This window comes from Actinoplanes philippinensis (assembly GCF_900113015.1).
In the GTDB taxonomy this organism is placed as follows: Bacteria; Actinomycetota; Actinomycetes; order Mycobacteriales; family Micromonosporaceae; genus Actinoplanes; species Actinoplanes philippinensis.
The window spans coordinates 282,960-339,182 of sequence record NZ_FONV01000012.1 but is presented as its reverse complement, the minus strand read 5'-3'; the positions used below and the strand labels follow the sequence as shown (position 1 = coordinate 339,182).

At 70.9% G+C, this 56,223-nt stretch carries 57 protein-coding genes and 1 pseudogene (2 of these 58 running past the window's edge); 23 read left to right on the top strand and 35 right to left on the bottom strand.

The features are described from left to right. Positions 1-293, bottom strand: partial view of a TrmH family RNA methyltransferase gene (locus BM290_RS32110; protein ID WP_093619647.1) — the beginning only. The gene continues 340 nt to the left of window position 1, outside the view; only the first 293 of its 633 coding nucleotides appear in the window; it begins with the start codon at positions 291-293; its stop codon lies beyond the left edge, outside the window. Positions 294-800: 507 nt separating this feature from the next. On the opposite strand from BM290_RS32110, the gene trxA reads away from it, so the two are divergent. The 4 genes from trxA to BM290_RS50180 all read left to right on the top strand — a co-directional run bounded on the left by trxA (position 801) and on the right by BM290_RS50180 (position 4,970). Next, a complete protein-coding gene (trxA, locus tag BM290_RS32105) occupies positions 801-1,256 on the top strand; it encodes a thioredoxin (protein ID WP_239143808.1) in 456 nt (151 codons plus the stop codon). A 128-nt stretch (positions 1,257-1,384) separates the two neighbouring features. Then, entirely contained in the window at positions 1,385-3,307 is a 1,923-nt protein-coding gene (locus BM290_RS32100; RefSeq protein ID WP_093619646.1) for an intein-containing Rv2578c family radical SAM protein, read from the top strand. A 329-nt stretch (positions 3,308-3,636) separates the two neighbouring features. Next, complete coding sequence (locus BM290_RS32095) at positions 3,637-4,074, top strand: CoA-binding protein (protein WP_093619645.1); 438 nt, start codon at positions 3,637-3,639, stop codon at positions 4,072-4,074. Positions 4,075-4,727: 653 nt separating this feature from the next. Beyond that, on the top strand, positions 4,728-4,970 hold the full coding sequence (locus tag BM290_RS50180; RefSeq protein ID WP_177319983.1) for a DUF4190 domain-containing protein: 243 nt from the start codon (positions 4,728-4,730) through the stop codon (positions 4,968-4,970). A gap of 198 nt (positions 4,971-5,168) precedes the next feature. Here the strand turns inward: BM290_RS50180 and BM290_RS32085 are convergent, their stop codons facing one another. From BM290_RS32085 to BM290_RS32075, 3 genes are all read right to left on the bottom strand, one after another. Then, on the bottom strand, positions 5,169-6,107 hold the full coding sequence (locus tag BM290_RS32085; RefSeq protein WP_093619643.1) for an SDR family NAD(P)-dependent oxidoreductase: 939 nt from the start codon (positions 6,105-6,107) through the stop codon (positions 5,169-5,171). Between the two features lie 101 nt (positions 6,108-6,208). Further along, positions 6,209-6,829, bottom strand: coding sequence for a hypothetical protein (locus BM290_RS32080; protein WP_093619642.1), 621 nt, complete (start codon positions 6,827-6,829; stop codon positions 6,209-6,211). Positions 6,830-6,909: 80 nt separating this feature from the next. Further along, entirely contained in the window at positions 6,910-7,815 is a 906-nt protein-coding gene (locus BM290_RS32075) for a DMT family transporter (RefSeq protein WP_093619641.1), read from the bottom strand. Positions 7,816-7,949: 134 nt separating this feature from the next. Here BM290_RS32075 and BM290_RS32070 point away from each other — a divergent pair, with 134 nt between their 5' ends. Beyond that, positions 7,950-8,648 (top strand): HAD family hydrolase, encoded by a 699-nt coding sequence (locus BM290_RS32070; RefSeq protein WP_093619640.1) that lies wholly within the window; start codon positions 7,950-7,952, stop codon positions 8,646-8,648. A gap of 324 nt (positions 8,649-8,972) precedes the next feature. Further along, positions 8,973-9,467, top strand: coding sequence for a hypothetical protein (locus BM290_RS32065; protein WP_093619702.1), 495 nt, complete (start codon positions 8,973-8,975; stop codon positions 9,465-9,467). A 55-nt stretch (positions 9,468-9,522) separates the two neighbouring features. Here the strand turns inward: BM290_RS32065 and BM290_RS32060 are convergent, their stop codons facing one another. Then, positions 9,523-10,398 carry a PhzF family phenazine biosynthesis protein gene (locus BM290_RS32060; RefSeq protein ID WP_093619639.1) on the bottom strand — a complete coding sequence of 292 codons (876 nt, stop codon included), beginning with the start codon at positions 10,396-10,398 and terminating at the stop codon, positions 9,523-9,525. 33 nt (positions 10,399-10,431) lie between these two features. Here BM290_RS32060 and BM290_RS32055 point away from each other — a divergent pair, with 33 nt between their 5' ends. From BM290_RS32055 to BM290_RS32045, 3 genes are read left to right on the top strand one after another with little or no spacing between them, the layout of a single operon-like run. Then, positions 10,432-11,697, top strand: coding sequence for a magnesium transporter MgtE N-terminal domain-containing protein (locus BM290_RS32055; protein WP_177319982.1), 1,266 nt, complete (start codon positions 10,432-10,434; stop codon positions 11,695-11,697). Between the two features lie 34 nt (positions 11,698-11,731). Continuing rightward, positions 11,732-12,256, top strand: coding sequence for a DUF1003 domain-containing protein (locus tag BM290_RS32050; protein ID WP_093619637.1), 525 nt, complete (start codon positions 11,732-11,734; stop codon positions 12,254-12,256). Between the two features lie 21 nt (positions 12,257-12,277). Next, on the top strand, positions 12,278-13,429 hold the full coding sequence (locus BM290_RS32045) for an Mrp/NBP35 family ATP-binding protein (protein WP_093619636.1): 1,152 nt from the start codon (positions 12,278-12,280) through the stop codon (positions 13,427-13,429). On the opposite strand, the gene BM290_RS32040 is transcribed toward BM290_RS32045, so the two are convergent. Together BM290_RS32040 and BM290_RS32035 are read right to left on the bottom strand one after the other, a co-directional pair. Then, positions 13,430-13,849 (bottom strand): twin-arginine translocase TatA/TatE family subunit, encoded by a 420-nt coding sequence (locus BM290_RS32040; protein WP_093619635.1) that lies wholly within the window; start codon positions 13,847-13,849, stop codon positions 13,430-13,432. A gap of 72 nt (positions 13,850-13,921) precedes the next feature. Further along, positions 13,922-15,184: a S1C family serine protease gene (locus BM290_RS32035; RefSeq protein ID WP_093619634.1), complete on the bottom strand. Its 1,263-nt coding sequence runs from the start codon at positions 15,182-15,184 to the stop codon at positions 13,922-13,924. Between the two features lie 251 nt (positions 15,185-15,435). Here BM290_RS32035 and BM290_RS32030 point away from each other — a divergent pair, with 251 nt between their 5' ends. Next, a complete protein-coding gene (locus tag BM290_RS32030) occupies positions 15,436-16,044 on the top strand; it encodes an O-methyltransferase (protein WP_093619633.1) in 609 nt (202 codons plus the stop codon). On the opposite strand, the gene BM290_RS32025 is transcribed toward BM290_RS32030, so the two are convergent. Then, the gene (locus tag BM290_RS32025) at positions 16,009-17,409 is read right to left on the bottom strand and encodes a leucyl aminopeptidase family protein (protein WP_239143807.1); all 1,401 of its coding nucleotides are present in this window, start codon (positions 17,407-17,409) and stop codon (positions 16,009-16,011) included. The two genes, BM290_RS32030 and BM290_RS32025, sit on opposite strands and share 36 nt — an antisense overlap. A gap of 77 nt (positions 17,410-17,486) precedes the next feature. Beyond that, complete coding sequence (locus BM290_RS32020; RefSeq protein ID WP_014447667.1) at positions 17,487-17,654, bottom strand: DUF3117 domain-containing protein; 168 nt, start codon at positions 17,652-17,654, stop codon at positions 17,487-17,489. Between the two features lie 274 nt (positions 17,655-17,928). On the opposite strand from BM290_RS32020, the gene BM290_RS32015 reads away from it, so the two are divergent. Both BM290_RS32015 and BM290_RS32010 read left to right on the top strand, forming a co-directional pair. Beyond that, positions 17,929-18,723, top strand: a complete 795-nt coding sequence (locus tag BM290_RS32015; protein WP_093619632.1) for a PaaX family transcriptional regulator — start codon at positions 17,929-17,931, stop codon at positions 18,721-18,723. Then, a complete protein-coding gene (locus BM290_RS32010) occupies positions 18,720-19,508 on the top strand; it encodes an enoyl-CoA hydratase-related protein (protein WP_093619631.1) in 789 nt (262 codons plus the stop codon). Before BM290_RS32015 ends, BM290_RS32010 begins: the two co-directional genes overlap by 4 nt. 3 nt (positions 19,509-19,511) lie before the next feature. Here the strand turns inward: BM290_RS32010 and BM290_RS32005 are convergent, their stop codons facing one another. From BM290_RS32005 to ndhC, 5 genes are read right to left on the bottom strand one after another with little or no spacing between them, the layout of a single operon-like run. Beyond that, positions 19,512-20,015, bottom strand: coding sequence for a hypothetical protein (locus tag BM290_RS32005; protein WP_093619630.1), 504 nt, complete (start codon positions 20,013-20,015; stop codon positions 19,512-19,514). A 4-nt stretch (positions 20,016-20,019) separates the two neighbouring features. After that, positions 20,020-20,592 carry a DNA-3-methyladenine glycosylase I gene (locus BM290_RS32000; RefSeq protein ID WP_275413306.1) on the bottom strand — a complete coding sequence of 191 codons (573 nt, stop codon included), beginning with the start codon at positions 20,590-20,592 and terminating at the stop codon, positions 20,020-20,022. Continuing rightward, the gene (locus tag BM290_RS31995) at positions 20,589-21,059 is read right to left on the bottom strand and encodes an SRPBCC family protein (protein ID WP_093619629.1); all 471 of its coding nucleotides are present in this window, start codon (positions 21,057-21,059) and stop codon (positions 20,589-20,591) included. Before BM290_RS31995 ends, BM290_RS32000 begins: the two co-directional genes overlap by 4 nt. Further along, a complete protein-coding gene (locus BM290_RS31990) occupies positions 21,056-21,514 on the bottom strand; it encodes a DivIVA domain-containing protein (RefSeq protein ID WP_143134016.1) in 459 nt (152 codons plus the stop codon). The genes BM290_RS31995 and BM290_RS31990 overlap by 4 nt, the downstream gene beginning before the upstream one ends. A gap of 54 nt (positions 21,515-21,568) precedes the next feature. Beyond that, positions 21,569-21,946 carry an NADH-quinone oxidoreductase subunit A gene (gene ndhC / locus BM290_RS31985; protein WP_093619628.1) on the bottom strand — a complete coding sequence of 126 codons (378 nt, stop codon included), beginning with the start codon at positions 21,944-21,946 and terminating at the stop codon, positions 21,569-21,571. Positions 21,947-22,194: 248 nt separating this feature from the next. Between ndhC and BM290_RS31980 the strand changes: the two genes are divergently transcribed. After that, on the top strand, positions 22,195-23,973 hold the full coding sequence (locus BM290_RS31980) for a 2-oxoacid:acceptor oxidoreductase subunit alpha (protein ID WP_239143816.1): 1,779 nt from the start codon (positions 22,195-22,197) through the stop codon (positions 23,971-23,973). Then, positions 23,966-24,976, top strand: coding sequence for a 2-oxoacid:ferredoxin oxidoreductase subunit beta (locus BM290_RS31975; protein ID WP_093619626.1), 1,011 nt, complete (start codon positions 23,966-23,968; stop codon positions 24,974-24,976). The genes BM290_RS31980 and BM290_RS31975 overlap by 8 nt, the downstream gene beginning before the upstream one ends. Here BM290_RS31975 and BM290_RS31970 read toward each other — a convergent pair. Next, positions 24,973-25,989, bottom strand: coding sequence for a potassium channel family protein (locus BM290_RS31970; RefSeq protein WP_093619625.1), 1,017 nt, complete (start codon positions 25,987-25,989; stop codon positions 24,973-24,975). The genes BM290_RS31975 and BM290_RS31970 overlap by 4 nt on opposite strands. Before the next feature lie 102 nt (positions 25,990-26,091). Between BM290_RS31970 and BM290_RS31965 the strand changes: the two genes are divergently transcribed. Continuing rightward, entirely contained in the window at positions 26,092-26,508 is a 417-nt protein-coding gene (locus BM290_RS31965) for a phospholipase (protein WP_239143806.1), read from the top strand. A gap of 203 nt (positions 26,509-26,711) precedes the next feature. Here the strand turns inward: BM290_RS31965 and BM290_RS31960 are convergent, their stop codons facing one another. Together BM290_RS31960 and BM290_RS31955 are read right to left on the bottom strand one after the other, a co-directional pair. Next, positions 26,712-29,330, bottom strand: coding sequence for an ATP-binding protein (locus BM290_RS31960; RefSeq protein ID WP_093619623.1), 2,619 nt, complete (start codon positions 29,328-29,330; stop codon positions 26,712-26,714). Positions 29,331-29,665: 335 nt separating this feature from the next. Next, on the bottom strand, positions 29,666-29,875 hold the full coding sequence (locus BM290_RS31955) for an FmdB family zinc ribbon protein (RefSeq protein ID WP_093619622.1): 210 nt from the start codon (positions 29,873-29,875) through the stop codon (positions 29,666-29,668). Between the two features lie 561 nt (positions 29,876-30,436). Between BM290_RS31955 and BM290_RS31950 the strand changes: the two genes are divergently transcribed. Then, entirely contained in the window at positions 30,437-31,657 is a 1,221-nt protein-coding gene (locus tag BM290_RS31950) for a lytic murein transglycosylase (RefSeq protein WP_239143805.1), read from the top strand. Between the two features lie 109 nt (positions 31,658-31,766). Then, positions 31,767-32,786, top strand: a complete 1,020-nt coding sequence (locus BM290_RS31945; protein WP_093619620.1) for a GNAT family N-acetyltransferase — start codon at positions 31,767-31,769, stop codon at positions 32,784-32,786. A 167-nt stretch (positions 32,787-32,953) separates the two neighbouring features. Here BM290_RS31945 and hemB read toward each other — a convergent pair whose 3' ends face one another. From hemB to BM290_RS31905, 8 genes are all read right to left on the bottom strand, one after another. Beyond that, positions 32,954-33,940 carry a porphobilinogen synthase gene (gene hemB / locus BM290_RS31940; protein WP_093619619.1) on the bottom strand — a complete coding sequence of 329 codons (987 nt, stop codon included), beginning with the start codon at positions 33,938-33,940 and terminating at the stop codon, positions 32,954-32,956. 78 nt (positions 33,941-34,018) lie between these two features. Beyond that, positions 34,019-35,605, bottom strand: a complete 1,587-nt coding sequence (locus tag BM290_RS31935; protein WP_093619618.1) for a bifunctional uroporphyrinogen-III C-methyltransferase/uroporphyrinogen-III synthase — start codon at positions 35,603-35,605, stop codon at positions 34,019-34,021. Continuing rightward, positions 35,602-36,525, bottom strand: a complete 924-nt coding sequence (gene hemC, locus BM290_RS31930) for a hydroxymethylbilane synthase (RefSeq protein ID WP_093619617.1) — start codon at positions 36,523-36,525, stop codon at positions 35,602-35,604. The genes BM290_RS31935 and hemC overlap by 4 nt, the downstream gene beginning before the upstream one ends. Then, positions 36,522-37,817 (bottom strand): glutamyl-tRNA reductase, encoded by a 1,296-nt coding sequence (locus BM290_RS31925; protein ID WP_093619616.1) that lies wholly within the window; start codon positions 37,815-37,817, stop codon positions 36,522-36,524. Before BM290_RS31925 ends, hemC begins: the two co-directional genes overlap by 4 nt. Continuing rightward, complete coding sequence (locus BM290_RS31920) at positions 37,814-38,560, bottom strand: redox-sensing transcriptional repressor Rex (RefSeq protein ID WP_093619615.1); 747 nt, start codon at positions 38,558-38,560, stop codon at positions 37,814-37,816. Before BM290_RS31920 ends, BM290_RS31925 begins: the two co-directional genes overlap by 4 nt. Before the next feature lie 232 nt (positions 38,561-38,792). Beyond that, entirely contained in the window at positions 38,793-39,434 is a 642-nt protein-coding gene (locus tag BM290_RS31915; protein ID WP_093619614.1) for an HAD family hydrolase, read from the bottom strand. Positions 39,435-39,443: 9 nt separating this feature from the next. Further along, positions 39,444-39,689, bottom strand: coding sequence for a glutaredoxin family protein (locus tag BM290_RS31910; RefSeq protein WP_093619613.1), 246 nt, complete (start codon positions 39,687-39,689; stop codon positions 39,444-39,446). Further along, positions 39,686-41,122: a class I adenylate-forming enzyme family protein gene (locus BM290_RS31905; RefSeq protein ID WP_093619612.1), complete on the bottom strand. Its 1,437-nt coding sequence runs from the start codon at positions 41,120-41,122 to the stop codon at positions 39,686-39,688. Before BM290_RS31905 ends, BM290_RS31910 begins: the two co-directional genes overlap by 4 nt. Before the next feature lie 394 nt (positions 41,123-41,516). On the opposite strand from BM290_RS31905, the gene BM290_RS31900 reads away from it, so the two are divergent. Both BM290_RS31900 and BM290_RS31895 read left to right on the top strand, forming a co-directional pair. Further along, on the top strand, positions 41,517-42,440 hold the full coding sequence (locus BM290_RS31900) for an ECF subfamily RNA polymerase sigma factor, BldN family (protein ID WP_093619611.1): 924 nt from the start codon (positions 41,517-41,519) through the stop codon (positions 42,438-42,440). 175 nt (positions 42,441-42,615) lie between these two features. Further along, positions 42,616-43,770, top strand: coding sequence for a DUF5667 domain-containing protein (locus BM290_RS31895; protein WP_239143804.1), 1,155 nt, complete (start codon positions 42,616-42,618; stop codon positions 43,768-43,770). Positions 43,771-43,896: 126 nt separating this feature from the next. On the opposite strand, the gene BM290_RS31890 is transcribed toward BM290_RS31895, so the two are convergent. From BM290_RS31890 to BM290_RS31870, 5 genes are all read right to left on the bottom strand, one after another. Next, positions 43,897-44,895, bottom strand: coding sequence for a lysophospholipid acyltransferase family protein (locus BM290_RS31890; RefSeq protein WP_177319981.1), 999 nt, complete (start codon positions 44,893-44,895; stop codon positions 43,897-43,899). Beyond that, entirely contained in the window at positions 44,892-45,974 is a 1,083-nt protein-coding gene (locus BM290_RS31885; RefSeq protein WP_093619609.1) for an NAD-dependent epimerase/dehydratase family protein, read from the bottom strand. Before BM290_RS31885 ends, BM290_RS31890 begins: the two co-directional genes overlap by 4 nt. A 76-nt stretch (positions 45,975-46,050) precedes the next feature. Continuing rightward, complete coding sequence (locus BM290_RS31880; protein ID WP_007465623.1) at positions 46,051-46,152, bottom strand: 30S ribosomal protein bS22; 102 nt, start codon at positions 46,150-46,152, stop codon at positions 46,051-46,053. 166 nt (positions 46,153-46,318) lie between these two features. Next, on the bottom strand, positions 46,319-46,531 hold the full coding sequence (locus tag BM290_RS31875) for a helix-turn-helix domain-containing protein (RefSeq protein ID WP_093619608.1): 213 nt from the start codon (positions 46,529-46,531) through the stop codon (positions 46,319-46,321). 182 nt (positions 46,532-46,713) lie between these two features. Further along, positions 46,714-47,634, bottom strand: a complete 921-nt coding sequence (locus BM290_RS31870; RefSeq protein WP_093619607.1) for a proline dehydrogenase family protein — start codon at positions 47,632-47,634, stop codon at positions 46,714-46,716. Between the two features lie 85 nt (positions 47,635-47,719). Between BM290_RS31870 and BM290_RS31865 the strand changes: the two genes are divergently transcribed. After that, a complete protein-coding gene (locus BM290_RS31865) occupies positions 47,720-48,259 on the top strand; it encodes a CGNR zinc finger domain-containing protein (RefSeq protein WP_093619606.1) in 540 nt (179 codons plus the stop codon). On the opposite strand, the gene BM290_RS31860 is transcribed toward BM290_RS31865, so the two are convergent. Further along, complete coding sequence (locus BM290_RS31860) at positions 48,246-49,055, bottom strand: sugar phosphate isomerase/epimerase family protein (protein WP_093619605.1); 810 nt, start codon at positions 49,053-49,055, stop codon at positions 48,246-48,248. The two genes, BM290_RS31865 and BM290_RS31860, sit on opposite strands and share 14 nt — an antisense overlap. Before the next feature lie 85 nt (positions 49,056-49,140). Between BM290_RS31860 and BM290_RS31855 the strand changes: the two genes are divergently transcribed. Continuing rightward, entirely contained in the window at positions 49,141-49,968 is an 828-nt protein-coding gene (locus BM290_RS31855) for a DUF3109 family protein (RefSeq protein WP_143134015.1), read from the top strand. Between the two features lie 32 nt (positions 49,969-50,000). Here the strand turns inward: BM290_RS31855 and BM290_RS31850 are convergent, their stop codons facing one another. Continuing rightward, the gene (locus BM290_RS31850) at positions 50,001-50,684 is read right to left on the bottom strand and encodes a response regulator transcription factor (RefSeq protein WP_093619604.1); all 684 of its coding nucleotides are present in this window, start codon (positions 50,682-50,684) and stop codon (positions 50,001-50,003) included. A gap of 29 nt (positions 50,685-50,713) precedes the next feature. Then, positions 50,714-51,993: pseudogene (locus tag BM290_RS31845) on the bottom strand (sensor histidine kinase). Between the two features lie 195 nt (positions 51,994-52,188). Here BM290_RS31845 and phoU point away from each other — a divergent pair. Then, positions 52,189-52,827: a phosphate signaling complex protein PhoU gene (phoU, locus tag BM290_RS31840; protein WP_093619603.1), complete on the top strand. Its 639-nt coding sequence runs from the start codon at positions 52,189-52,191 to the stop codon at positions 52,825-52,827. A 233-nt stretch (positions 52,828-53,060) separates the two neighbouring features. On the opposite strand, the gene BM290_RS31835 is transcribed toward phoU, so the two are convergent. Next, complete coding sequence (locus tag BM290_RS31835) at positions 53,061-53,810, bottom strand: phosphoglyceromutase (RefSeq protein WP_093619698.1); 750 nt, start codon at positions 53,808-53,810, stop codon at positions 53,061-53,063. A 136-nt stretch (positions 53,811-53,946) separates the two neighbouring features. On the opposite strand from BM290_RS31835, the gene BM290_RS31830 reads away from it, so the two are divergent. Beyond that, entirely contained in the window at positions 53,947-55,194 is a 1,248-nt protein-coding gene (locus BM290_RS31830) for an MDR family MFS transporter (protein ID WP_177319988.1), read from the top strand. 696 nt (positions 55,195-55,890) lie between these two features. Here the strand turns inward: BM290_RS31830 and BM290_RS31825 are convergent. Further along, a protein-coding gene (locus BM290_RS31825) for a type III secretion system chaperone family protein (RefSeq protein WP_093619601.1) crosses the window boundary here: on the bottom strand, positions 55,891-56,223 show its 3' portion. It continues 186 nt past the right edge of the window; the window shows 333 of its 519 coding nt (coding positions 187-519); the start codon falls outside the window, past its right edge; the stop codon is at positions 55,891-55,893.

The following is a 56,223-nucleotide window of genomic DNA, read 5'->3' as shown; positions in this document are numbered from 1 at the left end:
CACCGGCGCCGGCCCACGATGTGCACCTCGGCGGCGAGAAAGGCGTTGGCGTTGCGTACGACAGTGCCGATGTTGAAGTCGTGCTGCCAGTTCTCGATCGCCACGTGGAATCCGTGCCGGCGAGTGTCGAGATCGGCTACCACGGCCTCCCGGCTCCAGTAGCGGTACCGGTCGACCACGTTGCGCCGGTCGCCGTGCTCCAGCAACTCCGGATCCCAGTGATCGCCGGCCGGCCACTCACCCGTCCACGGGCCCACGCCGACCTCGATGGAAGTGTCCTCGCCCGTGGTCATGGGGCGTTAGGCTACCGATCCGGCCGCGGGCCACCGACAGGTGATCACAGTGGGGCGCGACGCCGAGATGGACGAGCTTGAATGCCGACCGAAACGGCAGGAGACGCAATGAGCGGCGGGGCCCTCCCCGGCACCCGCCGCCCACGCTCTGTTGGGAAAGAGTTTGCCTCACCGTCCGTATCCATGTGAAGGACTTTCGTTTGTGAGGCAGCTCACATTTAGGTTAGTTAACTATTTCGCGTCACAGCCGGGATCGCTCCCAATGGCACCGCCTAGCCAGGTCATATCGCCTAGATCATACGATCCGGGATCGAAGCTCCCGCTCGATCGTGTCGGCAACCAGACACCAGGCGCCTACTTTCGGTTACCATGAGGCGCCCGTGTCGTTTGCGGGTGTGGAACCCCGGAACGTGCCGCACGCCACGTGTCGCGGCGCTCAGTACGGGAATGAGTGATGGGTATCCGGAGTTTCACCCGACGAAAGCGATTCCCGCAGACGGAGGCATCATGGCGACGGTTACGCTGACCACAGCGAACTTCGACGAGGTCACCAGCCAGGACGGCATCGTCCTGGTCGACTTCTGGGCCAGCTGGTGCGGGCCCTGCGTCCGCTTCGCGCCGACCTACGAGCGCTCTTCGGAGAAGCACCCGGAGATCACCTTCGGAAAGGTCGACACCGAGGCCGAGCAGTTGCTCGCCGCCAAATTCGACATCCGGTCGATCCCGACCATCATGGCGATCCGCGACGGGGTCGTGGTCTTCGCCCAGCCCGGAGCACTTCCGGAGTCGTCCCTGGAGAGCCTGATCGAGAAGGTCCAGGAGCTCGACATGGACGAGGTGCGTGAGCAGATGGCCGCCCACCGCAAGAGCGCGCACGGCGAGACCGCCGAGGCCGCCCCCGCGGAGAAGGCGGCGCCGGCCGACGCGCCGGCCAAGGAGGAGGCTGCGGCCGGCCGCAGCTGACCCGCCAACGAGACCGGAAAGGCCCGTGGATCCTCGGATCCGCGGGCCTTTCGGCGTACGCTCCGTTGTGTACACCTGTTCGAGGATGGCCATGGGCGCGGCATCGAACGTGTGTTCTAATACTCGCCATGCGATGGTCCCATCTGTCGGCTCAGCCCGATGACGCCACGCTCCTGGACAGGGCGGCGCCGGCGGCTCCACCCCTGCCGCTGGCGCTGCCCGGCGCGACCGTCCGCACCTTCGACACACCGGGGTTCGCGGGCATGACCTTCTACGAGGTCCGCGCGAAATCCCTGATCAACCGGGTGCCAGGCCGGTCCCGGGTGCCGTTCGAGTGGACCGTCAACCCCTATCGCGGCTGCTCCCACGCCTGCACCTACTGCCTGGCCGGAGACACGCCGATCCTGCTCGCCGACGGCTCCACACGGCCGCTGGCGCAGATCCGCCCCGGCGACGCGGTGATGGGCACCATGGGCGCCGGGGCGCACCGCCGTTATGTGCCGACCACGGTGCTCGACCACTGGGAGACCACGAAACCCGCCTTCCGGGTCACCCTGGCCGACGGCACCCGCCTGGTCGGCAGCGGCGACCACCGGTTCCTCACCGACCGCGGCTGGCGGCACGTCAGCCCGTCCGAGCCGCACCAGCCCGCCCTCGCGATCGGCGACCTGATGCTCGGGGTGGGCCGGTTCGCCGAGCCGCCCAAGGAGTCGCCCGACTATCAGGCCGGGTTCGTGTGCGGCCTGGTTCGGGGTGACGCCGCCGACGGCGGGACGGCCGTGGAGAGCGACGCCTGGGTCCGGGCCGACGGCTATCTCGACGACGTCTCGCTGACCGAGGCCGTGCGCTGGCCCGAGCTGCCGACCGGCGACTGGTTCCGGGGGTTCCTCGCCGGGGCGTATGGCGCGGTCGGCCACACCGACCGGCTGACCGTCACCTTCGCCTGCGGCGACGCACCCTACCTGCGGCGGGTGGCCGAGGCGCTGACCCACCTCGGCCTGGTCGCCCGCGGCCCCGGCCCGATCCGGCCCGGCATGATCGGCCGGGTGGAGACCGAGCGGCACCTCGACGCCGCCCTGCGCTTCAGGCACCTGACCGGCGCCTCGATGGGGCCGCTCGACGCCTCCGGGGTGGGGGTCCGCCAGGAACGGCGGCTCGCCGTCGTCGACATCGAGGACCTCGGGCTCACGCTGCCGCTCTTCGACATCTCCACCGGCACCGGCGACTTCATCGCCGACGGGGTGGTCAGCCACAACTGCTTCGCCCGCAACACGCACACCTACCTCGACCTGGACTCCGGCAGCGACTTCGACACCCGCGTGGTGGTAAAGGTGAACGCGGGCGAGCTCATCCGCCGCGAGCTGGGCGACCCACGGTGGTCCGGCGCGCCGATCGCGATGGGCACCAACGTCGACGTCTACCAGCGGGCCGAGGGGCGTTACCGGTTGATGCCGGAGATCCTGGCGGCGCTGCGCGACCACGCCAACCCGTTCTCGATCCTCACCAAGGGCACGCTGATCCTGCGCGATCTCGACCTGCTCCGGCAGGCCGCCGAGGTGACACAGGTGGGGCTGTCCTTCTCGGTCGGCTTCGTCGACGAGACCGTCTGGCGTACTGCGGAGCCCGGCACCCCCAGCCCACGCCGCCGCCTCGATGCGGTGCGCCGGCTCACCGACGCCGGCTTCCGGGTCGGCGTGCTGATGGCGCCGATCCTGCCCGGCCTCACCGACACCGAGGAGTCGATCGACGAGACGGTGGCGGAGATCGCCGCGGCCGGGGCCACCGGCGTCACTCCCCTGGCGCTGCACCTGCGCCCCGGCGCCCGCGAGTGGTATGCGTCGTGGATCGGTCGCGAGCATCCCCACCTGCGGCCACGCTACCGCGAGCTGTTCGGCAACGGCTCCTACCTGCCACGCGCCTACCAGGAGGAGATCAGCGCCCGGGTGCGGATGGCGGCACGCCGGCACGGCCTGCACAACCCTTCCCCGACCACGGCCCGCCAGATGCCCTCCCCCGCGCCGGCGACCTCCGACCAGCTCACCCTCCTGTAAGGCCGGCGGACTCGATCGGCGATGGCGGCGCGGGCGGCTCGGCTCGGCTTTCGCGGCGGGGCGCGGGTCGGATCGGTCCGGCGCTCGCGGCCCGGCACCGCCCGGATCGGCACGGCCAGGCACCGCCCGGATCGGCACGGCCAGGCACCGCCCGGATCGGCACGGCCCGGCACGGCTTTTGCGGCTTGGCTGGCTTTAGCGGCTTGGCTGGATTCGCCTCGACTCTGCCGGTCCGGCTCGGCGCGGCTTGTTGGTGTGCGGGTTTGGCTGTGATGGAGGACGCGATCGGGTTGATCGGCAAGGGCGGAGGGGCGGCATAGAGTTGGTTCATGCGGAGTGCCCAGCAGATCCTGGCGGAGGCGAAGGTCATCGCGGTGGTGGGGGCGTCGCGCGATGCGTATAAGCCGTCCCACACGGTGCCGTTGCAGATGCTTCGGCACGGCTGGCGGATTCTGCCGGTCAACCCGTTCGTTGACGAGATCTTCGGTGTTCCGGCGGTTCCCGCGCTGGCCGATCTGGGCGAGCCCGTCGATCTGGTGAACGTGTTCCGGCCCTCCCGGGATGCCGTGGACGTCGTTCGGCAGGCGATCGCCGTCAACGCGCCCGCGGTGTGGTTGCAGAGTGGCATCTTCTCGGCTGAGGCACGTCGGATCGCCGAGGAGGCCGGGATCGACTACGTCGAGGATCGGTGCATCGCCGTCGAGCGGGCGGTGGGTCGGCTCACCCGGTTGTCGGGAGACGAAAACGCTGGTGGCGTGCGCTCGTAGGCTGTGGGAGTCCCTCATCCGCAGGGTGGTGCGGGGACTCTAGGAGGACCTTCATGAGCTATCCACCGGAGCCGTATCAACCGCCGGATCCGTACCGGCCGGTGGATCCGTATCAGCCGGTGGATCCCTATCAGCCGCCTCCGCCCGATCCGACGAAGCCCTACCCGCCGGTAAGTCCGGGGCCGTCCAGTGGAGCTGGATACCCGCCGCCGTATGGAGGCGGAGGCTACGGTCCCGGCAGCGGAGGCTACGGCGCTGAGGGCGGAGGTCCCGGAACCGGAGGGCTGGCCGGCGGCTACGCCCCCGGAGCCGGGGGGCACACCGGTGGCTACGGCCCCGGGGCCGGGAGTCAGGCCGGCGGCTACGGTCCGGGAGCCTCCGGTCCCGGCGGCCATGGGCCTGGAGGCCAAGGTCCCGGCGGCCATGAGCCTGGAGGCCAAGGTCCCGGCGGCCATGGGCCGGGAGCCTCCGTTCCCGGCGGCCATGTGTCTGGAGGCCAAGGTCCCGGCGGCCACGCTTCGGACGGCGCCGGCCAGGCAGGCGGCTACGGTTACGGCGGATACGGGCCGCCGACGGGTTATCCCCCGCCGGACAAGTCGCCGTTCGGGCCGCCGGGGTACGGCGCGCCCTATGGGACGGGGCAGAACACCAACGTGCTGGCCATCGCGTCGCTGGTGTGTTCGATCGTCGGGATCTTCACCTGTATCGGCGCGCCGGCCGGCATCGTGCTGGGGCACCTTGCGAGGAGTCAGATCCGGCAGACCCGTGAGGCCGGCGACGGGCTGGCCGTGGGTGGGTTGTGGGTGGGCTACCTCGTCACGGTCAGCTGCGTGCTGGCAGTGCTCTTCTACGCCGTCTGGTTCTTCTGGATCGTCACCAGCGGCACGAATTCCTGAGACCGATCACCGGCCCGATCCGAGACCGGCGTGCGTCGGCACGATTCCACGCGTGAGCGGCGGGCCCGGGACTCGCCGTCGCGTCGGCCGAGCACCCGCAGCGCCCGGCAAGCAACAGAGATCGGGGCCGCCGGAGCCGGTGGTGGGAACTGGTTGCGGGTCCAGGGGACCGGACGGCCGGTCCCCTGGAGGGGCGCATCAGCGGAACTGGGCCTCGCGCACGCTGTTGCCGCCGTCGACGACAAGCATCTGGCCGGTGATGTACGACGCGGCCGGTGAGCAGAGGAAAGCCACCGCAGCGGCGACCTCGTCCGGGGTGCCGGGGCGGCCGATCGGCGTACCCAGGCCCTGTTTGATCTCGGTGACCGTGGAGGCGGCCGTGTAGATCGTGCCGGGCGCCACGCAGTTGACGTTGATGCCGTCGGCGACCAGTTCCATGGCGAGCGCGCGGGTGAGACCGACCACGCCGGCCTTCGCGGCGGCGTAGGCGGCTTCGGTGGGCAGCGCGTTCACCGGGCCGGCGGTGGCGGCCAGGTTCACGATCCGGCCCCAGCCCCGCTCCGACATGCTGCCGCAGAACGCGCGGCTGCACAGGAACGCGGTGCTCAGGTTGCGGTCGATCTCCGCCTTCCACTCGTCGTAGGTGAGCTGGGCGACCGGGCGGAGCACCTCGGGGCTGGCCCGGCTCGCCAGGCCGGCGTTGTTGACCAGCACCTCGACGTCGCCGAGCTGGTCGGAGATGGCGTCGGCGAGGGCGCCGACCTCGGACTCGTCGGTGAGATCGGCCACGAAACCGGTCACGCCGAGCTCGGTGGCCCGGTCGTGGATGCGGCGGGTGGTGGACACGATCGCCACCCGGGCGCCGAGGTCACGGAGGCGGCGGGCCGTCGCATAGCCGATCCCGTCCGGGCTGCCGGCACCGGTGACCAGGGCGACCTTCCCGTCGAGGCGGAGCGTGACGGGCGCGTCGCCGGACACCTCCACGAGCTCGGCCTCGACCAGGTCCTGCATGTCGGAGCCGGAGGGACGATCAGCGTCGGTGCCGGGTGTGCCGGAGCGGGGTGGTCGGCCGGCGGCGGGGCGTGTGGTGTCGCGCCGGGACGGGCTGCCCCCGGTGGAACGGGCGTCGAAGACCATGCGGCGATCCTGCCTGCTCGGGAAGGCCGGGGCAAACATCGTGTCACTGTGGCGTTCCGGCAACCGCGAGCCGGCAGCGCCTCGGAGCATCGCCGAAGTTGTTACGGTCCCGACCTCAGCGGTCGCACAGGACCCTCCTCGACCAGCACCAACGGCGCCTCCTCACCGTAGCGGGAGTGGAGGGCCGCACGCGTCTTCTCGAGATCGGTGGTGCCGATCTGGAGACCCACCCCATCGTGCCGACTACCGACAGTGGTTATCCGGATGCCCTGTGCCGACCAGTACGGCAGGTCGGCAACCACCCGGTCGTGCCACTCGGTGAGCTCCGCCACGGCGTGCGCGGCGTCACGGACCACGATGCAGTTGTCCTCCGCAGTGTTCCTGATGAAGGCGTCGAAGGGCTCCGACGGAACCCGGTACACGATGGCGCGTACCCCCGCCTGATCGACCTCGAGGCCGGCGAAGCTGTCGGCGAACCGCTCGCGCCCGCCCCGGTCGATCCGCTCCATCGCGGCGGCGAGCCGCGGCGGCGTCGCCGGGAGCCGCCGGGCGCCGACCGCCGTGAAATAGGGCATGCGGCTGAACTCGCAGCCCGCCGTCCGCCAGCCGCCGGTCGGACCGGTCTGCTGCGACGGATCGGCGCCGTCGTCGGAGGCGCAGCCGGGCGCTGTCATGACGAGCGCCCCGGCGAGGAGCAGCCGGACCACTCGTTCGCGATGCATGGCATCCCCCTTCAATACCCGCCCGGGACAACGAGCGGCAACTGTCGACGTTCCGCCATCGACCGGGAGGATCCGTTACATCAGCGGCGAATTAGCTTGAAAGAGGCTCGTCCGAGAATGACCACCGCCACGCCCGCCACCAGCAGGAACAATCCCGGCAACGACTCGGCGCGCGGCGTCTGGCCGAGCCACCACCAGGCGAGGAACGCGGCGCCCGGCACCTCCAGCAGGATCAGCACGCTCACCGTGGTCGCCGAGGTGCGCTGCAACGCGTAGTTGAACATCGAGTGCCCGAGCAGCTGCGCGCCGGCGACCAGGGCCAGGATCGCCGCCCAGGTCCGGCCGTCGTAGCCGGTCAGATCCACGCCGAAGGCCAGGCAGACGGCGAGCAGCAGCACCGCGCACGTGCCGTAGCAGATCCAGGTGTACGTGGTGGTGCTCAGCTCGGCGCGGGCCCGCTCGCCGAGCGCCGTGTAGACCGCCGCCGCCAGCGCCCCGAGCAGCGCCAGCACGTCGGCGAGGACGGCCTGCCCGGACACACCGAGATCGACGCCGGTCGCCCACGCCGCGCCGGCCACCGCCAGCCCGATGCCCAGCCACTGGGCCGCCGACGGCCGCCGGCCCTGCACCGCGGCGATCAGCCCCTGCCACACCGGCTGGGTCGCGACCAGCGCGGTCGCCGTGGCCACCGAACCGAGCTGGACGCTGGGCATCCAGGTGGCGAAGTGTGCGGCGAGCGCGATGCCGGCGAACACGCAGAACGCCCCGGCGCGCGCACCGGCGGCCCGCCGCACCTCCCCCCGGCGCGGCCCCAGCGCGATCGGCGTCAGCACCAGGCTGGCGAGGCTGTTGCGCCAGAACGCGATCGCCATCGCGGGAGCGGCCGCGAACGCGATGAGCGGCGCGGACGACGAGACGGCGAGCACCGCGACGGTCAGCGCGAGCACCGTCGGAGCGGCCACTTGAGCCGATGAACGCACATTCATCCCCGGCCATCGCTTCTTGCGCAGTCGACAAGTGCACTTGGTAACTGTCTATTGGCTGACAGTGACGGACTCGCTACAGTCACCGACGGCTTACCGCCCGTTTCCATACCTCGATGTCCGGGAGGACGATTTACATGCCCGCGTACCGTGCGGTCGTGTTTGACTTTTTCGGCACTTTGACCCGATCCGTTCAGCGTGGCCCCCAGCACGCGGCGATCGCCAGGTCTCTCGGCGCCGATCCCGAGGCCGTCACCGGCGTCCTCGACCGCACCTTCCGTGCCCGCGCCTGCGGCCGATACGGCTCCGCCGAGGCCACCCTGCGCTGGGTCATCGAACAGGCCGGCGGCCGGCCACGCCCCGGGGCGATCCGCGCCGCGATGCCGGCCCGGGTCGACGCGCTCCGCGCCGACACACAACTGCGACCGGAAGCGGTCAGCGCCCTGACCGCCATCCGAAGCCGTGGCGTGCGCACCGCGGTCGTCAGTGACTGCACCCACGAACTCCCCGCCTTCCTGCCCGGGCTCCCCGTGGCCCCCCTGCTGGACGCTCAGATCTACTCGGTCGAGCTGGGTGTCTGCAAACCGGACCCGGAGATCTACCTGGCCGCCTGCGACCGCCTGGGCGTCGAGCCGGAAGACTGCCTCTACGTCGGCGACGGCGGCAGCCATGAACTGACCGGAGCCGCGGCCGTCGGCATGACCCCGATCCGGCTGACCGCTCCTGATCTCGCCAACCATCTCGTCTTCGACGCCGACACCAACTTCTGCGGGCGGACGGTGCGATCCCTCACCGACGTCCTGGCCCTCCTGGAGCCGATCCCGGCGCTTCTTTAGATCATCTGGTACGGCCAGGGGCCGGACAACCGCAGTCCACGGGGCGGCGGGGCCACCCCGCGAGGTGGCTGCGTGGTCCCGGCCGTACCGCGCCCGCCGGGCCGGCTGCCTGGTCACGGCCACCCCGCGCCCGCCGGGCCGGCCGTCTGGTCCCGGCCGCACCGCGTTCGCCGGGCCGGCTGCCTGGTCTCGGCCATCCCCGCGGGGCAGCCTGGCTGCGCGGCAACCGGCCGGCTGCGTGGGACACCGGCTGTTTGTGCTGTTCCGTGCGTGTGGGGACAGCGGTGTGAGCCGGCCGGCACGGTGCCGTGGGAGGATGGCGGGGTGAGCTCTGGGGTGCTGGACGAGGCGATCAAGAAGGCGGCAATCGCCTGGATCTCGGTCGGGGACGGACCGGCCTACGCGCTCTGGTGCATGCCGGTGGAGAGTTCGCTGGTCGTGGTCAGCGGGCCGGGTGAGCAGTTCGCGCCCGGGCTGGCCGAGGCGCAGCGGGCGGTCGTCCGCCTGCGTGGTGATCATGGCGGGTTGATCGTGCAGTCCGAGGCCGTCGTCTCCCGGCTGGTCCCGGACACCGAGGAGTGGGCCGAGATCGCGCCCCAGCTCGCCGGCAAACGTCTCAACGCCTCCGGCACCGCCGACGAACTCGTGGCCCGCTGGGTGGCCGACGGCTGCGCCCTGGTCCGGCTCACCCCGGCGACCGAAACCGCCATCGGCTCCGCCGACCTGCCGGCCGAGTCTCACGCTTCTGCACCTCGGGAGACCCCGGCCCGGGTCGAGACCCGCCGCCCGTTCCGCCTGCACCGCGTCACCAAGCGCTGACCCCTGCCCCGCTGGCCGGCGCCGTGGGGGTGGTGGCCGATGCCGGGCGGCGGGGTCAGCCGATGAATGGGGGGACGGCTATGGCGCCGGTGGCCACCGGGTGGACGTGACCTGTGACTGTGGTGGTCACGGCTGTGCCAGCGGCGGCCGTCACCGTGCATTCGAGGCGGGACGGGCGCTTCATCTCGACGCCCTGGTGGATGCGGTAGGTGGAGAGGCCGTCGGGTGGGAGCCAACCGGCGGCCACCAGCCAGACGCCGAGGGCGAGGGCGGCGGAGCCGGTGGCCGGGTCCTCGTCGACGGTCCAGGTGGAGGAGAAGACTCGGGCGTGGGCCTCGGCGCCGGACCAGGCGAACACGCTCAGGTCGGCGCAGCCTGCCTCCTCGGCGGCCCGCGGGTTGACGCGGACTCTGGCGAGCGCCTCACGGCGTACCGGGAGGAAGACCCAATCGAGACCACAGCCTGCGGTGCGTGGGGCAGCCACGCCGTCCCCCGCGTAGTCGGCGGCCGTGAGGCCCGCCGCGGCGAGCAGCGGCGCCGGGTCGAGCGGATCGCCGAGCGTGGGGGTCGCGCCGGTGAGGGTGGCCGCGCCCGCGGCGGTCACGGTGATCGGCAGCAGCCCGGCGCCGCATTCCTGCACCACCTCGCCGGGCTGGAGGAGGCCGCGGCGCATCGCGGTGACCGCCGAGCCGACGCTGGGGTGTCCGGCGAACGGCAACTCGGATGTCGGCGTGAAGATCCGAACCCGGTGGGTGGCTCCGGTTGTCACCGGTGGGAGCAGGAAGACCGTCTCCGAAAGGTTGAACTCCCGGGCGAGCGCCTGCATCTGATCGGTCGCCAGCTCAGCCCCGCCGAACACCACGGCCAGCGGATTGCCGGCGAAGGGACGATCAGTGAACACGTCGACGATCTCGTACGCCACGGTGGACATGTCCGGACCCTAACCTAATCTGAGTTCGTGACCATGGGGACGAGGGTTTACCTGGCTCGCCTCGCCGGTCTTCCGGTGTTCGACCCGAACGGCGACCGTGTCGGGCGGGTTCGTGACGCCGTCGTCCGGTTACGCACCACGAACCGTCCGCCGCAGGTCGTCGGGCTGGTCGCCGAGATGGCCCTGCGCCGCCGGATCTTCCTGCCGATCGGCCGGATCACCAGCATGGACGCGGAGGCGGTCGTGCTCGGCACCGGTTCGCTGAACCTGCGACGGTTCGAGAAGCGGCAGAACGAGCTGCTGGTGCTGGAGAACCTGCTGGACCGGCGGGTGACGGTGATGCCCGAGCACGGCGACGGAGCCGACCACACCGGGACGGTGGTGGACATCGGCATGGAACTGAACCGGAACACCGAGTGGATCGTCACGCGGGTGGCGGTTCGCGAGCACACCGGCCGGCTGACCCGGCGGGGGCACGTCTATCAGGCCGAGTACGACAGGGTGCACGGCCTGATCGGGCCCACCGACACGCAGGGCACCGCGAACCTGATCGCCCTGCTCGACCAGATGCGTCCGGCCGACATGGCGAACGCCCTGCAGGATCTGCCGGACGCTCGCCGTAACGAGGTGGCCGCCGCCCTCGACGACCGGCGGCTGGCCGACGTGCTGGAGGAGCTGCCCGAGCACGACCAGGTGGAGATCCTGGTCGGCCTGGACCGGGAGCGCGCCGCCGACGTGCTGGAGCGGATGGATCCGGACGACGCGGCCGACCTGCTGGCCGAGTTGCCGAAGACCGAGCAGGCGGTGCTCCTCGACCTGATGGAGCCGGAGGAGGCGGCGCCGGTACGGCAGCTGATGAGCTACCGGCCGGGCACCGCGGGCAGTGTGATGACCTCGGAGCCGGTGATCCTCACCCCGGACACCACGGTCGCCGAGGCGCTGGCCCGGATCCGCAATCCGGAGCTGTCGCCGGTGGTCGCGGCGCAGGTCTTCGTCGCCCGTGCTCCGGCCGCCACGCCGACGGGTAAGTACCTGGGCATGGTGCATTTCCAGCGGCTGCTGCGGGAGCCGCCGGCGTCGATCGTGGGCGGGCTGGTGGACAGCGGGATCGACCCGCTGCGGACCGACACCGGGCTGCTCGAGATCACCCGGCGGATGGCGACGTACGACCTGGTGGCGATGCCGGTGGTCGACTCGACGAACCGGCTGCTGGGCGCGGTCACCGTCGACGACGTGCTGGACCACTCGCTGCCGCGGGACTGGCGTGACCGGGACGCCCACGACGAGGGGGCGGCGTGAGCGGGGGCCGGGGCGCCCGGGCTGAGGGGGCGGCGTGAGCGAGCAGCGCAGGGACCGGCTCGACCAGCCGCGCGAGCCGGGGCGGGTGCAGTTGCCCAAGTTCGATCCGGAGGCGTTCGGCCGCTGGTCGGAGAGCATCGCGCGGTACATGGGCACAGCGAAGTTCATCGTCTACATGACGGTGGTGATCGCGGCCTGGTTCGCGTGGAACACGCTGGCGCCGGAGCGGCTGCGCTTCGACCCGTACACGTTCACGTTCCTCACGTTGATCCTTTCGCTGCAGGCGTCGTACGCCGCGCCGCTGATCCTCCTGGCGCAGAACCGGCAGGCCGACCGGGACCGGCTGGTCATGGAGGAGGATCGACGTCGCGCGGCCATGCAGAAGGCCGACACCGAGTTCCTGGCCCGGGAGATCGCCGCTCTGCGGATCGCTCTCGGCGAGGTCGCGACCAGGGATTTCCTCCGTTCCGAGCTGTCCCGGCTGGCCGATGAGCTGGATGAGGCGGCGTTGCGGCGGGAGAAGCGGGCGCGTCAGGACTGGGAGGAAGAGCACTCCTGACCTCGACGTAGCATGGGCTGCATGTCCGCTCCTGCATCCACGCTCGAGGACGCCATCCAGGCCGCTCTGGCGACCGTGGACGACCCCGAGATCCGCCGCCCGATCACCGACCTCGGCATGGTCTCGGGCTTCACCGTGAGCGACGGCCTGGTCAAGGTCGATCTGCTGCTCACCGTCGCCGGCTGCCCGCTGCGGGACAAGCTGAACAACGACATCACCGCGGCCGTCACGAAGATCCCCGGCATCGACCGGGTCGAGATCAACTTCGGGGTGATGAGCGAGGAGCAGCGCAAGGCGCTGCAGACCACCCTGCGTGGTGGCGGTGCGTCGGCCGAGCCGGTCATCCCCTTCGCCCAGCCAGGTTCGAGGACCCGGGTGTATGCGGTGGCGAGCGGCAAGGGCGGCGTCGGCAAGTCGAGCGTCACGGTGAACCTGGCCGCGGCGCTCGCCAAGCGGGGCCTGTCGGTCGGCGTGATCGACGCGGACATCTACGGCCACTCGGTGCCGCGGATGCTCGGCGTCGAGGGCAAGCCGACCCGCGTCGAGGAAATGATCATGCCGCCGCAGTCGCACGGTGTGAAGGTGATCTCGATCGGCATGTTCACCGCCGGCAACGCCGCGGTGGTCTGGCGTGGCCCGATGCTGCACCGGGCGCTGCAGCAGTTCCTGGCCGACGTCTACTGGGGCGACCTGGACGTGCTGCTGCTGGACCTGCCGCCCGGCACCGGTGACGTGGCCATCTCGCTGGCCCAGCTCCTGCCGAACGCGGAGATCCTCGTCGTCACCACCCCGCAGATGGCCGCCGCCGAGGTCGCCGAGCGGGCCGGCGCGATCGCCCTGCAGACCCACCAGCGCCTGGTCGGCGTGGTGGAGAACATGTCGTGGCTGGAGCTGCCGGACGGTTCGCGCATGGAGGTCTTCGGTGCGGGCGGCGGTGAGACGGTCGCCGACTCGCTGTCCAAGACGATCGGCGCACGGGTGCCGCTGCTGGGTCAGATCCCGCTGGACACCCGCGTCCGGGAGGCAGGCGACGGCGGCACCCCGATCGTGCTGGCCGACCCGGAGGCCCCGGCCGCCAAGGCCCTTGACGGTGTCGCCGACAAGCTGGCGATCCGCCGCGAGTCCCTGGTCGGCAAGCCGCTGGGCCTCATGGTCAACGCCAAGCGCGGCTGATCAGGTCGCGTCCAGGTCGTAACGCTGCGCCGGTCGGGGAGCCTCGACCGGCGCCGCCGTCTCCGGCGTGCCGCTCTTGCGGAAGTCGACGGCGGAGGCCACGTCGTTGAGCTCCGTCTTGACCCCGTTGAGGTCCTGTTTCACGTCGTCGAAGAGGGTCTGCAGGGGCTTGCGCAGCGCCTGCTCGTCCTCCTCGCTGAGCAGATGCTTGCGGATGAACGCCTTGGGGTGCAGATCTTCCAGCTGGATGTCGGTGCCCAGCTCGCGGCTCAGGTCGGCGGTGGCGCCCTGGGCCATGTTGCGCAGCCCGCGCAGCATCTTCAGCCCGTCGCCGATCACCTTGGGCAGCCGCTCACCGAAGATCAGCAATGCGAGCATGAGCAGCGCGCCGATCTCCCACCAGTTCAGATTCTCGAACACGTCCGGCCCTCCCAGGCTTCCGGCGCCAAGCCTACGCACGCTTCCTGTGTGAACGCAGCCCGCCCGGGCCTCTCAGTTGGTGTCGGCGGCCAGGGTCACCGAGGCCGACGCGGTCTTGCTGCCCCGCCGGTACTCGACGGCGACGACCGAGCCCGGCGCGTACTTGCGGACCAGGGCGATCAGGCCGATGCCGTCGTCCAGCGGGTGCCCGTCGAGCTTGGTGATCACGTCACCGGCTTTCAGGCCGGCGCCGGCGGCCGGGCCGGCCGGTTGCACCGACTGCAGGCGGGCGCCGCCGACGGACTCCTGGGTCATCACCTCGGCGCCGATCACGGTGCGCCGGGCCTTGCCGGTGTCGATGATGTCCTCGGCGATCCGCTTGGCCTGGTTGATCGGGATGGCGAAGGCGAGCCCGATGTTGCCGGCCTCGGCGGTGGTGCCGCCGACCGAGCGGATCACCGAGTTGACCCCGATGACGCGGCCTGCGCCGTCGACCAGCGGGCCGCCGGAGTTGCCCTGGTTGACCGCCGCGTCGGTCTGGATGGCCGCGTAGTAGCGCCGGGTCCCGGTCTCCTCGCCGGCCTGGATGGTGCGGTCCAGGGCGCTGACGATGCCCTGGGTCACCGTGTTGACCAGCGCCAGAGGCGAACCGAAAGCGAGCACCGGGTCACCGACAGCGATCTCGTCGGAGTTTCCGAGCGCCACCGGCACCAGATTCTCTTTTGCGACTTTGATCACTGCGATGTCGGACTCGGGATCGCGCCCGACGAGCGTCGCGGCGGCTGTGGAACCGTCGTGGAAGGAGACCGACATGGTGTCGTCGGCACCCTCGACCACATGGTCGTTGGTGATTACGTAGCCCTCGGTGGAGACCACGAAACCGGACCCGATCGCCCCGCTGACCCGGACTGTGACGACGCTCGGCTGGACCTTCTCGACCACCCCGCCGTTGGACTCGGGGGCCCGCTGGGCGGACTCCGGAGCGCCCTGCCCGGACGCGCCGAGCTGGGTGCGGTCACCGGTGGCGTAGCCGCCCTTGACCGCGAAGACGAAGCCGAGCGTGCCGCCCACACCACCCGCGAGCAGGGCGGTGACCAGGCAGATCATCAGGATCGGCGCGAACGACCGGCGTGGCGCGTCGGGATTGGGCGGCGTCTCCAGCGGCGTGCCGCCGGTCGACTGCGGGGTCGGCAGGACCACCGCCGACGGCGCATACGGATCGCGCCACGGGTCGGCCTGTCCACCCGACCACCACGGCGACGGCTGCTGCGGCTCACCGGGCGACGGGTGCGCAGAGGACGTCGGTGGCCGGCTCCAGTTCCAGCCGTCGGTCACGTCGGTGCCTCCACTCCGCTAGCCCGGCTCCGCGCATCCAGGATGACACGGATTCACCGGTTCACACCTTGCCACGGCTTCGCACCTGCGCCGAGTGCGCTGTTTATCCATCGACGGCGCGGTGCATCACCGGAGAACATCGCTCTACTCTCTTATCCGATGTGCGCGGTTCCGCCGCGGGCATCCATTGCCGTACGGAGGTCGTCATCATCGGTCCTGCTCGTTCATTCGGTCAGCCGGCGGCGCAGTCAATGCCGTTCGCCGAGACCTTTGCCACTGAGGACCCGGTCCTGCAGACCGCGCGTGCTCTCGCGCACGAGCTCGGCCTGCCCTGTGTCTCCCCGGGCGCCGGCTCCGTGCTGAGCCTGCTGGCCGCCGCGGGCCGCGCCAAGGCGGTCGTCGAGATCGGCACCGGCACCGGGGTGAGCGGCATCTGGCTGCTCCGCGGGATGCGCCCGGACGGGGTCCTCACCACCATCGACGTCGAGCACGAGCACCAGCGGGTCGCCCGCCGGATCTTCCAGGAGGCGGGGTATGCGTCCTCGCGTACCCGGATCATCAGCGGCCGCGCCCTGAGCGTGCTGCCGCGGCTCTCGGACGGCGCCTACGACCTGATCTTCGTGGACGCCGACACCACCGAGTTCGCCGCCTGCACCGAGGCCGCCCTGCGCCTGCTGAGGCCGGGCGGGGTGCTGATCGTGAACGGCGCACACGCCAACGGCCGGATCAGCGACCCGGCCGCCCGTGACGTGGACACCCTCACCGTCCGCGCCACGGTGAAGGCGATCCGCGAGTCCGAGGAGTGGATCCCGGCGGTGATCCCGTCAGGCGCCGGCCTGCTGGCCGCCGTCAAGCGCTGAGAGGTATCTCAGCAGGGTGCGGGCGCCCCAGCCGGTGGCGCCCTTGGTCAGCTCCAGGTCGTGCGCCTCGGCCCAGCTCGGGGCGGACATGTCCAGGTGGGCCCAGCGCGCGCCGCCGAAGAAGTCGCGCAGGAACAGGGCGGCCATCACCGACCCGGGCCCGGCCGGAGCGCTGACCCGGTCGGCGACGTCGCTGCGCATGTTGTCGAGGTAGTCGTCGGAGAGCGGGAGCCGCCACATCAGCTCGCCGGCCGCCGCGCCGGCCGCCGTCAGCGCCGCGGCGAGTTCGCCGTCCGGGCTGAACAGGGCGGCCGTGCGCTTGCCGAGGGCGACCGCGTTGGCCCCGGTCAGGGTGGCCAGGTTGATCACCAGGTCCGGGTGGAGCACGTCGGCGGCGTAGCCGAGCGCGTCGGCCAGCACGATCCGGCCCTCCGCGTCGGAGTTCGTGTTCTCGCTGGTGGAGCCGTCGTAGTGGGTGATCACGTCACCGGGGCGGAAGGCGGAGCCACTCACCGCGTTCTCGGCCAGCGGAGTGAGCGCGGTCACCCGTACCGGCAGATTCAGGTCTGCGGCGCCGAGCGTCGCGGCGATCACCGCGGCCGCCCCGCCCATGTCCTTCTTCATCAGCTTCATCGCGTCGCGCGGCTTGATCGAGATGCCGCCGGTGTCGAAGGTGATGCCCTTGCCGACCAGGACCACGTGGGTGGTCGCGCCGGGCGGCTGCCAGGACATCTCGACGAAGCGGGGCGGCGACGCCGAGCCGCCGCCGACCGCCAGCAGGCCACCGAAGCGGGCCAGCTCGTCGCCGGCGCGGACCGTCACGGTCACTCCCGGGCGTGTCGCGGCCTCGGCGACGATCTGGCCGGCCAGCCACTCCGGGCTCTTCAGCGACGACGGCGTGTTGGTCAGATCGCGGGCGAGCCAGGCGGCGCGGGCCGTGGCACGCGCCTCGGCGAGGCTCTCCGCGCGGGCGGCGCCGTGGATCCGGACCTCCCGGGCGCGTGGCGGCCGGGGCGCGTCGCGGTAGCGGTAGCCGCCCAGCCAGAGACCCTCCGCCAGGCCGCGCACCGATGCGGGGGCGACGCCGGAGGGCAGGTGGATCTCGAGTGCCTCGTCGTCGGCCGTCTCCCGGATCGCGGCGGCGCCGGCCGCGCGCCAGGCCGCCTCACCGCCGTCGCCGACCCCGGCCAGGAGGACACGGGACGGCGTGCGCAGCGGGCGTGGCAGGACCGTGATCCGCCCGGCTGTGCCGGCCCCCTCGGTGGCGGCGGCCAGGGCGGACATCTCGGCGTCCAGCTCCGGGCCGACCGGGACCACCCGGGTCGCCGTCTCGTCGGGAACGTCCGTCAATCGGATGTCGAACACGGGAGGATGACCTTTCCGTAAGACGTGGAAAGCCCGCCGGTACGGGCGGTACCGTACCGGCGGGCTCGCGTGAAACGTCAGCCGGCGATCGACTTCAACGCGTCACCCAGCGCGTTGGCCTCGTCCGGAGTCATCTCAACGACGAGACGGCCACCACCCTCCAGCGGGACGCGCATGACGATGCCACGACCCTCCTTGGTGACCTCCAGCGGACCATCGCCCGTCCGCGGCTTCATCGCCGCCATCTTGTCTCCCCTCAGACCTACGTCAGGGTCGGTGGGTTGCCCCACAGCCACTTGCTCCTGGAATGCCAGCAGCCTCGTCACGTGCTCAGCCCCACGCGACGCGGTGCTCGTTTCCGACCGGCGGCCCGCTCAGGCCGTTTCACGTCTTCACGCGTCGCGACCCACCGTGCCGATCAAACATTTTCCCTGATGAACACCGGCGATCCCAAACCCAGCCCGGGCGGATGTGACAGCGTCTAGCATATCGTCTTTCGGGCTGTCACAATGTGCGGTCATGCAGGCGCGGTCCGCACTCTTCGACCTGTACGGCGACTACCTGCGCGCTCGCGGCTCCCGAGCCCCGGTCGCGGCCCTCGTGAGGCTGCTGGCCCCGCTCGACATCGCGGCTCCGGCGGTCCGTACCGCTGTGTCGCGAATGGTGCGACAGGGATGGCTGCATCCGCTACGCCTGGCCTCCGGACCGGGCTATCTGCTCACCCCCAAAGCCGCCCGCCGGCTCGACGAGGCGGCCGCCCGGGTGTACCGGACCGGTCGCGGCGGCTGGGACGGCCGCTTCGACATGATCCTGCTGCACGAGCCCGTGGCGCGGCAGGACGCGCTGCGTCTCACCTATCTGGGCTACGGACCGCTCAGTGATCAGGTCTGGGTGGCGCCCCGAGCCTCCGAGGAGATCGAGTCGGTGCTCGCCGAGGTCGGCCACGCGCGGTTCAGCGCCGCGCACACCGGGGGCACGGACATCGTGGGCCGCGCGTGGGATCTCGCCCGGATCGGCCAGTCGTACGAGGAGTTCGTCACCACGCTGGCCCCCGTGGTCAAGGCGATCACGCCACGCAGCACCGACGAGGAGGCGTACGCCGCCCGGTTCCGCCTGGTCCACGCGTGGCGCTCGTTCCTCTTCCAGGACCCCCAGCTCCCCGCGGCGCTGCTGCCACCGGGCTGGCCCGGTGTGAAGGCCGCGCTCTTCTTCGACAAGCACGCCGCACGGCTGCGCCCGGCCGCCGACCGGCACGTCGAACGTTGCCTGCTATCGGCCGGCCGTGGTGGACGTGTGGGATTCTCAGACACATGACGGACGCGCTGCTCGTCGACCGCACTGACGCGGTCGTCACCCTGACCTTGAACCGCCCCGAGGCGATGAACTCGTTCACCGTCGACCTCAAGGAGGCGCTGCGGGACACTCTCGCCCAGCTGGAGAGCGACCGGTCGTGCCGGGCGATCGTGCTGACCGGCGCCGGCGGCAACTTCTGCGGCGGCCAGGACCTCAAGGAGCATGCGACGCTGCTGGCGGCCGGCTCGACCGATCTGAACACGGTGCAGGTGCACTACAACCCGATCGCGCAGCGGCTGGCGAGCATGCCCAAGCCGGTGATCGCGGCGGTGCGCGGGATGGCCGCCGGGGCGGGCGCGTCCCTGTCGCTGCTCGCCGACTTCCGGATCGGCGGCCCGCGGACGAGTTTCCTGATGGCGTTCGCCAACGTGGGGCTGGCCGGCGACAGCGGCATCTCGTGGTCGCTGCCGCGGATCGTGGGTCATGCCCGGGCGCTCGAGCTGCTCCTGCTGGCCCGCCCGGTGAAGGCGGACGAGGCGTCGCGCATCGGCATGCTCACCGAGCTGCTGGAGGATGACGAGCAGGTGCTGCCGCGGGCGCAGGAGCTGGCCGCACGGCTGGCCGCGGGGCCGACGATCGCCTACGGCGCGATCAAGCGGGAGCTGTCCATCGGCGACGCCGGCACGCTGTCGGACGCGCTGGCCGCCGAGGCGCAGGCGCAGGCGATCTGTGGCGCGACCGCGGACCACTCGGCCGCGGTCAACGCCTTCCTGAACAAGCAGAAGCCCGAATACCAGGGCCGCTGACGACTACTCGTCCTCGTCCTCTTCCTCGGGGTCCTGGTTCGCCTCGGCCCCGAGGACGAAGGCCTGCATGGCCAGCTCGTCACCGGACGGCCAGACGTAGGTGGGCAGCTCGGCCGGGCCCAGCTCCAGCACGTGCGACCAGAACTGGCGCACCGCCTCCGCCGGGTTCGCCGCCTCGATCGGCATCGCCACGCTGACCAGCCACGGTTTCCGATCCGCGGGCGGGCCGAGACGCCGGGCATACCGCTGGAAGATCTCCTCGTCGATCGCGCCGGCTGACCCCTCGAACGGAATCGCCTCGTCGAAGGCGCGCCGCAAATACCACAACGACAGCTCGCCGTCCGATTTCTCCACCCGGGCGAGGGCCACGACCTGACTCTCGGCGACCAACAGCACCTCGTCACCGACCTCGGCGGAGTCGACGGCGGGCACCGTCACCGCGTCGTGCTGGAACAACCGCTCGGTCGCCCACTGCCCTTCCGGAATGATCACCACGAACTGAGCCATGGTGTCATCTCATCACGGGCACCCAGCAGTCCGTGAGGTGGTCGTCGACCATGCCGGTGGCCTGCATCAACGCGTACGCCGTGGTGGGTCCGACGAACTTGAAGCCGCGTTTCTTGAGCGCCTTGGCCATGGCGGTGGACTCGGGGGTGATGGCGGGGACGTCGGCGCGGGTCCTCGGCCGGTCGCGTTTCCCGGGCGCGAACGACCAGAGCAGGCCGGTCAGGTCGACCTCGGCCGCGACCTTGGCGTTGTGCAGGGCCGCATCGACCTTCATCCGGTTGCGGACGATGCCGGGGTCGGCCATCAGCCGGGCGGCGTCGGCCTCGGTGAACTCGGCCACCTTCGCGATCGAGAAGTCGGCGAAGGCGGCCCGGAACGCCGGCCTCTTGCGCAGGATCGTGATCCACGACAGGCCGGACTGGAACGCCTCCAGGGTGAGCCGCTCGAAGAGGGCGTCGTCGCCGCGGACCGGACGGCCCCACTCCTCGTCGTGGTAGATCGCGTAGTCCGGCGTGCTGCCGCCCCAGGAGCAGCGGGCGAGGCCGTCGGCGCCGATCACCAGGCCGGTCTCGGTCACGGGAGGCGGCCCTGCTCGACGAGCCGGGCGAACCGCTTGAGGGCGCCGGTGAAGCCCAGTTTCGACCCCGGCCACAACACCGGCCAGGCGATCTTCCCGACGGCTCCGGCGGGCAACTGGAACCACTCGTGCAGGACCACCTGGGTACGGTCGCCGGACATCGCGGTGCAGCGCATCGCCCCCGGACCCTTGAGCACCTTGCCGCAGTGCACGACGCGCACCTCGTACGGCGCGTTGACCTTGACCACGCGCAACTCGTCGCGCAGGGTCGCCGGGCCGAGCGTGGTGACCGCCTCCACGAGACTGCCCTCGCCGCCGTCGCCCTCGACCACCCGGACCCGGGTGAACGGGATCCACTCGGACTGTTTCTCCCAGTCCAGGAAGGCGGAGAAGACCTTGGGCGCGGGCGCGTTGACGATCACCGTGGCGGTGAACTCACCTGGGCCCGCCTCCGAGTCGTTGCTCATCGTTTCTCCACCGGCTCCTGCGCCGGGTCGTCCTCGACGGACGGCTCCATCGGGATGACCGGCGGCTCCGGAGCGGGCGGGACGGCGGCGGCCGGGGCGAGCGCCGCCTCACGGGCCCGGCGCAGCGCGTCGGCCTCCTCGGTGCGGCCGTCCCGCAGCGCGGCGACCTCGGCCTCGAGCACGCCGATCAGCTCGCCCTTGTAGCCGATGTCGTACGCCGCCCGCTGCAGCGCCTGATCGACCTGCGCCATCCGGTACCCCCGCCAGACCGTGTCGAACCTGGTCCGGGAGATGTCCTCCTCGCCGAGGGGACGGTCACCGGGCAGCGGGACCGCACGGCCGTCCGGCTCGACCGGGGTCAGGCCGGGGTCGCCCCCGCTCAGCAACACGGTCACGCCGAAGACGATCGTCGCCACGACCAGAGCCACGACGATGAAGAGCAGAAGCTGACCCATGCGCACGATGTTGACATGTCCGCTTTCCGGAGGCGAGACCGCCACCCGTCTGGATCAGGTCCAGCTGAGGATCTTCTTCCGCCACGCGTACAGGATGCCCAGCGCGAGCACGGCGACGAAGATGCCCATCTCCGCGATGGACAGGCCGCCGAACCCGGGACGATCGAAGATCACCGCCCACGGGAAGAGAAATACGGCTTCAACCGCGAAAAGCACATAAAGGTACGCGTAAACGTAATACCGGATCTGCGCCTGCGCCCAGTCGCCCCCGACCGGATCGATGCCGCTCTCGTAGGAGATCCGCTTGCCCGCCGGTTCCGCCGGACGGCCCGGCCGGAGCAGCCGGTTCGCGCCGAACGCGGCGACGAACAGCAGGACACCCGCGGCCAGCACGAGACCGAGAACCGCATACGAGCCCAGATATCCCTCCACGATCGTGCAGCCTACCGAAGAGCACTGGCTCGCTGTGGTACCCGATAGCTACTGTGGGCAACGGTCCGCGGCCCCTTCGTAAGGAGCGGCGACGTAGTGTGGAAGTGACGATCAGCGGGCCGGCTCATCGACAGACTTCAAGCCGCCGGACCGCGCCTTCAGGAGGTTGAATCGTGGCCGCTCCAGCGAAGCGAGTCGAGCAACTGGACCGCGTGGTGATCCGTTTCGCCGGTGACTCCGGCGACGGGATGCAGCTCACCGGCGACCGGTTCACGTCGGAGACCGCGCAACTCGGCAACGACATCTCGACGCTTCCGAACTTCCCCGCGGAGATCCGCGCACCTGCCGGGACCCTGCCGGGGGTCTCCAGTTTCCAGGTGCACTTCGCCGACTACGACATCCTGACCCCCGGCGACGCGCCGAACGTGCTGGTGGCGATGAACCCGGCGGCCCTCAAGGCGAACCTGGCCGATCTGCCCGCCGGGGCCGACATCATCGTCAACACCGACGAGTTCACCCGCCGCAACCTGACCAAGGTCGGATACACCGTGAGTCCCCTGGAGGACGGCTCGCTCGACGAGTTCGCGGTGCACCCGGTGGCCCTCACCTCCCTGACCCTGGGCGCGCTGGCCGAGAGCGGCGTCTCGAAGAAGGACGGCGAGCGGGCCAAGAACATGTTCGCGCTGGGGCTGCTCAGCTGGATGTACTCGAGACCGTACGAGTCGACGCTGCGGTTCTTGGAGCGTAAGTTCGCCAAGCGGCCGGACCTGGTCGCGGCGAACAAGGAGGCGTTCCGGGCCGGGTGGAACTACGGCGAGACCACCGAGGCGTTCTCGGTGCGCTACGAGATCAAGCCGGCGAAGATGCTGCCCGGCACGTACCGCAACATCACCGGCAACCAGGCGCTCGCGCTGGGCCTGGTGGCCGCGGCGGTCCGGTCGAAGCTGCCGCTCTTCCTCGGGGCCTACCCGATCACCCCGGCCTCGGACATCCTGCACGAGCTCTCCAAGCACAAGCGGTTCGGCGTCACCACGATGCAGGCTGAGGACGAGATCGCGGCGATCGGGGCGGCGCTGGGGGCCGCCTACGGCGGGGCGCTCGGCGTCACCACCACCTCGGGGCCGGGCGTGGCCCTCAAGGGCGAGACCATCTCGCTGGCCATCGCCCTCGAGCTGCCGCTGGTGGTCGTCGACGTGCAGCGGGCCGGCCCGTCGACCGGCATGCCGACCAAGACCGAGCAGGCCGACCTCAACATGGCCCTGTTCGGCCGGCACGGCGAGGCGCCGCTCGCGGTGATCGCGCCCAAGTCGCCGTCCGACTGCTTCCACGCGGCGCTGGAGGCGGCCCGGATCGCGCTGACCTACCGCACCCCGGTGATCCTGCTGTCCGACAACTACGTGGCCAACGGGTCGGAGCCGTGGCTGCTGCCGTCCGTCGACGAGCTGCCCGACCTGCGGGTCCCGTTCGCCACCGAGGCCAACACGGAGGACGGGCGCTTCCTGCCGTACCTCCGCGATCCGGAAACGATGGCGCGGCCCTGGGCCGTGCCCGGAACGCCGGGCCTGGAGCACCGCATCGGGGGCCTGGAGAAGGCCGACAAGACCGGTGACATCTCCTACGACCCGGCGAACCACGAGTTCATGGTCCGCACCCGGCAGGCCCGCATCGACGCCATTCCGGTGCCCGATGTGGACGTCGAGGACCCGTCCGAGGCGGCGAGCGTGCTGGTGCTCGGCTGGGGCTCCACCTACGGGCCGATCGGGGCGGCCTGCCGGTCGCTGCGCCAGCGCGGCCTCACCATCGCCCAGGCGCACCTGCGGCACCTGTCGCCGCTGCCGGCGAACCTGGGCGAGGTGCTCGCCGGGTACGACAAGGTCGTGATCCCGGAGATGAACCTCGGTCAGCTGGCCGCGGTGATCCGATCCCGGTACCTGGTCGACGCGGTTCCGTTCAACCAGGTCAGCGGCCTGCCGTTCACCGCGGCGACGCTGGAGAGCATGCTGGAGGACGTGGTCAAGAATGGCTGAGACGGTCGCTCTGCAACTGACCGCCAAGGACTTCAAGTCCGACCAGGAGGTCCGGTGGTGCCCGGGCTGCGGGGACTACTCGATCCTCGCGGCCATGCAGCGGTTCATGCCCGAGCTGGGCATCCCGCGGGAGAAGATCGTGTTCGTCTCCGGGATCGGCTGCTCGTCCCGGTTCCCGTATTACATGAACACGTACGGGATGCACTCGATCCACGGGCGGGCCCCGGCCATCGCGACCGGGCTCTCCACCTCGCGCCCCGACCTGAACGTCTGGGTGGTGACCGGTGACGGCGACGCGCTGTCGATCGGCGGCAACCACCTGATCCACGCGCTGCGACGCAACGTGAACCTGAAGATCCTGCTGTTCAACAACCGGATCTACGGTCTCACCAAGGGTCAGTACTCCCCGACGTCGGAGCTCGGCAAGATCACCAAGTCGACGCCGACCGGCTCGGCGGACACCCCGTTCAACCCGCTCTCGCTGGCGCTGGGCGCCGAGGCGACCTTCGTGGCCCGGACCATCGACTCGGACGCCAAGCACCTGCAGTCGGTGCTGCGGGCGGCGGCCGAGCACCGGGGCTCCGCGTTCGTCGAGATCTACCAGAACTGCAACATCTTCAACGACGGCGCCTTCGACCTGATCAAGGACCCGTCGACGCGGGAGGCGCACCTGATCCGCCTGGAGCAGGGGCAGCCGATCACGGTCGGCAACCTCAACGTGGTCCACCCCGAGGGCAGCTTCGGGCTGAAGGTGCAGGAGGGCGGCACCCCGATCGTCCACGACGCGACCGTGGACGACCCGGCGTACGCGTTCGCGCTCAGCCGGCTCTCCGGCTCGGATCTGAACACCACGCCGATCGGGGTGTTCCGCAACGTGCAACGGCCGTCCTACGACGAGATCGTCCGCAAGCAGGTGCTCGACGCCCAGGCACAGGCCACCGGCGCGCCGGAGGAGATGCTCGGCGACCTCCTGAACTCCGGCGACACCTGGACGATCCTCTAGACGCTGACCTCGTTGGACACGGTCTCGTCGTCCCGGATGTAGACGAGCAGGTCGCCGGTCTCGATCGTGACGGCCTGCTCGCCACCGAGCGGCAGCACCTTGCCCCGGCGGATCAGCGCCACCACCAGGGTCAGCAGCTCACGCGGGTTGCGGCCGACCTCGGCCCGCTCCGCCGACCGCATCGCCAGCGCCATGCCCTGGCCGGGGGTCAGCAGGTCCTCCACGACGTCGATCAGCGGCGGGGCGGTCGTGGTCAGGCCGAGCAGCCGGCCCGCCGTCGACGACGAGACGATCACGTGATGGGCGCCGCTCTGCTTCAGCAGGGCGGCATTCTCCTGCTCGCGGACCGCCGCGATGATCCGCACCTGGCCGGCCGTCAGCTGGCGCACGGTCAGCGTGATCAACACCGACGCCTCGTCCCGGTCGGTGGCGATGATGACCGACTTGGCGTTCTTGACATCCGCCTCGTTCAGCACCGACGACCGGGTCGCGTCACCCTCGATGACGACGAACCCGCTGGCCGCGGCCTGCCGGACGCCGCCCTCCCGGTTCTCCACGATGACGATCCGGGACTTGTCGTATCCCGTCTCCAGCAGCGCGGCGACCGCGGCCCGGCCCTTCGTGCCGTACCCGCAGATGATCACGTGGTCCTTCAACTTGCGCCTCCACCGGCTGACCCGCAGCCCCTTGCGGTACTGGTCGGTCAGCACCTCCAGCGTGGTGCCGACCAGGATGATCAGGAAGAGGACCCGGGCGGGGGTGATGAACAGGACGTTCACCAGCCGGGCCGACTGCGTCTGCGGCGTGATGTCGCCGTAGCCGGTGGTGGAGAGCGAGACGACCGCGTAGTAGAAGCAGTCGAGCAGGGTCAGGCCGTCCTCGTTGACGTCGCGGTAGCCGCCCCGGTCGGCGTAGATCACCCCGACCGCGAGCAGAACCAGGGAACACGCCATCACGAGCCGGAGCCCGAGGGCCCTCAGTGGTCCCTGCCGGACCAGAGGTAGATGAATCATGGAACCGCCCGCACGCGATCACCTTAACGGTCAAGCTGAAGGACGTATCCCAGGACATCACATCCGTCACCGGTCGCGCGTCGGAGGTCCCACATGCACCACATGGCGGTAACCGCGCTCGTCGTCGCGTTGCTCCCGGCCGCGCCCGCGCCCGGGGCCGATCGCGCGGAGATCCTGGCCGCCTGGACACAGCCGACAGCGCAGAGCACCGCCGCCTGGAAGGCCGCCCGCGACGATCAGAGCCGCTGGGCCGCCTACGGTTTCGACTGGTCGAGCGACGTGTGCACCCGCGCGCCGGACACCCCGGTGACCTTCGATTTCGCCGACGCCTGCCGGCACCACGATTTCGGGTACCGCAACTACCGCACCGATCTGGCTCGCAACAAGGATCGCATCGACGAGGTCTTCCGGGCCGACCTGCGCCGCGTCTGCGATGCCCGGCACCAGCTCGCGCAGCCGTTCTGCAACAGCATCGCCTTCACCTACTACGAGGCGGTCCGGTTCCTGCCGAGAACATAGATCAGGTGGTACGCCCGGAGACGCCGGCAGACGCAACCCTGGCCGTCCCGCCCGTGCCCCGCGACGCGGGCGGCCGGTACCGGCCGACAGCGCGCCCGCCGGGCGTATGCGGTGGCCGGGACGCTCCCGCTCCCCTGACTACTGCAGCTCCCCCGGCCTACTACAGCTCACCCGGCAACTGCAGCTCCCCCGGCTACCGCAGCTCACCCGGCCATCTGTGCGAATCGGGCGGCGCCGTTCTCCAGGTCGGGATGCTCGACGGCCAGCGCCATGGCGACTATCCGGTCGAAGCCGATGCCCGCGCCGTCGGCGTACGCCGCATCGAAGGCGGCATCACCGAGCGTGGCCCGCAACAGCGCCTGCTGCACCGACCAGAAGGCGCCGAACGACGCGGTCCGGCGGGCGCCACGGGCCGCCTCCGCTCCCCCGAACAGCACCGCCGCTGTCGCCGGATCGCCGCCGAGCACACAGCGGACCGCGATCGCCGCCACCGCGTCGGCGGCCCCGCCCCGGAACCCGTGCCGTAACCGGGAACGCAGCGCCACCGCCAGATGATCGTGGGCGGCCACCAGGTCGCCACGGCGCAGCGCGACCATGCCGAGCAGCCAGTCGACGGCCCGCCGCCCCCGGTCCTCGGGACGCGCGGCCTCCAGGTGGCGGGCGGCGGCCAGCAACTCCGCCGCCTCGGTCAGGGCGTCCCGGCGCCAGAGCAGCTCGGCCAGGTTCAGCACGGCGGGGAAGGCGGCGTTCGGGACACCGGCCCGCTCGGCCACCGCGATCGCCTCCCGGCAGTCCTGCTCGGCGGCACCCGGATCGTCGCCGCCCACGGCCAGCCGGGCCACCCGGATGCGGGTGGTCAACTCGGGCTCCGCACCGGCCGTGGCCTCGGCGACCGTCAGGTAGTGGTCCTGCTCGGCCCGGTCGGTCGTCAGACCCGCGTGCACCAGGTAGGCGGCGGCCAGCTCGGGCGCCGGGACGTCGGCCGGCAGCCGCTGATACAGGGCGGCGAGCAGCTCACGGCCCTCCCCGGTCTCGCCGTGCTCCCGCCACCACGGGTCCAGAGCGGCCGCGAGCCGCAGCCCCGCCGCCACGTCACCGATCTCCACCGCCCAGCGCAGCGCCGTCCGCCACTCGGCGACATAGGGGCTCAGGTCGGTCAGCGACAGCGTGCGCGCCTGCTCGTCGGTGTCCCGGGTGACCCGGTCCAGGGTGTGCAGCGACCAGGTCAGGTGACGGTCACGGGCGGCCGGTTCGTCGCCGGCCGCGGCGAGACGGCGCAGCGCGTAGGCACGGACCTGCTCGGACAACCGGTACCGGGGGCCGGGCGTCACCTCGACCAGTGACTTGTCGGCCAGCTCCGAGAGAGCGCTGAGCGCGTCCCGGTCGTACCACTCGACGGTCGTGAGATCGACCGGGCCGGCGAAGACGGCCAGGCGGCGCAGCAGCTCCGCGGCACGGCGGCCCAGCATGCGGTAGGACCAGGCCAGGTTGTTGGCGAGGCTGGCGTGCCGGCCGTCGCCCGCGGCGTCGTTGTCCAGCGCGCCCAGCGGGTCGTCGAGGCGGCGGGCCAGTTGCTCGGCCGGGAGCAGCCGCAGCCGGGCGGCGGCCAGCTGGATCGCCAGCGGCGACCCCTCCAGCCGGGCGGCCAGCCGGGCCAGCTGCGGATCGCCGTCACCGGGCCGACCGCCCTGCGCGGCCGCGGCACGATCCCGCAGCAGCGCGAACGCGTCCGCCGGCACCAGCGGCGGGATCCGCCACACGGTCTCCCCGGCGAGCGCGAGCGGCGCCCGGGCGGTCGCCAGCACATCGAGCCGGCGGCAGCGGCTGAGCAGCCGATGCGCCAGGGTCGCGGTCAGCGCGGGCGCGGCGTCACACGTCTGCAGCACCACCAGCATGCGGCGCTCCGCGCACTCCTCCACCAGCGTGTCGATCAGCGGCCGGCCCGGCTCGGGGCGCAGACCGAGAGCCGCGGCCAGGGCGTGCGGCAGGCCCTTCGCCGCGCTCGCGGCATCGATCGTCCAGACACCACCGGGATACGCCGGAAGCAACTGCTCCGCGACGGCATGGGTGAGACGCGTCTTGCCGGAGCCACCCGGCCCGACGACCGTGACCAGGCGGTGATGGCTGATCAGGCCGGCCAGCTCGGTCAGCTCGGCCCGGCGGCCCACGAACGGGGTGTGCTCGGCCGGCAGATTGTGCCGGGGCGCCTCCGCCGTCCGCGGGCGCGGGAAGTCCCGCTCCAGGCCGGGCGCCATCACCTGGAACAGCCGCTCGTCGTCGTCGAACCCGCGCAGCCGGAACGCGCCGAGATCCAGCAGGTCCACGGTGGCCAGCGTGGCGGCGGCCGCGGCGCCGGCCGAGCCACCGGTCGCGGCGGCGTACGTGGCGGTCACCGCCAGGGCCGTCGCCTCCGAGCAGAGCACCTGACCACCGTGGGCGGCCGCGGACACCCGGGCGGCCCGGTGCACCTCGGCGCTCGCGTACTCCTGACCGACCGGAACGGCCCGGCCGGTGTGCAGGCCCATCCGAACCCGGGGCACCGCGTCGTGCCGTGGCCAGTCGTGTGCGGACAGTCGGCGCTGCGCCTCGACACACGCCGCGACAGCCGCGTCGGCGTTCGAGAACGCTACGAAAAAGGAGTCACCCTCCGTGAGAAGCTCGACACCCCCGAAGTCATCGAATACTCCGCGTAGCACCGCTCGGTGCGCTCCGAGAACGCTCCGGTATGTCTCACCGAGCATCCGGGCAAGCCGCGTCGAGCCCTCGATGTCGGTGAACATAAAGGTCACCAGGCCACTGGGTAGCTCGATCCGTCCCGACACGGTGGAACCTCCGCCCCCTTCTGGGAAGTCGCGCATCATGCTGCCGTATCTCTGCGTCACCGCCCATCGTAGAAACGGACGGTAATCAAAATCCCGCCATGGCCGACCTCTTACGGAGGACATCCTGATCGCCACATCGACCGGAGGCATACGGGACTACGCGTCTCGTAACGAAAGAGATCGAACGCGGAAACGCCGCGCCCGGCCAAAACCGTGAGGGCGGCCGGGTGTACCCGTACGGGGCAATGAAAAGCCACCGCGAGCAAGGAGAAGGTCACCGGCCGAAGTCGACAGCCGCGCGGCCGGCCGGGGCGGCCGCGCGACACCTCCGTCGATCAGCAGCCGCAGCCACCGCCACAACAACCGCCCCCGGAGGGCGCCGGCCGCGGCCCGCCACCACGGCCCGTCACGGCGACAGTGGACAACAGCTTGACGGTGTCGGCATGCCCCTGCGGACACGACGCCGGATCGGCGGCCGCACGCATCGGACGACTGACCTCGAAGGTGGCGCCACACGCGCGGCACCGGAACTCATAACGCGGCATCCGACCAGCGTAGGGCCCGTGCGGTGGGCCGTGCACGGCGAGTTCGGCGAGGTGTTGCCGGACCGTTGCGCGGGCGTTGTCCACAGGCGGCCGGCGTCCCTCCCGGGAGTGGTTTCCGGCGGGTAGGGTCGACGCGTGGTGGAGGCGTCGAACAACCCAGCAGAGCAGCCGGAGCTGCGGTCCGCAGCACCGCAGCAGCCAGGACCCCTGGCCAGTTCCGGCGCGGCCCCCACCGACGAGCCCACCCCCGGTGACGAGGCGAAGCCCGCCACGACCGAGGCCGACACCCGCTCCGCTGCCGCCGGGACAAGCCAGGACACCAAGCCCGCCGCCGAGACCAAAGCCGGTGGTGCGGCGACGCCCGCCAGTGCGGATGCGGGCCGGCGCGCCAGCACTGCCGGGGCGGGCCCGGGCACCGGGAGTGGTGCGGACGCCAAGTCTGAGGCTGGGGTCGAAGCGAGCGGGTTGGCTGACCAGGCAACCGCAGATGCCAAGACCGGCGATACGACCGGCAAGGCTGCGGAGAGCGCCAAGACTCGCGAACCGGACAACAAGACAACCGTGAACGCCAAGACCGGCGGACCGGCCGGCAAAACGGGCGAGACCAGCGCTGGGCGCAAGGCGGGCGAGACCAGCGCTGAGGGCAAGGCAGGCGGGACTGAAGCCGCGGACAAACCGGGCGAGAGCAGCGCCGCAGCCAAACCGGGCGAGACCAGTGCTGGGGGCAAGGCGGGCGGGACCGAGGCCGGGGCCAGCCCGGGCGGGACTGAGGCCGGCGCAGCGGGTGCGGGGAAGGCACGGCGGCGGTTCCGGCCGTTGCAGGCGACCGGGCGGGCCGCGCGTGGGGTGGCGACCTGGACGCGGGGGCCGGTCGGCCGGGTCGTGGTGCCCGGGGTGCTGGTGGCGACGCTTGTCGTGCTGGCCGGGTCGTTCGGGGCGTACCTGGTGCCGCAAGCGCTGGAGGCCACGCCCGCGCCCAGTGCCACTCCCACGTTCGGGGGCGGGCCGGCGGGTTCGGCGCCGCCCGCGGGGGCGTCGCCGGGCACCGATCCGGGGCTTCCGGGGGCAGGCACCGGCCTGCCGGGAGCCGGGACGGGGCTGCCGGGCGCCGGGACCGGGCTGCCGGGGGCGGGGACGCTGCCGAGCCTGCCGGGCGGGGCCACCGGGCTGCCGGGGGTTCCTCCGACCCAGCCGGCGGTGAACGCGGCGCGGCCCGCGGACGCGCTGGCGGCGTGGGCGCAGCAGACCGGCACCCGGGTGGGTATCCCGGTGGTGGCGGTGCAGGCTTACGGCTACGCCGAACTGGTGCTCGCGCAGACCAACCCGGGCTGCCGCCTGGAGTGGACCACGCTGGCGGCGATCGGCAAGGTCGAGTCGTCGCACGGCAGCTTCAACGGGGCGGTCCTCGGGGCGGACGGGGTGGCGCAGCCGACGATCCTCGGGCTGCCGCTGGACGGGCAGGGCGGCCGGCAGCTGGTCGCCGACACCGATCGGGGCGCGCTGGATCAGGACACCACGTTCGACCGGGCGATCGGGCCGATGCAGTTCATCCCGGCGACCTGGAAGGAGACGGCGATCGACGCCGACCGGGACGGTGTGGCGAACCCGAACGACATCGACGACGCGGCGCTGACCGCGGCGGTCTATCTGTGCAAGGGCAGCCGTGACCTGTCCAAGACCGACTCCTGGTGGGACGCGATCCTGTCGTACAACGCGGTCCGGCCCTATGCGCAGAAGGTGTTCACGACCGCTCAGGAGTACGGGCAGCGCAGCAAGGCCTGACCGCCCCGGCCGCGGAACATCGGTGATCATAGCGACGCTGAGTGAGCGCTGAAGTACTTTTGCGTGGTCAGCACTTCCCTGGAGGTCTCCCAAACGGCACGATGTACGAGTGAGGGTGCGTGAATGGGATCCCCGCTCCGCGTCCGCGGCCGAGATCAACTCGCTCGTGGAGACGGTGAACGCGGTCTTGGCGGTTGATCTCCCGGATGATCCACCCTGGCGGGACGTGCAGGTCAGGGAGTATCTCGCCGAGACCATGCCGGGCGAGCGCCGGATCACCTGGGTCGCTGAGGACGATCGCCTCCCGGAGGGCGAGGGCAAGATCTTCGGGCATGTGAACATCCTGTTGCTCGGCGACATCGGTGTGCTCGAGGTGGTGGTCCGTCCCGAGTTGCGGCGTCGTGGCCTGGGCCGGCAGCTGCTGGCGGTGGCGACCCGCCGCGCCTATCTGGAGGGTTTCTCCTCGATCGGTGTGGAGGCGATCGGCGGCACGTCGGCGATCCCGTTCTACGAGTCTCTCGGGTTCGAGCGGGAGTATGTGGAGACGCGCAGTGTCCTCAACCTGGACACCGTGGACTGGCCGGCGCTCGGCGGGATGGCCAACGGGCTCAGCTCCGGATACCGCATCGAGTATCACCCGGGCGGACCGCCGGATCATCTGCTCGCCGCCTACGCCCAGGCGAAGGCGGATGCGCAGCGTGACGACGACGATCTGGACCTGGCGCCCCGCTCGTCGGACCCGCAGCGGCTGCGTGATTCGCTGGAGACGCTGCACAAGCGCGGGCTGAAACCTTACATCGTGCTGGCGATCCACGAGGCCACCGGCACCGTGGCGGGGCTGACCGAGGTGGTCGTGCCGGCGCAGCATCCGGAGCGGGCCGATCAGTACGACACGATCGTGGTCCGGGAGCATCGTGGCTACGGCATCGACCGGGCGATCAAGGCGCGGATGCTGTTCGAGTTGCGGGCCGCCGAGCCGACGCTGCGTCAGGTGCAGACGTGGAACGCGCAGCACAACGAGTCGATGCTGAAGGTCAACGCGGAGCTGGGCTACCAGTCCGACCGTGACTGGTTCGAGTACATCGCCGACGTGACCCAGCTGGTCCAGTCCCTGGAGCCGACCGCATGAACCCGGCCGGCCGTCAGAGCTGTTGAGGACGCACAGGTACAACCCTGACGACCAGCAGCGACCACCGCATACGCCCGGCGGGCGCGTTTCGGCCGGGCGTGCCGCCTGCGTTACACGGGGTGCCACGGGAGGTGTGGTTCGGCGCGGGGCGGCCGACGGCGTACCCCCTAGCGGTTTTGAATGAGGTTTGCGGCTTCGGTGGCCCAGTACGTGAGGGTGATCTGGGCGCCGGCACGCTTGAGCGACGTCAGCGACTCGAGGATGACGCGTTCGCGGTCGAGCCAGCCGTTGGCGGCGGCGGCCTCGACCATCGCGTACTCGCCGGAGACCTGGTAGGCGGCGACCGGCACGCTGACGTGGTCGCGGAGGGCGGCGATGATGTCCAGGTAGGGCAGTCCCGGCTTGACCATCACGATGTCGGCGCCCTCGGCGATGTCCAGGTCGACCTCGCGCAGGGCCTCACGGGCGTTCGGCGGGTCCATCTGGTACTGGCGGCGGTCGCCCTTCAGCGACGAGTCGACGGCCTCGCGGAACGGGCCGTAGAAGGCGCCGGCGTATTTCACCGAGTAGGCGAGGATCGCCACGTCCTGGTGGCCGGCCGCGTCGAGGGCCTTGCGGATCACGCCGATCTGACCGTCCATCATCCCGGACGGGCCGACCATGTGGGCGCCGGCCTCGGCCTGCGCGACAGCCATCTCGGCGTAGATCTTCAGGGTGGCGTCGTTGTCGACCGAGCCGTCGGCGGCCAGCACCCCACAGTGGCCGTGCGAGGTGAACTCGTCCAGGCACAGGTCACCCATGATCACCGACGAGTCGCCCACCTCCGCCTTGAGATCACGCAGGCCGACATTGAGGATGCCGTCCGGGTCGAGGCCGGCCGAACCGGTCTCGTCCTTGCCGGCGTCGTCCGGCACACCGAAGAGCATCAGACCGCCGACGCCCGCCGCGACCGCCTCGGCCGCCGCCTTGCGCAGCGAGTCACGCGTGTGCTGAAGGACACCGGGCATCGAGCTGATCGGTTTCGGCTCGGTCAGCCCCTCCTTCAGGAAGAGGGGCAGGATCAGATCCGACGGGGCGAGATGGGTCTCCTGGACCAGTCGCCGGATGGCGGGCGTGCGCCGCAGGCGGCGCGGACGGATGTCGGGGAAGGACATCGGGCGCTCCTCAGAAAGGCCGGGCCGGTAGAAATGGCGAAGCGCGCCGACCCGGGATCGGCGCGCCTCATCGTCGGATCAGCGGAAACGGAGAGCCGTCGGGCCCTGCACCTTGGAGCCGCGGCGCTGCTTGGCCGGCATGGCGGCCAGCTTCTCGCGGAGCTCCAGCGCGTACTCGGCGAGCGCCTCGACCAGGTCGGGCACCGACGCGTTCTGCGGCTGGGTGTCGACCCGGAGGCCGAACTCGACGGCGGTCTCGGCGGTCTTCGGTCCGATCACCGCGACGACCGTGCGGGCGTGCGGCTTGCCGGCGATGCCGACCAGGTTGCGGACGGTGGAGGACGAGGTGAAGAGCACCGCGTCGAAGCCGCCGGACTTGATGGCGTCGCGGATCTCGGCGGGCGGCGGGGCGGCGCGGACCGTCCGGTACGCCGTGACGTCGTCCACCTCCCAGCCGCGCTCGATGAGCCCGGCCGCGAGCGTCTCGGTCGCGATGTCGGCACGCGGCAGCAGCACCCGGCCGACCGGGTCGAGGATCTCGTCGTGCGGGGAGAACTCGGCCAGCAGGCCCTCGGAGGACTGCTCACCGGCCGGGATCAGCTCGGGCTGGATGCCGAACGCGCGGACCGCGTCGGCGGTGGCCTCACCGATGCAGGCGATCTTTACGCCGCCGAAGTGCCGGGCGTCGAGACCGTGCTCACCGAATTTCTCCCAGACCGCGCGGACCGCGTTGACCGAGGTGAAGATGACCCACGCGTACCGGCCGTCGACCAGGCCCTTGACGGCCCGCTCCATCTGCGCCGGGGTGCGCGGGGGCTCGACCGCGATGGTCGGCACCTCGCACGGGATCGCGCCGTAGGCACGGAGCCGGGCGGACATCGCGCCGGCCTGCTCCTTGGTCCGCGGGACGAGGACCTTCCAGCCGTACAGCGGACGGTTCTCCCACCAGCTGAGGCTGTCGCGCTCGGCCACGTCGGAGCCGACGGTCAGGACGACCCGGCCGGTGAAGCCGAGCGCCGCCGCGACGAAGCTGTCCACCGTCGAGGTGGTGGTGTACTGCGTCTCGCCGGTGCCGTCGCCGGTCACGCCGACCGGGACACCCGGCTCGACACCCGCGGCGAGCAGCCCGTCGCGGACGGCGGCGAGGTCGCCGGCGTCCACGGCCACGGCGAAGGAGCCCTTCTGGGCGGCCGTGGCGAGCGCGTCGAAGTCGAGGTTGGAGACGTCGTCGACGTCGGCGGCGATCCGCACACCGGGCAGCGGCACACCGGCGTAGGCGGCGACGCCCTCGGCCTGGCCGATGCCGGGGATCACCTCGAAGTGCACAGCGGTCCGCGCGACCGCCTGCACCTCCTTGACCACCGAGTCGTGGCCGAACGGGTCACCGGCGACCAGGTGCACGGCGGACAGGCCGGACTTGGCCGCGGAGAGCAGCACCTTGGCGACGTCACCGGGGGCGCCCTCGGCCGGACTGAACTGCGCGTCCTCCTTGGCGTCGGAGCGGATCGCGCTGAGCAGGGAATCGGGCACGCCGCGGTCGTAGACCACCTGGTCGGCATCGGTCAGCGCCGCATACGCGCGGCGGGTCAGCAGCTCCGGGTCGCCGGGTCCGGCGCCGATGAACGCGATGCGTCCGGCTGGCTTACGGGCGGTGCGGGTGGTCATTCTGTGCTCCCCATCAGGGTATCGGCTCCGGCGTCGAGGAGATCGATGGCAAGCGCCTTGCCGATCTCCGCCGCGCCGGCGGGCGTTCCGGTGCGCGACAGTCGGACGGCTCGGACACCATCCGGGCTGATCACGGCACCGCGCAGGTAGATCTCGTCACCGTCGTCGCCTTCGGCGATCTCGGCGTGTGCCGCGACCGGGGCGGAGCACCCGGCCTCGAGCGTGGCGAGCATCGACCGCTCCGCCACCACGGCGGCGCGGGTCGGTGCGTGATCGAGAACGGACAGCAACTCGATCAGGTCGGTGTCGCCGGCCCGGCACTCCACCGCCAGCGCACCCTGAGCCGGGGCGGGCAGCATGAGCATCGGGTCGAGCGTCTCGGTGATCTGCGCCGATCGGCCGAGACGTGCCACTCCGGCCCGGGCGAGAACGACGGCGTCGAGATCTGCCTCGGGTCCTAGTACCCGGGCGATTCGCGAGTCGACATTCCCTCGGATCGGCGTGACCTGCAACTCTAGGCCCAAAGCACGCAGTTGCGCGATTCGGCGCACCGCACCGGTGCCGATGGTCGAGCCCGGCGGCAGCTCGGCGAGCGTCAGACCGTCGCGGGCGATCAGGGCGTCACGGGGATCCTCACGCACCGGCACCGCGGCGATGTGCAGGCTCGGTGGCTCGGCGGTGGGCAGGTCCTTGTACGAATGGACGGCGAAGTCGATCTCACCGGCCAGCAGCGCGTCGCGCAGCGCGGAGACGAACACGCCGACGCCGAGCTGGGCGACCGGGGCGGCCGAGCGATCACCGGGGGTGACGATCCGGACCAGCTCGACCGGGCGGCCGGTGGCGGCGGTCAGCGCGTCGGCGACCATCTGCGACTGGGTGAGCGCCAGGGCGCTACCCCGCGTGCCGAGACGCAGCGTCATGCTTTCCCCCCGATCTCAGGTACCGCGTCGGCCTGGGTGGCGAGCGGGACGTCCAGGTCGAACAGCTCACGGAGCAGAGCCGCATACTGATCGCCACCGGGCTCGGCGGCGAGCTGGCGGACCCGCACGGTAGGCGAGTGCAGCAACTGCTGGACGACCCGGTGCAGGGTACGGGAAACATCCGCCCGCTGCTCATCGGTGAATTCCGGCCGCCGGGACACCAGCTTGCGCATCTCCGCCGACACGACCTCCTCGGCCCGGGTGCGCAGCGCCGCCACGGTGGGCGCGATCTCGGCGCCGCGCAGCCAGCCGAGGAAGTTGTCCACCTCGGCGACGACGATCTGCTCGACGGCGGCGGTCTCGGCCGCGGCCGGGCCGGTGCGGCGGCTGTTGGCCAGGCTGTCGATGTCGACGACGGTCAGGCCGGGCAGGCCGACGGCGTCCGGCGCCACGTCACGCGGGACGGCGAGGTCGAGGACGACCAGGTCCTTGCCGACCCGCTCCAGGCGCTCGCGGGTGAGCACCGGCTCGGTGGAGGCGGTCGCGCACACCACGATGTCGACCTCGCGCAGCGCCTCGTCGAGCTGGTCGAACGGGATAGCGACGGCGCCGTAGGCCTCGGCGAGCCGGTCGGCCCGCTCGTGGCTGCGGTTGGTGATCCGCAGGGGGCCGACACCGCTGCGGGTGAGCGTGGCCACCGACAGCGAGCCCATCGCCCCGGCCCCGATGATCAGGGCGGACCGGCCGGTCAGGTCACCGCCGAGGTGCTCGGCGGCCACGTCGAGCGCGGCCGTGACGACGCTCTGCCCGGCCTTGTCGATGCCGGTCTCGGCGTGCGCCCGCTTGCCGACCCGCAGCGTCTGCTGCATCAGCTCGTGCAGCAGCCGGCCGGCCGAGTCGACCTCGGTGGCCGCGTGGTACGCGTCGCGCAGCTGCCCGAGGATCTGGGCCTCGCCGACGACCATCGAGTCGAGACCGGACGACACCCGGAACGAGTGCCGGACCGCCGCCTCGCCGTAGTGCACGTAGAGGTGGCCGGCCAGCTCGGTGGCGGGGATGCCGGAGTGCTCGGACAGCACGTTGCAGATGTCGCCGAGGCCGCCGTGGAAGCCGCTGACCGCCGCGTAGACCTCGACCCGGTTGCATGTGGAGACGACAACGGCCTCCCCCACATACGGCTGAGCGACCAGACGCTGGAGCAGGTCGGGGACCGACGACTCGGGAATGACCAAACGCTCGAGGACCGCGACGTCAGCCGTCCGGTACGAGGCGCCGATGCTGAGCAGGTTCACGACCCGACCGCCTCCTGACCGCCGTTGGCAGGCGGGGCGGACCGGCCGCCGGGCAGCGCGGTCAGAGACGCCTTGCGGTGCTCGTGGAACGAAAGGATCTGCAGCTCGATGGCGAGATCCACTTTACGGACGTCAACGTTGGACGGCACCGACAGAACCCCCGGGGCGAAATTGAGGATGCTTGTCACTCCCGCGGCGACCAGCGCGTCGGCGACCGCCTGGGCGGTGCCGGGCGGGGTGGCGATGACTCCGATCGCGATCGACTCCTCGGCGGCGACCCGCTCCAGATCGTCGGTGTGCTGCACGGTGAGGCCGTTGATCTGCTCGCCGACCTTTTTCGGGTCGGCGTCGAAGAGCGCCACCACCCGGAAGCCGCGGCTCGCGAAACCGGCGTAGCCGGCCAGCGCGTGCCCGAGGTTGCCCACGCCGACCAGGCAGACCGCACGGTTCTTGTCGAGGCCGAGAATGTACTCGATCTGGTCGACCAGCAGGGCCACGTCATAGCCCACGCCACGGGTGCCGTAGGACCCGAGGTGCGACAGGTCCTTGCGGAGTTTCGCCGAGTTGACCCCGGCGGCCGCGGCGAGGCCCTCGCTCGACACCGTCTCCGCGCCGGTCTCGGCGAGGTGGTGAAGGGCACGAAGGTACTCAGGCAGTCGCGCGATGGTCGCCTCCGGCAGATCCGGGAAGGCCGGGACGCCATCGGCTTCGCCGGGCGTGCTTCCGTGACGTTGCTGACTCATCTGACTCCGTGCCGACGAGGCGAACCTGCGGTGAGCCCCGTCTGTGCGATACCGGTTGAACCCTCTTGGGGTGGCTGTGGTAGCGGGGCTCGTCGGAGTCACAGAGTAGGCGCTTGTGAAGGCGTGCACAAATCGCGATCTTGTCGGGACAATTGGACAAGATCGGCCCGGTTGTGTTAGTCGGGCCGACCTGTCGAGTATTACCTTTCGAACCCCGCCAGGGCCACTCAGCTCAGAGTGACATGGCCATCTTTACCGCCTCTACCAGCGTGTCGGCGACCGGACGCCCGGATTCACGCAACCGGGCCGGATCGGTGAATCCGCCGGTGTAGAGCACCGCGTGCCCGCCGACCGACTCGGCTGCGTCGGCGTCGTCCAGCGAGTCGCCGATCATCACCACGTCACGGCCGTCGACACCGAGCTCGGCCAGGTGGGCGGCGAGGTGCGCGGCCTTGAAACCGCCGCCCAGCTCGGCCCGCAGGCCGTCGATCCGGGTGAACATCCCGGCCAGGCCGTAGCCCTCGACCGCCGGGACCAGCTCGTGGTGGAACCACATGGACAGCAGCGACTGGCTGCCCGGCCAGCTCTTGATGGCGGCCTGCGCGTCGGCGGCCAGCGTCACGTCGGTCAGCCCGAGGCGGTACGCGTCGTGGAAGATCCGGTCCAGGCGGCCGAACTCCTCCTCGTCGATCGCGCGGCCGAGCATCTCGGCGTAGAAGTCGGCGACCGGCCGCCGGAAGGCCCGCCGGTGTTCGTCGGAGCCGACGTCGCGCCCGCCCGCCGAGGCGAAGGCGACGTTCGTCGAGGAAACGACCAGGTGCAGGTCGTCGAGAAGGGTGCCGTTCCAGTCCCAGACCAGGTGCGTAGCTGTCACCCGGCGAACCTACAGCCGGGGCTCACCGGGCTGTCGAGTCAAATCCCGCAGGAGCCGGTCCTCCTCGATCCGCCAGTACCCGTGCTCCTTGCCGTCGAGCAGCAGCACCGGCACCCGGTCGCCGTAGTCGCGCTCCAGCTCGATGTCGGAGTCCACGTCGACCTTGGCCCACTCGCCGGGCGCGATCCGGTCCAGCGTCTGCTCGGCCACCTCGCACAGGTGGCAGCCCTCGCGGCTGATCAGGGTCAGTCTCACAGGTCCCTCTTCCGTACCTTGCCGATCACCGTTCGCGGCAGCTCGTCGACCAGCTCGACACCGGGCAGCTTGAAGCGGGCCAGCCGGGCCGCGCAGTGCACCTGCAGCTCGGTCGTGCTGGGCTGCGGGTCGCCGGTCACCGTGACGTACGCGTACGGCCGCTGCCCGGTCGTCGTGTCCGGCACACCGACCACGGCCACGCCGGTGACCCGCGGATGCGCCATCAGCACCCGCTCGATCTCGGCCGGGTAGACGTTGAAGCCGTTCACCAGGATCAGCTCACCGATGCGGTCGACGAGCACCAGGTCACCGTCGCCGTCGGCGTAGGCCACGTCCCCGGTCGGCCACCAGCCGTCCGGGCCGGGCCCGTCCCTGCCGTCCGGCCAGTACCCGGAGAACAGATTGGGGCCGCGCACCACGATCTCGCCGGGGTCGGTGCCGGCCGACTCGGCGATCTCGAGATCCTCGTCGATCGACGCGGTGCCGTCACGCCACAGCTCGGCGCCCGCCGGGGTACGCAACAGCAGCTCGACACCGGGCAGCGGCCGGCCGATCGAGCCGCTCTTGTCCCGGTCGCTGACCGCCGTCGTGGTCAGGACCGGGGCGGTTTCGGTCAACCCGTACCCGATCAGGATCGCCCGGCCGGTCATCGCGCGGAAGCGCGCCGCGACGCCGGTGTCCAGCGGCGCCGCGCCGCACACCGCGGTCCGGACGCCGCTCAGCGCCTCGCCCGCCGCCGGGACCGTGGTCCAGGCCTGGTACATCCCGGGCACGCCGACCGTGACGGTGACGCCGTGCCGGGTGATCAGATCGAGTGTCGCCTCCGGATCGAAGCGCTCGGCCAGCACGCCGGTCGCCGCGTGGTGTGCGACGCTGCCGAGCCCGGTGTTCAGGCCGTAGGCGTGGAAGAACGGCACGGCGAGCAGGACCACGTCGTCCGGCCCCACGACGGGCGGCTCGATCCGGTCGAGCTGGTCGTGGTTCGCGGCGAGCGCGGCGTGGGTGAGCATGGCGCCCTTGGGGCGCCCGCTGGTGCCCGACGTGTAGAGCAGAACCGCAAGATCGGACCTCCGGGGTACGGCCGGAGCAGCGCCGTCCTCCGCGGCGCCGGGCGGGCCGTCCACCACCAGCGACGCGCCCGAGTCGGTGATCGCGTGGTCGCGCTCGTCGCCGGTGTAACCGGGGTTCAGCGGCACCGCGACCCGCCCGGCCCGAAGCACGCCGAAATAGGCGACGGCGAAATCGACGGTGTTGCCGAGCAGCAGCGCGACCCGGTCGCCGGGTGACGTGCGGGACGCGATCCAGCGGGCCGCGGCGGACACCCTGGTGTCCAGTTCGGCCCAGGTGATCACGGTGTCCCCGGCGATCAGCGCGGGGTGGCCGGGGCGCCGGCCGGCAGCCTCGGCGACCGCGTCGCGGGCGGTTTCCTCCACGAGGCCCGAGTCTGGCACAAACGTGCCGTCACCGGGACGGCGGACAGCCCGTCCGTCCTGAAAGCGGCTTCTTACGTCAAGGTGACCTTGACGTGTCTTGCGGTGTTGGCGCGGTTCGCGGCTTTACGCGGAGCGCACACAATGTGCGACTCCGCGTGTCCGATGTCGGCAATACTTCCGCACTGTGTAACGGAATACACACCAACGGGTGAGGTTGACCGGTCTATACGCCGGTTACCCACCCATTTTGTTGTGATTGACCACTTTTGTTAAGAGTGACCCACCCTCATCCCGAGGAGGCCGCTGTGCCCCACAAAGCACGGAATCACGGTGAATTCACGTCTGGCGGGACGGATTCGCTGTCGCCGGAGGCCCGCCGGGCTGAGGAGGCGCAGTGACTCATGTGTACGCGGAGGGTCCGTACCACCGCGATGTTCTGAATGCTTTGCGCGACACGGCTGGGGGGATGATCGTCAACGCCATCCGGGGTGAGAGCCCCAAGCAGACCGGGAGCCGCCGCACGCCCAACGCCCCACCCGCGGTCGCCTCCCCGAACACCGCGAACGGGAAGTTCGGCGGCAGCCGCCCCGGTGCGCCCCGTCCGCCGGCGCAACCCACCGCGGGCCAGCGCTCCCACATCGGCGACGGGGAGGCCGTCACCCCGGGCGAGCACACCGTGGTCCTGCCGACGCAGAGCACCACCGGCCCGCCGACCGAGTCCGCGCCGCCGAAGGCCCGCCCGGACCGCGGTGACCCGGCCGCCGAGGTGTGGGCGCTGGTCGAGCGTGCCCAAGCCGGCGAGGCCGAGGCGTTCGGCCTGATCTACGACCGGTACGTGGACACGGTCTTCCGCTTCGTCTACTTCCGGGTCGGCAACCGCCAACTGGCCGAGGATCTCACCTCGGACACCTTCCTGCGCGCTCTCAAGCGCATCGGCAGCTTCACCTGGCAGGGCCGCGACCTGGGCGCCTGGCTGGTCACCATCGCCCGGAACCTGGTCGCCGACCACTTCAAGTCCGGCCGCTACCGCCTTGAGGTGACCACCGGCGACGTGCTCGACGCCGACCGCGAGGACCGGGGCCCGGAGGGCAGCCCGGAGTCCGCGGTGGTCGACCACATCACCAACGTCGCCCTGCTCACCGCGGTCAAGCAGCTCAACCCGGAGCAGCAGGAATGCATCGTGCTGCGGTTCCTCCAGGGCTTCTCGGTCGCCGAGACCGCGCAGACCATGGGCAAGAACGAGGGCGCCATCAAGGCCCTGCAGTACCGGGCCGTCCGCGCGCTCAACCGGCTCCTGCCCGACGGGTTCCAGTCTTGAGCGAAAGTACCGATCTGTCGATCTCCGATACCCGATGGCGCCGCCCGGCACCCGTAACCGGTGCCGCGTGTCGCGCGTTTGTCCGGATGCGACCCGGGACCGTCTTCTGCGGTCCGGTCGCCGACGCCGGTCTCCTGGCCGGCGAGACAGTCACGAGCGAGGGGAGGTGCCCACGGTGAAGTTCGCTTTTCCGAACTCCCGGAGTGCCGAGCGCTTCGCGGAACTTCTCGACGACGCCGGTGGCGCCCGTCGGCACCACAGTCGTGGGCAGGCCGACGAGGAGCTGAACCGGCTGGTCGCCATCAGCAACCGGCTCTCCACGGCCCGGCCCGGCGCACCGGTCGACTCCGAGTTCCGCGTCGGCCTGCGCGCCATGCTGGTCGCCACAGCCGAGCGGGACGGCATCGGGCTGAGCGACGCCGAGGCCGATCCCGAACCCGTCGCCGAGCCGGTCGTCCGGCGGCCGCTGTTCGGGCGCCGGATACGTGCCCGCGGAGCGATCGTGATCGGCGTGGCCGCCGGCGCGATGGCCGTCTCCGGGATCTCCGCGGCCAGCGAGAGCGCGTCACCCGGCGAGATGCTGTACAGCGTCAAGCGCCAGACCGAGCGGGCCCAGCTGGCGATCGCCGGGTCCGACGTGACCCGTGGCCAGCTGTCGCTGGACTTCGCTCGTACGCGTCTCTCCGAGGCCATGGCGATGAACGGCGACGAGCCGGGCCTCGCCCTGGTGCTGGACGACATGGACGCCGACACCCGCAAGGGCGTCCGGCTGCTCACCACGTCGGCGGTGTCTCAGCAGGACACCAAGCCGCTGGCCACCCTCGACGACTTCGTCGACGACCAGCGCACCACCTTCACGCCGGCGCTGGAGCGACTCTCGGCGCCCAACCGGGACCGGGCGACCCTGTCACTCGGCCTGCTGGAGGACGTCGTCAAGCGGGCCGAGACGCTGCGCACCGGGCTCGCCTGCGACAAGGTGACACCGGCCGGCTCGGACGCGCTCGGGCCGAAGCTGCGCGACTGCGCGGCCGAGGAGAACCGCGCCGCCGAGCCGAGCGGGACGTCACCGCAGAGCGGCTCCGGCACCAAGGCCGGGACCCGGCAGAACGGCCCGGCCACCGCGCCGAAGCCGGCCAAGTCGAGCGCCGCCGCCGCGCCGGGGGCCACCGGTCAGTCCGTGAAGCCGAACAAGTCGGCCGCCGCCACCGCGACGCCGGCCGTCACCGACGGGGTGGCGCCGATGATCGACGAGGAGCCGGTCGACCCGCAGTTCGATCCGCTCGACGAGCCGGACGGTGGACTGGGCGGCCTGCTCGGCGACCTCTTCTGACCAGGGAGTCTCGCGCCGTAAGCATGGCGAGGGGCGGTGCCGGAGATCAACACTCCGGGGCCGCCCCTCAACCGTCACTATAGGACGGACCGGTGGGCCGCTCCAGAAGATTGGCACTCCCCCAGGTCACGGCCCGAACGGGTCCGGCCGCTTCTCCAACAGCTCGTGCAGGGTGGCCTGGATCGTCTCGCGCACCTGATCGGCGAGGTTGTAGACGACCAGCGGATCGTCCGCGAACTCGGTGAGATGCGCGGTCGGGATCGGTGGGCAGAACTGGATCAGCCACTTGCTCGGCAGCGGCACCATGCCCAGCGGTCCCAGCAGGGGGAAGGTCGGCGTGATCGGGAAATAGGGGATCCCGAGGAGGCGGGCCAGCGGCTTCAGATCGGCCAGGATCGGATAGATCTCCTCGGCGCCCACGATCGCGACCGGGACGATCGGCGTGCCGGTGCGCAGGGCCGCCGAGACGAACCCGCCCCGGCCGAAGCGCTGCAGCTTGTAGCGCTCGGAGAACTTCTTCCCGATGCCCTTGAAGCCCTCCGGGAAGACGCCGACCAGCTGTCCCGAGGTCATCAGGCGCTCGGCGTCCGGGTTGCAGGCGACGGTGGCGCCGGCCGCGCGGGCCAGCTCGCTCATCAGCGGCATCCGGAAGACCAGGTCGGCGCCGAGCAGCCGCAGATGGCGCTGCTCGGGATGTTTGTCGCGCAGGCCCACGGTGAGCATCAGCGCGTCCAGCGCGATCGTGCCGGAGTGGTTGCCGACCACCAGGGCGCTGCCCTCGGCCGGCACGTTCTCGATGCCGAGCACCTCGGTGCGGAACCAGTCCCGATACAGGATCTTCAGCAGCGGGTGGAAGATCGTCTCGGCGAGCTCCGGGTCGAACCCGAACTCGTCCACCTCATACGCCCCGGCGAGGCGGCGGCGCAGGAAGGCCAGGCCGTCGGCGACCCGCCGGTCCCAGACGTCCAGCGAGTCGGCCACGGGCGCCTGCTCCGGTTTCTCCGGCATCGGCTCGCCCTTCTCCGGGATCGGGCGCCGGCCGTTGACCCTCTGCACCGGCGGCGGCTCGGGCAGCCGGAACTCGGTGTGTCCGGGCAACATGTCGCGATACTCGTCCTGGCTCACGGCGTCTCCCGTCCGGCCGGCGCCGGCTGGGCCGCGGCCGCCCGGACCCGGCGGATGCCGTCCAGAATCGCGTTCTCCGCGGCGCTGAGGCGGGCCGCGGTGACCGTGGAGCCGGCCGCGTGCGCCTGGATGAACTCCTCGAACGCCGCCGCCGTCGTACGCGGGGTGAAGCCGAACTCACCGATCAGGCGGGTCGTGTCCACCACCCGGCCGTGCACGAAGAGGTCGATCTGGTCCATGCCGATCTGCTCGACGCCGAGGTTGCGGAGCAGGGCCGCGCCGGTGGAGAGGGCCGGCTCGGGCAGTGGCAGCGAGACGCGCCCGGCCCGGCGGACGGCCTGGGAGAGCATCAGGACGCCGGAGCCGGCGACGTTGAAGGTCCCCGGGTGGTCCTCGGTCACCGAGCGGTGCAGGACCTCGAGGGCGTCCTCGACGTGCACGAACTGGAGCCGGGCGTCCCGGCCGAGCACGGTGGGCACCACCGGCTGGGCGAAGTAGCGGGTCAGCGACGTCTCGGCGGACGAGCTGATCATCGGGGCGAAGCGCAGGACGGTCGCCGCGACCTCGGGCCGGCGGCGGCGGAACCCGCGCACATAGCCCTCGACGTCGAGGATGTCGCGGGCGAACGCGCCACGCGGCACCGCTCGCGGCTCGGTGTCCTCGGTGAAGACCGCGGGATCGCGGAAGGAGGCGCCGTAGGCCGCCGTGGACGAACGCACGACGAGTTTGCGCAGCCGGGGAGCACCCTGGGCGGCGGCCAGCACCTGCATGGTGCCGATGACGTTCTGCTCTTTCATCGCCGCACGCCCGCCGTGCCGGCTGTCGGGCACGCTGGTGATCGCCAGGTGCACGACGGCCTCGGCGCCGAGGTCGGCGATGGCCTCGGTGGCCGCGCGCGCGTCGGCCCGGATCCGCTCGACACCCTCCAGCAGGCCCAGAAGGCGTGCGGGCGGGTCGTGCGGATCCAGGCCGACGACACGGTCGATACGAGGATCAGCGGCGAGGCGCGCGGCCACCCGAGCGCCGAGATAACGGCTGACTCCGGTGACCACGACAACGCTGGGCGGTGAGGTCACCACGGGGGCACCCTTCGATGCGCGGCCTCGATCAGATGGCAAGTGCCGTCAACGGCCGGACTGTACGCCCGGCCGACGGTCACTTGCCGAGACGGCGACGCTGGACGCGGGTCTTGCGCAGCAGCTTGCGGTGCTTCTTCTTCGCCATACGCTTGCGGCGCTTCTTGACCACGGAGCCCATACGAAAAGCCTCTCGAGAAACCATGTGGGTGGCCCGGCAGACGGCCGGGACCGGACTGGGACGGCGCCCGGAGCAGCGGCGCCAATGTACAGCGGCACGCATGACCCGGGAACCAACCGGTCCAGCGTACCGGCATGCCCCAGCCGGGCCAACACGGCCCCGGTCGTCAGGCGCTCTGTGAGAAGGCGCCACGCAGATACTCGTGTACCGCGTGCTCGGGCACCCGGAACGAACGGCCGACCCGGACGGCGGTGAGATCACCACCGTGCACGAGCCGGTAGACGGTCATCTTGGAAACCCGCATGAGGGCGACCACCTCGGCCACTGTCAGGAACCGTACCTCCGAGAGGCGTTCCTCGGTCTGGGCTGGACCCGTCATCTCGTCGCACCGATCCTTTCGCAATCCTCCGCGGCCGGAGCGGCCGGAGGATCCGGAGACCGCGGGGATGACGTGCGTGTCATCAGAACGGTATCGATACGGCTGTGACCAACGCGATACGTTCCGTGAAATGCCCAGAAAAAGTCAAGCCCGACACGCCGGATCCGTGGTGATATCGCCCCTTATTTCCGGGAAGCTACGGCTCGTGCCAGAAATCCGACGTTCGCCGGGCGCTCCGCCAGGCGGCGCATCAGGTGGCCGTACCACTCCTCGCCGTAGGGCAGGTGGATCCGGACCGTGTGACCGCCGCCGGCCAGCCGGGCCTGCTCCTCCGGGCGCACCCCGTACTGCATCTGGAACTCGTACTCCGTGGTGGAGCGGTCGAACCAGCGGGCCCGGTCCTCGGCGATCGCGATCAGCCGGGTGTCGTGGGTCGCCACCATCGGGTATCCCTCGCCCGCCATCAGGATGTTCAGGCAGCGGACGAACGACTTGTCCACGTCGAGCGCGGACTGGAACGCCACCGACTCGGGCTCCGCGTAGGCGCCCTTGCACAGCCGCACCCGGGAGCCGGCCGTGGCCAGCTCACGACAATCCCCCTCGGTACGCCGCAGGTACGCCTGCAGGGCCGCCCCGGTGGACGGGAAGTCACGCCGCAGCTCGGTCAGCGTCTCCAGGGTCGCGTCGGTGGAGTTGTGGTCCTCGGCGTCCAGCGTCACCGTGGTGCCCGCCTCGGCCGCCGCGGCACAGATCGCGCGGGCGTGCTCGTACGCCAATTTCTCGTCGATCCGCTGCCCCAGGGCCGAGAGTTTGACGCTGACCTCGACCGCCGGCGTCAGGCCGGCGCCCTTGAGGCGGCCGAGGACCGAGACGTACTCGTCGCGGGCGGCCACCGCCTGCTCTATCGTCCGGGTGTCCTCGCTCAGGTGGTCGAGGCTGACGGCCAGGCCGTCGTCCGCGAGCCGGCGGCTGACCAGCAGAACCTCGTCGGCGCTCGGCCCGGCGACGAAACGCTGCACGAGCCCCCGGCTGACGGGGGCCGACTCGACGAGCCGCCCGAGCCGGGTCGACCCGGCAGCGGCGAGAAACAGGGTACGGAGCATGCGCCGAGCGTAACGTCCGGACCTGGCACGGACCCCGGGCAACACATACGTGCTCCATGAGGTCAGGTGCGGCTACCGTTGTCGGGTGAACTTCGATGCGTACGCCCGTACGGCGATAGACCTCGTCAACGCAGGTCTGGATGATCTCGCCGGGTTGCGGGCCCTGTTCAGCAGCGAGCAGGCGTACATGCGCGACCAGGTCACCGAGAAGGACCTGGCTCCGTTCCGCCGTGCGCAGCGGCGGTTGCGCGAGGTCTTCGAGTTCGGCACCTCCGGGCAGGACGCCGAGGCGGTGCGCGAGCTGAACGGCCTGCTCGAGGCCTACCCCGTGCAGCCACGCATCTCCGGGCACGACGCGAGCGACTGGCACATGCACGTGACCAGCCGCGGCTCCTCGGTCAGCGCCGAGTATCTGGCCGGCGCCGTGTGGGGTCTGTCCGTCTGGCTCTGCGAGTACGGGAGCGCCCGCTTCGGCATCTGCGCCGACGAGCGGTGCGGCAACGTCTACCTCGACACGTCCTCGAACAACTGCCGCCGGTTCTGCTCGGAGCGCTGCGCCACCCGGTCGCACGTCGCCGCGCACCGGGCCCGCAAGCGCGCCGCCGCGGACCTCACCCCTGCGTGACGGCCTTGCTCGGCTCCAGGTGCTTCCGGGCGAACTCCAGCGCCTCGCGGAGGTCGGCCTCACGGGCCGGGCGGCTCGCCGCCTTACGCGTGTTGATCTCCAGCGCCACCGAGCCGGTGAAGCCGCGCCCGGCCAGCGACCGCAGCAGCTCGGCGCACGGCTGATTGCCACGGCCGGGCACCAGGTGCTCGTCGCGCCCCTCGCCGGTGCCGTCGCCGAGGTGCACGTGCCGCAGGCCGGAGCCCATCCGGTCGGCCATCTCCAGCGCGTCGATCCGCGAGGCCGCGCAGTGCGAGAGATCCAGCGTGTACGCATCGAAGCCGGTCTCGGTCGGATCCCAGCCGGGGTTGTACGGCACCACCCAGCGGCCGGCCATCTTGACCGGAAACATGTTCTCCACCGCGAAGGTCAGGTCGGGGTGCCGGCCGCGGATCCTGGCCAGACCTTCCGCGAAGTTGCGGGCGTAGTCACCCTGCCAGCGGAACGGCGGGTGCACCACCACGGTCGGCGCGCCCAGGGTCTCGGCGAGCTGGGCGGCCCGGGTCAGCCGCTCCCACGGGTCGGAACTCCACACCCGCTGGGTGACCAGCAGGCACGGGGCGTGCACGGACAGGACCGGGACGCCGTAGTGGTCGGCCAGCCCCTTCAGGGCGCCGGCGTCCTGGCTGACGGCGTCGGTCCAGACCATGACCTCCAGGCCGTCGTAGCCGACCGTGGCCGCCATCTCGAACGCCGCCGCCGTCGGCTCCGGGAAGACCGAGGAGCTGGAGAGAAGCACGGGTACGCGGGAAGTCACGCCCTCCAGCGTAGCCGCGCGCAGCAGGGCCGGATATATCAGCTCTAAACGGTCATGATCCACGAGTGGGCGTACGCTGACCCGGATGAGCCGCGCGACACCACCCCGGGAAGTACCGCTCGACTTCCCTCGCGAATGGATCGAGTTCCTCGATCCCGCCGACGAACAGCATCTGGTCCGGGCCGATCTGACCTGGCTGCTCTCCCGCTGGACCTGCGTCTTCGGCTCCGCCTGCCGGGGCATCCTGCCCGGCCGCGCCGAGGACGGCTGCTGCTCGCACGGCGCGTTCTTCACCGACGCCGACGACGAGGCCCGGGTGAAGGAGGCGGCGGCACGGCTCACCCCGCAGACCTGGCAGCACTACCGGCGCGGGTTCAAGAATTACACCGAGGTGGACACCGTCGACGGCGAGAAACCCGCGCGGCGTACGGCCACGCGCTCCGCCGACGGCCCGTGCGTCTTCCTCAACGAGGCCGGCTTCCCGGGTGGCGCCGGCTGCGCGCTGCACGGCCAGGCCCTGCGCGACGGCGTGCACCCGCTCAAGTACAAGCCGGACGTCTGCTGGCAGCTGCCGGTCCGCCGCGAGCAGGACTGGATCACCCGGCCGGACGGCACGAAGCTGCTCCAGTCCACCCTGAGCGAGTTCGACCGGAGGGGCTGGGGGCCGGGCGGCCACGATCTGGCCTGGTGGTGCACCTCGTCGCCGGAGGCCCACGTGGGCACCGAGCCGATGTACGTCACCTACGCACCAGAGCTGACCGAGCTGATCGGCGAAGCAGCATACGGCCACCTCGCCGAGCTCTGCTCTGCCCGTATCAAGTCCGGTCTGATCGCCGTCCACCCCGCGACCAGCGCGGCCAACCCCAGGCGTCGGGTGACCCGATCACGGGCGGGTCACCCGACCTCACCATAGTCGCATGCTACTTGGTATGCGACAAGGGTGAATCAGGGCTCGAATTTGTAGCCCAGGCCTCGCACGGTGACGATGTAGCGCGGCGCGGACGGCTCCGGCTCCACCTTGGAGCGCAGCCGCTTGACGTGCACATCGAGCGTCTTGGTGTCACCGACGTAGTCGGCGCCCCAGACCCGGTCGATCAGCTGGCCACGGGTCAGCACCCGGCCGGCGTTGCGCAGCAGCAGCTCGAGCAGCTCGAACTCCTTCAGCGGCAACTGCACGCCCGAGCCGTCGACGGTCACGACGTGCCGCTCGACGTCCATCCGTACCGGGCCGGCGGCCAGGGTCGGCGTCGTCACCTCGGGCGCGTCGGCACCCTGGCGGCGGAGCACAGCGCGGATCCGGGCGACCAGCTCCCGGGGCGAATACGGCTTGGTGACGTAGTCGTCCGCTCCGATCTCCAGACCGACGACCTTGTCGATCTCGCTGTCCCGGGCGGTGACCATGATGATCGGGACTGCGGAGCGCTGACGCAGCTGACGACAGACCTCGGTGCCGGACATCTCGGGAAGCATGAGGTCGAGCAGCACGATGTCGGCGCCGGTCCGGTCGAACTGCGTGAGGGCAGAGGTCCCGGTCGCAGCGACCGACACCTCGAAACCCTCCTTGCGCAGCATGTACGACAGGGCGTCGGAGAACGACTCCTCGTCCTCGACCACGAGCACGCGGGCCAATGAAGTTCCTTCCGTCGTCGGCGGCGGGCTCAGCGCCCGGCCACACCGGACTCGATCTCAATCGCCGTCGGTGACGACGAGGGGGACTCGGGGGTCGCGCAGGTAGGCGCAGGGTGAACGTAGAGCCGTCGCCGAGTGAACTGGTCACGTCGACGCGGCCCCCGTGGTTCGTCGCGATGTGTTTGACGATCGCCAGGCCGAGGCCGGTGCCGCCGGTGGACCGGGATCGGGCCTGGTCAGCGCGGTAGAAGCGCTCGAAGACCCGCTCCACGTCCTGCGGGGCGATGCCGATGCCCTGATCCGCGACGTCGATCTCGATCCAGTCGTCGCTGTTACGCATGGTGAGCGAGACGGTGGTGTTCTCGCCGGAGTACGCGATCGCGTTCTCCACCAGGTTGGTGACCGCCGTGGCGAACTGGCTGTCGTTGCCGTACGCCATGACGCCCTTCGGGCCCTCGTAGCTGACCTCGATGCTCTTCGCCGACGCGGTCGTCCTGGTCCGGTCGATCACCTCGGCGATCACCCAGTCCAGCGAGACCGGCTCCGGGTTCGGCAGCGGCTCCGCCCCCTGCAGCCGGGTGAGTTCGAGCAACTCGTTCACCAGGCGGCCCATCCGGGCGGACTCGTGATGGATGCGCTCGGCGAACCGGCGAGCCGCCAGCAGATCCTCGGACTGCGCCTCCGGCGTGGCCTCGGGAAGCTGGGTGGCGTCCAGCAACGCCTCGGCCAGGAGCTGCAGCGCCCCGATCGGGGTCTTCAGCTCGTGGCTGACGTTCGCCACGAAGTCACGGCGCACCCGGGCCAGCCGGTGCGCCTCGGTCACGTCGGCGGCCTCGACCGCGACGTGCGTCGAGTTCAGCGCGACGGCCCGCAGGTGCAGGCCGAGCGGGGCATGCCCGCCGCCAGCCCGGCCTCGGGGAAGATCCAGCTCGACCTCCCGGCGCACTCCGGTCCGCCGGACCTGGCCGGCCAGCGTACGCAGGATCGGGTGCGCGGCGATGGTGCCCGGAGCCCCGCCGGAGCGGAGCAGGCCCATCGCGCGGGCCGCCGGATTGACCAGCACCGGATGGTCGTCGGCGTCGAGGACGACGACTCCCACCCGTAACGAATCGAGGCTCTTCCGTCCGAGCCCCTTGAGGCCGTGTTTGCCTCCCGGGCGATCGTCGTCCGGTTCGATGGCGGCGCTCCCCTCCGGTGCCCCGGTCCGAGCCTCTCCGCCCGGCCGGCGGATCCGGGCAAGGGCGAGTCCCGCTCCCACACCGACGACGAGCGCGGCAGCAACCATGCCGACGGCGTATTCCCACTCCACGCTGCGATCGTAGGGTCATTGTTTACCTGAACCACAGGGCCATTACGGCAAATCGGGCGCGCGTCGAATAATGTTCACCACTGCGCCCGCCCTCGTTCACCGGCGTTCATGTTGAGGCCGTTCCACGCCCATAGCCTGGTCAGCGCACCCCGGCCGTCGCCATCGGCCGTCGCCGTCGAAAGAGGGAACTGAGAAATGCGCGAGGAGTACCAGGCCGATCTGGTCGAGGTGAGCCGCCTGCTCGTGACCATGGCTGAGTCGGTCCGCGCCGCGCTCCGCAAGGCGACGTCGGCGCTGCTGACCGCCGACCTGACAGCCGCCCAGTCCGTGATCGAGCGGGACTCGGAGGTCGACGCCATCTACGAACAGGTCGAGCTCAAGGTCGCGGACACCATCGCCCGGCAGGCGCCGGTCGCGTCCGATCTGCGCCGCGTCATCACCGCGCTGCACATCGGCGCCGACCTGGAGCGGATGGGCGACCTGGCCGAGCACGTGGCGAAGACCGCGGCCCGCCGGCATCCGTCCCCGGCGGTCCCGGCCGAGCTGCGGCCCACCTTCAAGGGCATGGCCGAGGTCGCCGACCACATGGCCGAGCAGATCACCGAGCTGCTGGCGAAGCCGAACGCGGAGCAGGCGGCACAGCTGGAGAAGGACGACGACGCGATCGACGACCTCGAGCGCAAGCTGTTCAAGATCATGCTGGCCGACGACTGGCCCTACGGCGCGGAGACCGCGATCGACGGCGCCCTGCTGGGCCGCTTCTACGAGCGCTACGCCGACCACGCCGTGAACATCGGCGAGCACCTGATCTACCTGATCACCGGCGAGAACTGAGCTGGCTGGCTCCGCTTCGCTCCGCGGGCAAAATGCCTTGTAACCGGTGACGAGTCAGGCGATTTGCCGCCACCCAGCAAACCCCGCTGGGCGTCGGCAAATCGACTGCCTCGTCACCGGCGGCATTTTGCGGGTCGTTCCGTGAGTACGCCCTCGCGGAGACTGTCGGGGCAGGGTCGCGCTTTGCACCACGGGGGCCGGGACACCACGGGGGTGTCCCGGCTCCCGTCGTTTTACTTGCGGCCCTGGGCGGCCACGGCGGCGGCGGCCTCCTTGGCGGCGACCGGGTCGAGGTAGGTGCCGCCCGCGGTGATCGGGCGGAGGTTCTCGTCCAGGTCGTAGCGCAGCGGGATGCCGGTCGGGATGTTCAGGCCGGCGATCGCCTCGTCGGAGATGTCGTCGAGGTGCTTGACGATGGCGCGCAGCGAGTTGCCGTGTGCCGCGACCAGCACCGTCTTGCCGGCGCGCAGGTCGGGGACGATCGCGTCGTACCAGTACGGCAGGGCCCGCTCCAGCACGTCCTTCAGGCACTCCGCCTTCGGCAGGATCTCCGGGGCCAGGTCGGCATACCGCGCGTCACCCGCCTGGGAGAACTCCGAGTCCTCCTCGATCGGGGGCGGGGGCACGTCGTACGACCGGCGCCAGAGCATGAACTGCTCCTCCCCGTACGTCTCCAGGGTCTGCTTCTTGTCCTTGCCCTGCAGGGCGCCGTAGTGGCGCTCGTTGAGCCGCCAGTGACGCTTCACCGGGATCCAGTGGCGGTCGGTGATGTGCAGCGCGATCTCACTGGTCCGGATCGCGCGCCGAAGAAGGCTGGTGTGCACCACGTCGGGCAGCACCCCCTGCTCCTTGAGAAGCTCGCCGCCGCGCCGGGCCTCGTCCTCACCCTTGGCGTCCAGGTCCACGTCGACCCAGCCGGTGAAGAGGTTCTTGGCGTTCCACTCGCTGTTGCCGTGCCGCAGCAGCACCAGGGTTCCAGTCATGACCACATCTTCCCCCGACGCCCGGCCGCGCGTACGGGCCACCCGGCACGTGTCCGCCACCACACCGAAACCCGCTTGCGCGAAGATCCACGATGTAAGGGAATAAACCCCGACGGCTACTTACGGGGAGATGATCGTGCGAGGTTGGCTACGGCAGGCGGCCGGTGGGCTGCCCCGGCAGTTCTGGTTCCTCTGGACCGGCACCCTGATCAACCGGGTCGGCTCGTTCGCGGTGCTCTTCCTGAGCATCTACCTGACCAGCGAGCGCGGGTTCTCGCAGAGCCAGGCCGGTCTGGTCCTGGGTCTCTACGGTGTCGGCGGCGCGATCGGCACGGTGTCCGGCGGGGTCCTGGCCGACCGCTGGGGCCGCCGCCCGACCATGCTGGTGGCCCAGTTCGGCGCGGCCGGGCTGATGCTGGCCCTGGGACTCGCCCGGACGTACCCGCAGATCGCCGTCGCGACCTTCCTGCTCGGTCTCTTCGCCGAGGCGGTCCGGCCGGCCTTCTCGGCCATGATGGTCGACGTGGTGCCGGAGCGCGACCGGGTCCGGGCGTTCTCCCTGAACTACTGGGCGATCAACCTCGGCTTCGCGGTCGCGGCGATCCTCGCGGGCTTCGCGGCGAACGTCGATTACCTGCTGCTCTTCGGCGCCGACGCGGCCACCACCCTGATCACCGCGACCATCACGGCGATCTTCCTGGCCGAGACCCGGCCGGCCCGCGTCCCGGGGCGCCGGGCGGAGCCGGGCGGAGGCCTCGGCACGGCGCTGCGGGACGGCAACTTCGTCGTCTACCTGCTGCTCACCTTCGTCTCGGTGCTGGTCATCCTGCAGCACCTGTCGACGTTGCCGATCAGCATGCTGGCCGACGGGCACACGGCCGCCACCTACGGCACGGTCATCGCGGTGAACGGCGTCCTGATCGTCTCCGGCCAGCTCTTCGTCCCGAAACTGATCGAGGGGCGCAACAGCGCCACGGTCCTGGCGGTCGCGGCGCTGCTGATCGGTTCCGGTTTCGGGCTGGTCGCCCTCGCCGAGACCCCGCTGATGTACGCCGTAACGGTGATCATCTGGACTCTGGGCGAGATGCTGCAGTCCCCCAGCAACGCGGCCACCGTGGCGGCGCTCTCCCCACCCGGCCTGCGTGGCCGTTACCAGGGCCTGAACTCGCTCTCCTGGTCGGCCGGGACGGCCCTGGCCCCGATCCTCGGCGGCCTGGTCCTGCAGCGGGCTGGTGACGCCGTGCTCTGGGGCGGGTGTTTCGCCCTGTGCGCCGTGGTCGCGGTGGGCCAGTTGCTGGCCGGCCCGGCACGTGCCCGGCGGGCGATGCGGCTGCGGCTGGCGCAAGAGGAGACCGAGTCGGAACGCGCGACGGCGAGTGCCTGAAAAGCGGATTCCGGCGCCTTTAAGCCGCGAGCATCGATAGTGAATGATCCGGCCGTGTCCAATAGGTGAACACCGGAAACAAGCCGGAAACAAAAGCGCCGGCGGCGGCGGGCGACACCCATCCCCATAGGCGCCGCCCGCACTTACCGCCGGTCTCGGGTCGCGCCGTCCCCCAACGGCTCATGCCACCCGTCCCCAAACACCGAACCGTGGCGATCATTGCTGATCGACCCGTTCCCCGAACTGACGGCTCGGCGTCCATCGACCACGCTAGTTGGGGCATGCAAGCCTCACAACCCGATTTCGTGTCGACATCTGTCTCAACCGTCACATTCACCAACTACCAACCGATCGGACGAGTCGCCAATCACTCTTCCGGGTTTCGCAGTCGGGAAGAAATCACGACAACCACCGTTCGGTAACCCGGCGACGGCAAATGGCGCATGACAGTAGACGGCTGTCGAACCAGCCGTCCACAGACTCAGGGAATCCTCAGCACATCGCCAGGAGACTGCCAGTACCCAGGGACGGCGTGTGTCACACATCGATCGGCGAGAAACCGTCCGGCCACAATGGACCAATCGGTACGGATTGCCCGAGTGCCCTCTTCACGCGATCTTGTGGGTGCGGCGGCGAATCCGCGAGATCACGGCCGGACGCCTGCTCCGGCTGCTACTCCGGCTTCTGCTCCGGCTGCTACTGCGGCTTCTGCTCCGGCTTCTGCTCCGGTTGCTGCTCCGGCTGCTCGACGAGGTGTTTGAAGGCCTCCAGGTTGGCCGTCGACTCGCCCCGGCTCACCCGCCACGCCCACTCCCGGCGGATCGACGAGCCGAACCCGATCTCCAGCATCGTGTCGAAGGACTCGTCCGCATATGTCAGCACCGAGCCGAGCAACCGGTCCAGCTCGTCGGCGTCCAGGCCCTTCAGCGAGACCCGGCCGGTGAGATAGACGTCACCGGCCGCGTCGATCGAGAAGGCGACACCATACATCCGGGCGTTGCGCCGCAGCAGCCAGGCCCAGAGGTCCTC

Coding starts and splice junctions, on each gene's coding strand:
- trxA (WP_239143808.1), top strand. CDS start 801: ATGGCGACGGTTACGCTGACCACAGCGAACTTCGACGAGGTCACCAGC.
- BM290_RS32100 (WP_093619646.1), top strand. CDS start 1,385: ATGCGATGGTCCCATCTGTCGGCTCAGCCCGATGACGCCACGCTCCTG.
- BM290_RS32095 (WP_093619645.1), top strand. CDS start 3,637: ATGCGGAGTGCCCAGCAGATCCTGGCGGAGGCGAAGGTCATCGCGGTG.
- BM290_RS32085 (WP_093619643.1), bottom strand. CDS start 6,107: ATGGTCTTCGACGCCCGTTCCACCGGGGGCAGCCCGTCCCGGCGCGAC.
- BM290_RS32080 (WP_093619642.1), bottom strand. CDS start 6,829: ATGCATCGCGAACGAGTGGTCCGGCTGCTCCTCGCCGGGGCGCTCGTC.
- BM290_RS32075 (WP_093619641.1), bottom strand. CDS start 7,815: ATGAATGTGCGTTCATCGGCTCAAGTGGCCGCTCCGACGGTGCTCGCG.
- BM290_RS32070 (WP_093619640.1), top strand. CDS start 7,950: ATGCCCGCGTACCGTGCGGTCGTGTTTGACTTTTTCGGCACTTTGACC.
- BM290_RS32060 (WP_093619639.1), bottom strand. CDS start 10,398: ATGTCCACCGTGGCGTACGAGATCGTCGACGTGTTCACTGATCGTCCC.
- BM290_RS32055 (WP_177319982.1), top strand. CDS start 10,432: ATGGGGACGAGGGTTTACCTGGCTCGCCTCGCCGGTCTTCCGGTGTTC.
- BM290_RS32045 (WP_093619636.1), top strand. CDS start 12,278: ATGTCCGCTCCTGCATCCACGCTCGAGGACGCCATCCAGGCCGCTCTG.
- BM290_RS32030 (WP_093619633.1), top strand. CDS start 15,436: ATGCCGTTCGCCGAGACCTTTGCCACTGAGGACCCGGTCCTGCAGACC.
- BM290_RS32020 (WP_014447667.1), bottom strand. CDS start 17,654: ATGGCGGCGATGAAGCCGCGGACGGGCGATGGTCCGCTGGAGGTCACC.
- BM290_RS32015 (WP_093619632.1), top strand. CDS start 17,929: ATGCAGGCGCGGTCCGCACTCTTCGACCTGTACGGCGACTACCTGCGC.
- BM290_RS32010 (WP_093619631.1), top strand. CDS start 18,720: ATGACGGACGCGCTGCTCGTCGACCGCACTGACGCGGTCGTCACCCTG.
- BM290_RS32005 (WP_093619630.1), bottom strand. CDS start 20,015: ATGGCTCAGTTCGTGGTGATCATTCCGGAAGGGCAGTGGGCGACCGAG.
- BM290_RS31995 (WP_093619629.1), bottom strand. CDS start 21,059: ATGAGCAACGACTCGGAGGCGGGCCCAGGTGAGTTCACCGCCACGGTG.
- BM290_RS31990 (WP_143134016.1), bottom strand. CDS start 21,514: ATGGGTCAGCTTCTGCTCTTCATCGTCGTGGCTCTGGTCGTGGCGACG.
- BM290_RS31980 (WP_239143816.1), top strand. CDS start 22,195: ATGCAGCTCACCGGCGACCGGTTCACGTCGGAGACCGCGCAACTCGGC.
- BM290_RS31975 (WP_093619626.1), top strand. CDS start 23,966: ATGGCTGAGACGGTCGCTCTGCAACTGACCGCCAAGGACTTCAAGTCC.
- BM290_RS31970 (WP_093619625.1), bottom strand. CDS start 25,989: ATGATTCATCTACCTCTGGTCCGGCAGGGACCACTGAGGGCCCTCGGG.
- BM290_RS31965 (WP_239143806.1), top strand. CDS start 26,092: ATGGCGGTAACCGCGCTCGTCGTCGCGTTGCTCCCGGCCGCGCCCGCG.
- BM290_RS31955 (WP_093619622.1), bottom strand. CDS start 29,875: ATGCCGCGTTATGAGTTCCGGTGCCGCGCGTGTGGCGCCACCTTCGAG.
- hemB (WP_093619619.1), bottom strand. CDS start 33,940: ATGTCCTTCCCCGACATCCGTCCGCGCCGCCTGCGGCGCACGCCCGCC.
- BM290_RS31935 (WP_093619618.1), bottom strand. CDS start 35,605: ATGACCACCCGCACCGCCCGTAAGCCAGCCGGACGCATCGCGTTCATC.
- hemC (WP_093619617.1), bottom strand. CDS start 36,525: ATGACGCTGCGTCTCGGCACGCGGGGTAGCGCCCTGGCGCTCACCCAG.
- BM290_RS31920 (WP_093619615.1), bottom strand. CDS start 38,560: ATGAGTCAGCAACGTCACGGAAGCACGCCCGGCGAAGCCGATGGCGTC.
- BM290_RS31880 (WP_007465623.1), bottom strand. CDS start 46,152: ATGGGCTCCGTGGTCAAGAAGCGCCGCAAGCGTATGGCGAAGAAGAAG.
- BM290_RS31875 (WP_093619608.1), bottom strand. CDS start 46,531: ATGACGGGTCCAGCCCAGACCGAGGAACGCCTCTCGGAGGTACGGTTC.
- BM290_RS31870 (WP_093619607.1), bottom strand. CDS start 47,634: ATGCTCCGTACCCTGTTTCTCGCCGCTGCCGGGTCGACCCGGCTCGGG.
- BM290_RS31855 (WP_143134015.1), top strand. CDS start 49,141: ATGAGCCGCGCGACACCACCCCGGGAAGTACCGCTCGACTTCCCTCGC.
- phoU (WP_093619603.1), top strand. CDS start 52,189: ATGCGCGAGGAGTACCAGGCCGATCTGGTCGAGGTGAGCCGCCTGCTC.
- BM290_RS31835 (WP_093619698.1), bottom strand. CDS start 53,810: ATGACTGGAACCCTGGTGCTGCTGCGGCACGGCAACAGCGAGTGGAAC.